General features: G+C 51.3%; 57 protein-coding genes (1 of these 57 only partly in view). 19 read left to right on the top strand and 38 right to left on the bottom strand.

The genetic code is table 11. From position 1 onward, the window contains the following. Positions 1–1,883, top strand: partial view of an enterobactin non-ribosomal peptide synthetase EntF gene (gene entF / locus FQZ95_RS04040; protein ID WP_160529898.1) — the final stretch only. The gene continues 1,999 nt to the left of window position 1, outside the view; only the last 1,883 of its 3,882 coding nucleotides appear in the window; the start codon falls outside the window, past its left edge; its stop codon occupies positions 1,881–1,883. Between the two features lie 214 nt (positions 1,884–2,097). Further along, positions 2,098–3,231, top strand: a complete 1,134-nt coding sequence (gene wzz(fepE), locus FQZ95_RS04035) for an LPS O-antigen length regulator Wzz(fepE) (protein WP_032183591.1) — start codon at positions 2,098–2,100, stop codon at positions 3,229–3,231. Here wzz(fepE) and fepC read toward each other — a convergent pair. From fepC to fepD, 3 genes are read right to left on the bottom strand one after another with little or no spacing between them, the layout of a single operon-like run. Continuing rightward, positions 3,228–4,043: an iron-enterobactin ABC transporter ATP-binding protein gene (fepC, locus tag FQZ95_RS04030; protein WP_000140646.1), complete on the bottom strand. Its 816-nt coding sequence runs from the start codon at positions 4,041–4,043 to the stop codon at positions 3,228–3,230. The two genes, wzz(fepE) and fepC, sit on opposite strands and share 4 nt — an antisense overlap. Further along, positions 4,040–5,032 (bottom strand): iron-enterobactin ABC transporter permease, encoded by a 993-nt coding sequence (gene fepG, locus FQZ95_RS04025; RefSeq protein ID WP_000640941.1) that lies wholly within the window; start codon positions 5,030–5,032, stop codon positions 4,040–4,042. Before fepG ends, fepC begins: the two co-directional genes overlap by 4 nt. Beyond that, positions 5,029–6,033: a Fe(3+)-siderophore ABC transporter permease gene (gene fepD / locus FQZ95_RS04020; RefSeq protein ID WP_001295314.1), complete on the bottom strand. Its 1,005-nt coding sequence runs from the start codon at positions 6,031–6,033 to the stop codon at positions 5,029–5,031. Before fepD ends, fepG begins: the two co-directional genes overlap by 4 nt. A gap of 110 nt (positions 6,034–6,143) precedes the next feature. Here fepD and entS point away from each other — a divergent pair, with 110 nt between their 5' ends. Beyond that, on the top strand, positions 6,144–7,394 hold the full coding sequence (entS, locus tag FQZ95_RS04015) for an enterobactin transporter EntS (RefSeq protein WP_001041789.1): 1,251 nt from the start codon (positions 6,144–6,146) through the stop codon (positions 7,392–7,394). A gap of 3 nt (positions 7,395–7,397) precedes the next feature. Here the strand turns inward: entS and fepB are convergent, their stop codons facing one another. Continuing rightward, positions 7,398–8,354 (bottom strand): Fe2+-enterobactin ABC transporter substrate-binding protein, encoded by a 957-nt coding sequence (gene fepB / locus FQZ95_RS04010; protein WP_001234337.1) that lies wholly within the window; start codon positions 8,352–8,354, stop codon positions 7,398–7,400. 188 nt (positions 8,355–8,542) lie between these two features. On the opposite strand from fepB, the gene entC reads away from it, so the two are divergent. From entC to entH, 5 genes are read left to right on the top strand one after another with little or no spacing between them, the layout of a single operon-like run. Then, a complete protein-coding gene (gene entC, locus FQZ95_RS04005) occupies positions 8,543–9,718 on the top strand; it encodes an isochorismate synthase EntC (RefSeq protein ID WP_002431411.1) in 1,176 nt (391 codons plus the stop codon). Between the two features lie 9 nt (positions 9,719–9,727). Then, positions 9,728–11,338: a (2,3-dihydroxybenzoyl)adenylate synthase EntE gene (gene entE / locus FQZ95_RS04000; RefSeq protein ID WP_088542213.1), complete on the top strand. Its 1,611-nt coding sequence runs from the start codon at positions 9,728–9,730 to the stop codon at positions 11,336–11,338. 13 nt (positions 11,339–11,351) lie between these two features. Then, positions 11,352–12,209: an enterobactin biosynthesis bifunctional isochorismatase/aryl carrier protein EntB gene (entB, locus tag FQZ95_RS03995; RefSeq protein ID WP_001007114.1), complete on the top strand. Its 858-nt coding sequence runs from the start codon at positions 11,352–11,354 to the stop codon at positions 12,207–12,209. Continuing rightward, positions 12,209–12,955 (top strand): 2,3-dihydro-2,3-dihydroxybenzoate dehydrogenase EntA, encoded by a 747-nt coding sequence (gene entA, locus FQZ95_RS03990; protein ID WP_000347647.1) that lies wholly within the window; start codon positions 12,209–12,211, stop codon positions 12,953–12,955. The genes entB and entA overlap by 1 nt, the downstream gene beginning before the upstream one ends. A 2-nt stretch (positions 12,956–12,957) precedes the next feature. Continuing rightward, positions 12,958–13,371, top strand: a complete 414-nt coding sequence (gene entH / locus FQZ95_RS03985) for a proofreading thioesterase EntH (RefSeq protein WP_000637952.1) — start codon at positions 12,958–12,960, stop codon at positions 13,369–13,371. 110 nt (positions 13,372–13,481) lie between these two features. Here entH and FQZ95_RS03980 read toward each other — a convergent pair whose 3' ends face one another. Next, positions 13,482–13,904: a DUF7832 domain-containing protein gene (locus tag FQZ95_RS03980; RefSeq protein WP_000119449.1), complete on the bottom strand. Its 423-nt coding sequence runs from the start codon at positions 13,902–13,904 to the stop codon at positions 13,482–13,484. Between the two features lie 311 nt (positions 13,905–14,215). On the opposite strand from FQZ95_RS03980, the gene cstA reads away from it, so the two are divergent. Then, positions 14,216–16,321, top strand: a complete 2,106-nt coding sequence (gene cstA, locus FQZ95_RS03975; protein ID WP_001043157.1) for a pyruvate/proton symporter CstA — start codon at positions 14,216–14,218, stop codon at positions 16,319–16,321. A 142-nt stretch (positions 16,322–16,463) separates the two neighbouring features. After that, positions 16,464–16,661: a YbdD/YjiX family protein gene (locus tag FQZ95_RS03970; protein WP_000460431.1), complete on the top strand. Its 198-nt coding sequence runs from the start codon at positions 16,464–16,466 to the stop codon at positions 16,659–16,661. A 9-nt stretch (positions 16,662–16,670) separates the two neighbouring features. On the opposite strand, the gene hcxA is transcribed toward FQZ95_RS03970, so the two are convergent. Next, positions 16,671–17,759: a hydroxycarboxylate dehydrogenase HcxA gene (hcxA, locus tag FQZ95_RS03965; protein ID WP_160529897.1), complete on the bottom strand. Its 1,089-nt coding sequence runs from the start codon at positions 17,757–17,759 to the stop codon at positions 16,671–16,673. A gap of 108 nt (positions 17,760–17,867) precedes the next feature. Between hcxA and ybdL the strand changes: the two genes are divergently transcribed. Next, positions 17,868–19,028, top strand: coding sequence for a methionine-oxo-acid transaminase (gene ybdL / locus FQZ95_RS03960; RefSeq protein ID WP_160529896.1), 1,161 nt, complete (start codon positions 17,868–17,870; stop codon positions 19,026–19,028). Here ybdL and FQZ95_RS03955 read toward each other — a convergent pair whose 3' ends face one another. The 4 genes from FQZ95_RS03955 to dsbG all read right to left on the bottom strand — a co-directional run bounded on the left by FQZ95_RS03955 (position 19,029) and on the right by dsbG (position 22,854). Continuing rightward, positions 19,029–19,658 (bottom strand): IbrB-like domain-containing protein, encoded by a 630-nt coding sequence (locus FQZ95_RS03955; RefSeq protein WP_077760029.1) that lies wholly within the window; start codon positions 19,656–19,658, stop codon positions 19,029–19,031. Then, positions 19,631–20,851: a phosphoadenosine phosphosulfate reductase gene (locus FQZ95_RS03950; RefSeq protein ID WP_000029791.1), complete on the bottom strand. Its 1,221-nt coding sequence runs from the start codon at positions 20,849–20,851 to the stop codon at positions 19,631–19,633. The genes FQZ95_RS03955 and FQZ95_RS03950 overlap by 28 nt, the downstream gene beginning before the upstream one ends. A 146-nt stretch (positions 20,852–20,997) precedes the next feature. Further along, positions 20,998–21,900 (bottom strand): DNA-binding transcriptional repressor CitR, encoded by a 903-nt coding sequence (citR, locus tag FQZ95_RS03945; protein WP_024212087.1) that lies wholly within the window; start codon positions 21,898–21,900, stop codon positions 20,998–21,000. A gap of 207 nt (positions 21,901–22,107) precedes the next feature. After that, on the bottom strand, positions 22,108–22,854 hold the full coding sequence (dsbG, locus tag FQZ95_RS03940; RefSeq protein WP_160529895.1) for a thiol:disulfide interchange protein DsbG: 747 nt from the start codon (positions 22,852–22,854) through the stop codon (positions 22,108–22,110). A gap of 371 nt (positions 22,855–23,225) precedes the next feature. On the opposite strand from dsbG, the gene ahpC reads away from it, so the two are divergent. Then, on the top strand, positions 23,226–23,789 hold the full coding sequence (ahpC, locus tag FQZ95_RS03935; RefSeq protein WP_000052796.1) for an alkyl hydroperoxide reductase subunit C: 564 nt from the start codon (positions 23,226–23,228) through the stop codon (positions 23,787–23,789). A 170-nt stretch (positions 23,790–23,959) separates the two neighbouring features. Next, positions 23,960–25,525: an alkyl hydroperoxide reductase subunit F gene (ahpF, locus tag FQZ95_RS03930; protein ID WP_032183601.1), complete on the top strand. Its 1,566-nt coding sequence runs from the start codon at positions 23,960–23,962 to the stop codon at positions 25,523–25,525. A 121-nt stretch (positions 25,526–25,646) separates the two neighbouring features. Here the strand turns inward: ahpF and uspG are convergent, their stop codons facing one another. The 11 genes from uspG to citC all read right to left on the bottom strand — a co-directional run bounded on the left by uspG (position 25,647) and on the right by citC (position 34,730). After that, positions 25,647–26,075, bottom strand: coding sequence for a universal stress protein UspG (uspG, locus tag FQZ95_RS03925; RefSeq protein ID WP_000278505.1), 429 nt, complete (start codon positions 26,073–26,075; stop codon positions 25,647–25,649). 123 nt (positions 26,076–26,198) lie between these two features. Beyond that, the gene (gene yldA, locus FQZ95_RS26915; protein ID WP_349813939.1) at positions 26,199–26,288 is read right to left on the bottom strand and encodes a small membrane protein YldA; all 90 of its coding nucleotides are present in this window, start codon (positions 26,286–26,288) and stop codon (positions 26,199–26,201) included. A 142-nt stretch (positions 26,289–26,430) separates the two neighbouring features. Beyond that, positions 26,431–26,841 (bottom strand): nucleoside diphosphate kinase regulator, encoded by a 411-nt coding sequence (gene rnk, locus FQZ95_RS03920; RefSeq protein ID WP_000089731.1) that lies wholly within the window; start codon positions 26,839–26,841, stop codon positions 26,431–26,433. Between the two features lie 229 nt (positions 26,842–27,070). Then, positions 27,071–27,877 carry a ribonuclease I gene (gene rna / locus FQZ95_RS03915; protein WP_032183602.1) on the bottom strand — a complete coding sequence of 269 codons (807 nt, stop codon included), beginning with the start codon at positions 27,875–27,877 and terminating at the stop codon, positions 27,071–27,073. A gap of 113 nt (positions 27,878–27,990) precedes the next feature. After that, a complete protein-coding gene (gene citT / locus FQZ95_RS03910) occupies positions 27,991–29,454 on the bottom strand; it encodes a citrate/succinate antiporter CitT (RefSeq protein ID WP_000050323.1) in 1,464 nt (487 codons plus the stop codon). 50 nt (positions 29,455–29,504) lie between these two features. Continuing rightward, a complete protein-coding gene (gene citG, locus FQZ95_RS03905) occupies positions 29,505–30,383 on the bottom strand; it encodes a triphosphoribosyl-dephospho-CoA synthase CitG (protein ID WP_160529894.1) in 879 nt (292 codons plus the stop codon). After that, a complete protein-coding gene (gene citX / locus FQZ95_RS03900) occupies positions 30,358–30,909 on the bottom strand; it encodes a citrate lyase holo-[acyl-carrier protein] synthase (RefSeq protein ID WP_000550422.1) in 552 nt (183 codons plus the stop codon). Before citX ends, citG begins: the two co-directional genes overlap by 26 nt. A gap of 3 nt (positions 30,910–30,912) precedes the next feature. Continuing rightward, positions 30,913–32,445 carry a citrate lyase subunit alpha gene (citF, locus tag FQZ95_RS03895; protein ID WP_000192245.1) on the bottom strand — a complete coding sequence of 511 codons (1,533 nt, stop codon included), beginning with the start codon at positions 32,443–32,445 and terminating at the stop codon, positions 30,913–30,915. A 10-nt stretch (positions 32,446–32,455) separates the two neighbouring features. After that, a complete protein-coding gene (gene citE / locus FQZ95_RS03890) occupies positions 32,456–33,364 on the bottom strand; it encodes a citrate (pro-3S)-lyase subunit beta (protein ID WP_000622357.1) in 909 nt (302 codons plus the stop codon). Next, positions 33,361–33,657 (bottom strand): citrate lyase acyl carrier protein, encoded by a 297-nt coding sequence (citD, locus tag FQZ95_RS03885; protein ID WP_000700703.1) that lies wholly within the window; start codon positions 33,655–33,657, stop codon positions 33,361–33,363. The genes citE and citD overlap by 4 nt, the downstream gene beginning before the upstream one ends. Before the next feature lie 14 nt (positions 33,658–33,671). Next, positions 33,672–34,730, bottom strand: a complete 1,059-nt coding sequence (gene citC / locus FQZ95_RS03880; RefSeq protein WP_000467705.1) for a [citrate (pro-3S)-lyase] ligase — start codon at positions 34,728–34,730, stop codon at positions 33,672–33,674. Positions 34,731–35,109: 379 nt separating this feature from the next. On the opposite strand from citC, the gene dpiB reads away from it, so the two are divergent. Together dpiB and dpiA are read left to right on the top strand one after the other, a co-directional pair. Beyond that, a complete protein-coding gene (gene dpiB / locus FQZ95_RS03875) occupies positions 35,110–36,768 on the top strand; it encodes a sensor histidine kinase DpiB (protein WP_001353363.1) in 1,659 nt (552 codons plus the stop codon). Continuing rightward, a complete protein-coding gene (gene dpiA / locus FQZ95_RS03870; protein WP_000126500.1) occupies positions 36,737–37,417 on the top strand; it encodes a two-component response regulator DpiA in 681 nt (226 codons plus the stop codon). Before dpiB ends, dpiA begins: the two co-directional genes overlap by 32 nt. A 40-nt stretch (positions 37,418–37,457) precedes the next feature. Here the strand turns inward: dpiA and dcuC are convergent, their stop codons facing one another. Next, positions 37,458–38,843: an anaerobic C4-dicarboxylate transporter DcuC gene (gene dcuC, locus FQZ95_RS03865; RefSeq protein ID WP_089636459.1), complete on the bottom strand. Its 1,386-nt coding sequence runs from the start codon at positions 38,841–38,843 to the stop codon at positions 37,458–37,460. Between the two features lie 589 nt (positions 38,844–39,432). Between dcuC and pagP the strand changes: the two genes are divergently transcribed. Beyond that, positions 39,433–39,993 carry a lipid IV(A) palmitoyltransferase PagP gene (gene pagP, locus FQZ95_RS03860; RefSeq protein ID WP_001601868.1) on the top strand — a complete coding sequence of 187 codons (561 nt, stop codon included), beginning with the start codon at positions 39,433–39,435 and terminating at the stop codon, positions 39,991–39,993. A gap of 174 nt (positions 39,994–40,167) precedes the next feature. Further along, positions 40,168–40,377, top strand: a complete 210-nt coding sequence (gene cspE / locus FQZ95_RS03855) for a transcription antiterminator/RNA stability regulator CspE (RefSeq protein WP_000034825.1) — start codon at positions 40,168–40,170, stop codon at positions 40,375–40,377. 53 nt (positions 40,378–40,430) lie between these two features. On the opposite strand, the gene crcB is transcribed toward cspE, so the two are convergent. Beyond that, entirely contained in the window at positions 40,431–40,814 is a 384-nt protein-coding gene (gene crcB / locus FQZ95_RS03850; RefSeq protein WP_000939738.1) for a fluoride efflux transporter CrcB, read from the bottom strand. A gap of 95 nt (positions 40,815–40,909) precedes the next feature. On the opposite strand from crcB, the gene FQZ95_RS03845 reads away from it, so the two are divergent. Beyond that, positions 40,910–41,698: a deaminated glutathione amidase gene (locus FQZ95_RS03845; RefSeq protein ID WP_001305561.1), complete on the top strand. Its 789-nt coding sequence runs from the start codon at positions 40,910–40,912 to the stop codon at positions 41,696–41,698. 128 nt (positions 41,699–41,826) lie between these two features. Then, positions 41,827–42,030, top strand: a complete 204-nt coding sequence (tatE, locus tag FQZ95_RS03840) for a twin-arginine translocase subunit TatE (RefSeq protein ID WP_000503931.1) — start codon at positions 41,827–41,829, stop codon at positions 42,028–42,030. Between the two features lie 100 nt (positions 42,031–42,130). On the opposite strand, the gene lipA is transcribed toward tatE, so the two are convergent. The 15 genes from lipA to leuS form a co-directional block, all read right to left on the bottom strand. Beyond that, on the bottom strand, positions 42,131–43,096 hold the full coding sequence (gene lipA / locus FQZ95_RS03835) for a lipoyl synthase (protein WP_160529893.1): 966 nt from the start codon (positions 43,094–43,096) through the stop codon (positions 42,131–42,133). Positions 43,097–43,304: 208 nt separating this feature from the next. Next, positions 43,305–44,258 carry a YbeF family transcriptional regulator gene (locus FQZ95_RS03830; RefSeq protein WP_000378039.1) on the bottom strand — a complete coding sequence of 318 codons (954 nt, stop codon included), beginning with the start codon at positions 44,256–44,258 and terminating at the stop codon, positions 43,305–43,307. Between the two features lie 259 nt (positions 44,259–44,517). Then, positions 44,518–45,159: a lipoyl(octanoyl) transferase LipB gene (lipB, locus tag FQZ95_RS03825; RefSeq protein WP_000284041.1), complete on the bottom strand. Its 642-nt coding sequence runs from the start codon at positions 45,157–45,159 to the stop codon at positions 44,518–44,520. A gap of 100 nt (positions 45,160–45,259) precedes the next feature. Further along, a complete protein-coding gene (ybeD, locus tag FQZ95_RS03820) occupies positions 45,260–45,523 on the bottom strand; it encodes a DUF493 family protein YbeD (protein ID WP_000850550.1) in 264 nt (87 codons plus the stop codon). Positions 45,524–45,632: 109 nt separating this feature from the next. Then, positions 45,633–46,844 (bottom strand): D-alanyl-D-alanine carboxypeptidase DacA, encoded by a 1,212-nt coding sequence (gene dacA / locus FQZ95_RS03815; RefSeq protein ID WP_001092082.1) that lies wholly within the window; start codon positions 46,842–46,844, stop codon positions 45,633–45,635. A 139-nt stretch (positions 46,845–46,983) separates the two neighbouring features. After that, on the bottom strand, positions 46,984–48,072 hold the full coding sequence (gene rlpA / locus FQZ95_RS03810) for an endolytic peptidoglycan transglycosylase RlpA (RefSeq protein WP_001231428.1): 1,089 nt from the start codon (positions 48,070–48,072) through the stop codon (positions 46,984–46,986). Positions 48,073–48,082: 10 nt separating this feature from the next. Continuing rightward, positions 48,083–49,195 (bottom strand): peptidoglycan glycosyltransferase MrdB, encoded by a 1,113-nt coding sequence (gene mrdB, locus FQZ95_RS03805; protein WP_000131719.1) that lies wholly within the window; start codon positions 49,193–49,195, stop codon positions 48,083–48,085. 2 nt (positions 49,196–49,197) lie between these two features. Continuing rightward, the gene (gene mrdA, locus FQZ95_RS03800; protein ID WP_000776191.1) at positions 49,198–51,099 is read right to left on the bottom strand and encodes a peptidoglycan DD-transpeptidase MrdA; all 1,902 of its coding nucleotides are present in this window, start codon (positions 51,097–51,099) and stop codon (positions 49,198–49,200) included. A gap of 30 nt (positions 51,100–51,129) precedes the next feature. Then, positions 51,130–51,597 (bottom strand): 23S rRNA (pseudouridine(1915)-N(3))-methyltransferase RlmH, encoded by a 468-nt coding sequence (rlmH, locus tag FQZ95_RS03795; RefSeq protein ID WP_000776104.1) that lies wholly within the window; start codon positions 51,595–51,597, stop codon positions 51,130–51,132. A gap of 3 nt (positions 51,598–51,600) precedes the next feature. Continuing rightward, on the bottom strand, positions 51,601–51,918 hold the full coding sequence (gene rsfS, locus FQZ95_RS03790) for a ribosome silencing factor (RefSeq protein ID WP_001161664.1): 318 nt from the start codon (positions 51,916–51,918) through the stop codon (positions 51,601–51,603). A gap of 259 nt (positions 51,919–52,177) precedes the next feature. Beyond that, on the bottom strand, positions 52,178–52,789 hold the full coding sequence (locus FQZ95_RS03785; protein WP_001241879.1) for an adenosylcobalamin/alpha-ribazole phosphatase: 612 nt from the start codon (positions 52,787–52,789) through the stop codon (positions 52,178–52,180). Between the two features lie 23 nt (positions 52,790–52,812). Next, positions 52,813–53,454 (bottom strand): nicotinate-nucleotide adenylyltransferase, encoded by a 642-nt coding sequence (nadD, locus tag FQZ95_RS03780; protein ID WP_000838896.1) that lies wholly within the window; start codon positions 53,452–53,454, stop codon positions 52,813–52,815. Between the two features lies 1 nt (position 53,455). Then, positions 53,456–54,487: a DNA polymerase III subunit delta gene (gene holA, locus FQZ95_RS03775; protein ID WP_160529892.1), complete on the bottom strand. Its 1,032-nt coding sequence runs from the start codon at positions 54,485–54,487 to the stop codon at positions 53,456–53,458. Next, positions 54,487–55,068: an LPS assembly lipoprotein LptE gene (lptE, locus tag FQZ95_RS03770; RefSeq protein WP_001269673.1), complete on the bottom strand. Its 582-nt coding sequence runs from the start codon at positions 55,066–55,068 to the stop codon at positions 54,487–54,489. The genes holA and lptE overlap by 1 nt, the downstream gene beginning before the upstream one ends. 14 nt (positions 55,069–55,082) lie before the next feature. After that, the gene (gene leuS / locus FQZ95_RS03765; RefSeq protein ID WP_001157890.1) at positions 55,083–57,665 is read right to left on the bottom strand and encodes a leucine--tRNA ligase; all 2,583 of its coding nucleotides are present in this window, start codon (positions 57,663–57,665) and stop codon (positions 55,083–55,085) included. Between the last annotated feature and the right edge of the window lie 6 nt (positions 57,666–57,671).

The raw sequence follows: 57,671 nt of genomic DNA, 5'->3' as shown, positions 1-57,671 counted from the left end.
CTGAACCGGAAGCGCACCGCGATCCGCTCGCTATGCAGCAATTCTTTGCTGAATATGGCGTAACGACCACGCATTTTGTACCGTCGATGCTGGCGGCGTTTGTTGCTTCGTTGACGCCGGAAACCGCTCGCCAGAGTTGCGCGACGTTGAAACAGGTTTTCTGTAGCGGAGAAGCCTTACCAGCCGATTTATGTCGCGAATGGCAGCAGTTAACCGGCGCGCCGTTACATAATCTTTATGGCCCGACGGAAGCAGCGGTGGATGTGAGCTGGTATCCAGCCTTTGGTGCTGAACTTGCAGCGGTACGCGGCAGCAGTGTGCCGATTGGCTACCCGGTGTGGAACACGGGCCTGCGCATTCTCGATGCGATGATGCATCCGGTGCCGCCGGGTGTGGCAGGCGATCTCTATCTAACCGGTATTCAACTGGCGCAGGGGTATCTTGGACGACCCGATCTGACAGCCAGCCGCTTTATTGCCGATCCTTTCGCGCCAGGTGAACGCATGTACCGTACCGGAGATGTTGCCCGCTGGCTGGATAACGGCGCGGTGGAGTATCTCGGGCGTAGTGATGATCAGCTAAAAATTCGTGGTCAGCGGATTGAACTGGGCGAAATCGATCGCGTGATGCAGGCGCTGCCGGATGTCGAGCAAGCAGTTACCCACGCTTGTGTGATTAATCAGGCGGCAGCCACCGGGGGGGATGCGCGTCAACTGGTGGGCTATCTGGTGTCGCAATCGGGTCTGCCGCTGGATACCAGCGCATTGCAGGCGCAGCTTCGCGAAAAATTGCCTCCGCATATGGTGCCCGTGGTTCTGCTGCAACTGCCACAGTTACCACTTAGCGCCAACGGTAAGCTGGATCGTAAAGCCTTACCGTTGCCGGAACTGAAGGCACAAGTGCCGGGGCGTGCGCCGAAAATGGGCAGTGAAACGATGATCGCCGCGGCGTTCTCGTCATTGCTGGGTTGTGACGTGCAGGATGCTGACGCTGATTTCTTCGCGCTTGGCGGTCATTCGCTACTGGCAATGAAACTGGCAGCACAACTTAGTCGACAGTTTGCCCGTCAGGTGACGCCGGGGCAGGTGATGGTCGCGTCAACCGTCGCCAAACTGGCAACGGTTATTGATGGTGAAGAAGACAGCACCCAGCGCATGGGATTTGAAACCATCCTGCCGTTGCGTGAAGGTAATGGCCCGACGCTGTTTTGTTTCCATCCAGCATCTGGTTTTGCCTGGCAGTTTAGCGTGCTCTCGCGTTATCTCGATCCTCAATGGTCGATTATTGGCATCCAGTCTCCGCGTCCTCATGGCCCCATGCAGACGGCGGCAAACCTGGATGAAGTCTGCGAAGCGCATCTGGCAACGTTACTTGAACAACAACCGCACGGCCCTTATTACCTGCTGGGGTATTCGCTGGGCGGTACGCTGGCGCAGGGGATAGCGGCACGGCTGCGTGCGCGTGGCGAACAGGTGGCATTTCTTGGCTTGTTGGATACCTGGCCGCCAGAAACGCAGAACTGGCAGGAAAAAGAAGCTAATGGTCTGGACCCGGAAGTGTTGGCGGAGATTAACCGCGAACGTGAAGCTTTCCTGGCGGCACAGCAGGGAAATACTTCAACGGAGCTGTTTACCGCCATTGAAGGCAACTACGCTGATGCAGTGCGCTTGTTGACCACTGCCCATAGTGTTCCGTTTGATGGAAAAGCGACGCTGTTTGTTGCCGAACGCACGCTTCAGGAGGGGATGACTCCCGAACGGGCCTGGGCACCATGGATTGCGGAGCTGGATATCTATCGTCATGATTGCGCGCATGTGGATATTATCTCGCCGATGGCGTTTGAAAAAATAGGGCCAATTATTCGTGCGGCGCTAAATAAGTAAATTTATATTATCTATAAACCCATAATTACAATAAATGATTATGGGTTTATTATTTATTTAATTTATCAATTTAACGGATATTTCTCTGAAATAGAGTGAATGTTGCATTCAGTGGGAGGAATTTACAAACTTCAGCTTCGGATAAATCTCACCAACTGGTAAAGTGGGGGCCGTGGAGATTTACTCTTATTGGACCCATTTCAGGTTATACCGCATGTCATCACTGAATATTAAACAGGGAAGTGACGCTCATTTTCCCGAGTATCCTCTGGCGTCGCCCAGTAATAATGAAATTGATTTACTTAATCTAATCGGCGTTTTATGGCGAGCAAAAAAAACGGTCATGGCGGTCGTTTTTGCGTTTGCCTGCGCAGGTTTACTGATCTCTTTCATCCTGCCGCAAAAATGGACCAGCGCGGCGGTTGTCACGCCTCCAGAACCTGTTCAGTGGCAGGCGCTTGAGAAAACATTCACTAAGCTTCGTGTGCTGGATCTGGATATCAAAATTGATCGTACAGAAGCATTTAACCTGTTTATCAAGAAGTTTCAGTCGGTTAGCTTACTGGAAGAGTACCTGCGCTCATCACCTTATGTGATGGACCAATTAAAAGAGGCGAAAATCGACGAACTGGATTTGCATCGCGCTATCGTCGCATTGAGCGAAAAAATGAAAGCGGTTGATGACAATGCCAGTAAGAAAAAGGATGAACCGTCACTGTATACCTCCTGGACGCTAAGTTTCACCGCGCCAACCAGTGAAGAGGCGCAGACCGTTTTGAGCGGGTATATCGATTATATCTCTGCGTTGGTGGTGAAAGAGTCGCTAGAAAACGTCCGTAATAAACTGGAAATCAAAACCCAGTTTGAAAAAGAAAAACTGGCTCAGGATCGCATTAAAACGAAAAACCAACTTGATGCAAACATTCAGCGCCTCAATTATTCACTCGACATTGCCAACGCGGCAGGAATTAAAAAGCCCGTTTATAGCAATGGTCAGGCAGTTAAAGATGACCCCGACTTTTCTATTTCTCTCGGCGCAGACGGTATTGAACGTAAACTGGAAATTGAAAAAGCGGTCACTGACGTTGCGGAGCTGAATGGTGAATTACGTAATCGTCAGTATCTAGTCGAGCAATTAACAAAAACAAATGTCAACGATGTGAATTTTACGCCGTTTAAATATCAGTTGCGTCCGTCATTACCGGTAAAAAAAGATGGTCCGGGTAAGGCGATTATCGTGATCCTTTCTGCGTTGATCGGCGGTATGGTGGCTTGTGGTAGCGTGCTGTTGCGCCATGCCATGGCATCCAGAAAACAGGATGCCATGATGGCAGACCACTTAGTTTAAATCTTCGCGGTTGAAGGTGCCGTTCGTCCGAGCGGCACCACGAGCGGCGTTCCGGCTACCGGATCGTCAATTATCATGCAACGCAAACCATAAATACGCTCAATCAGTTCAGCAGTGACTATCTCCTTCGGCGCTCCCTGAGCAACAATTTTCCCTTCCCGCAATGCAATCAAATGGCTGGCGTAACGACAGGCCTGATTAAGATCGTGCAGCACTGCCGCCAGGGTATAGCCTTTCTCGCGGTTCAGTTCGCTTAGCAGTTCCAGTAGATCAATCTGATGACTGATATCCAGCCAGGTGGTGGGTTCGTCGAGTAGCATAATTGCCGTTTCCTGGGCCAGCACCATCGCTATCCATGCTCGCTGGCGTTGTCCGCCAGAAAGGGTATCCACGCTTTGATCTGCCAGATGAGTTATTCCCGTGGCCTGCATCGCTTTCGTTACCGCTTCTTCATCTTCTTTGCGCCAGCGGGTAAACAGCGGTTGATGCGGGTATCGCCCACGCGCCACCAGCTCCTGCACGGTGATATCTCCCGGCGTGGTGGCGTTTTGCGCCAACAGGCCAATCCGGCGTGCAACCTCTTTACTGGCGTAATGTTGAATGTGCTCGCCATCCAGCCAGACATGCCCGTGAGCAGGCGTCATCAGGCGGCTTAAGGTACGCAGCAACGTGGATTTACCGCAGCCATTTGGCCCGATAATCGCTGTGAAGTGACCATCAGGAATTTCTACAGTCAGATTTTCCGCAACGGTATATTTGCCATATCCGAGGGTTAACTGTTCGCCGCGCAAACGGGCTACTGATTCGGTCATTTTTTGCGAGACTCCTGAATTAACAAGACGATAAGGTAAATACCGCCGAGGCTGACGGTAACGACGCCAACCGGAAGTTGATACGGCATAAACAGTTGTTGAGCACAGAGATCGGCTGCCAGCAGTAACAGCGCACCGCACAGCGCTGCCTGGGTTAGACCCCAGCGAGCGGTGCCGCTGATGCGGCGGGCAATGTGTGGCGCGACTAAAGCAATAAAGGAAATCGGCCCCGCCAGGGCAGTAGCAGCTGCGGTAAGTACTACGGCGACCAGCATCATTAACAGCCGTGAACGTTCGACGCTGACGCCTAACGCACACGCGGTGTCATCACCCATCTCCAGCAAGCGCATCCGCCTTACCAGTAAGGCGGCGGCAATTAGCATCAATATAATGATGGGCGCGGAGGGCGAGGTTTTTGCCCACGTCAGGCCATTGAGCGATCCGGCATTCCACAAACCCGCTGTTAGCGCCGTTTCTAAAGACGCTTTCAGCAACAGCCAGGTATTAAAAGCCACCAGCATGGCGCGAACACCGATGCCGATAATAATCAACCGAAAGGTGTCGATACCGTTACGCCAGGCAAGCAGCCAGACCAGCAGCGAAGTGATAATGCCGCCCGCCATTGCTGCCAGCGCGATAGCCGTCAGGTCCTGACCAAACAGCACCATCGCCACCAGCACGCCGCTCCACGCTCCGGTGTTAAAGCCCATTACGTCAGGGCTGCCGAGTGGGTTACGCATCAACGACTGAAAAATCGCGCCGCTGACGCCCAGTGCCGCACCAATCAACAGTGCCATTAGTACCCGCGGTAAACGCCATTCGGTGACCACCATTGTCATACTGCGCGGTGCGTCACCCATCAGCGCGGCAAATACCTGAGAGGTTTCCAGCGTGACGGCACCGCTGCGTAATCCCCACACGCTTGCCATCACACAAGCTATTAGCAACAGCAGACAGGTGATAATTAATCGACGAGAGACGTAAATCATGCGCCACCTCGCGTTTTACGTCGTACAAGGAAGATCAGCACTGGTGCGCCAATAAAGGCACTGACTACAGAAACGCGCAGTTCGCCGGGAACAATCACCCGCCCGATAATATCGGCAAACAGCAGCAGGGCAGGTGTGGCGAGCAGCGTGACGGGCAGCGACCAGCGATGATCGGCACCTACCAGCCAGCGCGCCATATGCGGCATCATCAGGCCAATAAAGGCAATCGGGCCAACTACCGCCGTCGCACTACCACAAAGCACGGTAATCGCCAGCAGCCCAATCAACTGTGTGCGTGCTACGCGACTGCCCAGCGCCGTCGCGGTGTCACTGCCAAGGCTTAAACTGTTCAGCGCGCGGCTCAGTAATAGCGCAGTTGCTCCGGCGATCAGCACCGGGATCAGCACCACTTTTAAGGTGTGTAAATTACGGATATCCAGCGAACCGGCTTGCCAGAAACGCAGTTGATCGTAGACGTCGGGATTAAGCAGGGCGATGCCGCTGGTCAGCCCTTCCAGCACCGCCGCCAGTGCCACGCCCGCCAGGGTTAAACGCACCGGACTTAACTGCCCGCCGCCCTGGCTGCCGGTAAAGGCAACAATCAACGAGGCCACCAGCGCCCCGGCGAAGGCCATCGCCAGTTGTTCCTGCGCGGATGAGTAACCAAACAGCGCCGCGCCCAGCACAATGGCAAAGCTGGCTCCGGCGTTCACGCCAAGCAAGCCGGGGTCGGCAAGTGGGTTTCGGGTGAGGGTTTGCATTAACGCCCCGGCAAGGCCAAGCGCGCCGCCTGCCAGTAAACCGGCAAGGGTACGCGGCAGTCGCGCGTCGAGCACGATGGTGCAGTCGGCGCTTTGGCAGGTGCCGGAGAGGGCCTCCAGCACTACGGAAGCGGGGAGTGATTTTGCGCCAATGAGCAGGCTTAATGCCGTCGCGATAATCAGTAATAACAGCAATCCGGGCACGGCAATGGCGCGTGTCACGGCAACAGAACCAGACATACGAACTTCCATGATAATGAAATTAATTATCGTTATCGATCTTATTTGGATATGTTAGCATGTGCAGCCTAAGAATAGGTATTTAAAATATTTGATGGCAAGGCATTGTAATGAATAAACAATCCTGGCTGCTTAACCTCAGCCTGTTGAAAACGCACCCGGCGTTTCGCGCAGTATTCCTCGCTCGTTTTATCTCTATTGTTTCTCTGGGTTTGCTCGGCGTCGCGGTGCCAGTGCAGATCCAGATGATGACGCATTCTACCTGGCAGGTGGGGCTTTCGGTGACGCTGACCGGCGGGGCGATGTTTGTCGGCTTGATGGTCGGCGGTGTGCTGGCGGATCGCTATGAGCGCAAAAAAGTGATTTTGCTGGCGCGTGGCACCTGTGGCATTGGCTTCATTGGTCTGTGCCTGAACGCATTGCTGCCGGAGCCGTCTTTGCTGGCAATCTATTTACTCGGATTATGGGATGGCTTTTTCGCGTCACTTGGCGTTACGGCGCTGCTGGCGGCGACTCCGGCATTAGTTGGGCGTGAAAATTTAATGCAGGCCGGGGCAATCACCATGTTGACTGTGCGGCTGGGATCGGTAATTTCGCCCATGATTGGCGGCTTACTGCTGGCGACTGGCGGCGTAGCCTGGAACTACGGGCTGGCGGCGGCGGGCACGTTTATTACCTTGCTGCCATTGTTAAGCCTTCCGGCGCTACCTCCGCCACCGCAACCGCGTGAGCATCCGTTGAAATCATTACTGGCAGGATTTCGTTTTCTGCTCGCCAGCCCGCTGGTGGGAGGGATTGCGCTGCTGGGGGGGTTATTGACGATGGCGAGTGCGGTACGGGTACTGTATCCGGCGCTGGCTGACAACTGGCAGATGTCGGCGGCACAGATTGGTTTTCTCTATGCGGCGATCCCGCTCGGTGCAGCTATTGGCGCGTTAACCAGCGGGAAGCTGGCACATAGTGCGCGACCAGGGTTATTGATGCTGCTCTCCACGCTGGGATCGTTCCTCGCCATTGGTTTGTTTGGCCTGATGCCGATGTGGATTTTAGGCGTGGTTTGTCTGGCGCTGTTCGGCTGGTTGAGCGCGGTTAGTTCGTTGCTGCAATACACAATGCTGCAAACGCAAACCCCGGAAGCGATGTTAGGGCGGATTAACGGTTTGTGGACGGCACAAAACGTGACGGGCGATGCTATAGGCGCAGCGCTGTTGGGCGGTCTGGGAGCGATGATGACGCCGGTGGCCTCCGCAAGCGCGAGTGGTTTTGGTTTGTTGATTATCGGCGTGTTGTTGTTGCTGGTACTGGTGGAGTTGCGTCGTTTTCGCCAGACGCCGCCGCAGGTGACAGCGTCTGACAGTTAATGCTTAGAACAGCGCCTTAAGCCGATCCAGCACTTGCATGGCGCTGTAGTAATCCAGTCGGAACGTCTCGGTTCCCAGCGCATAAACCTGCTTGTTTTGTACTGCAGGCAGGTGCGCGAGCAGTGGATTGGCATAAATCGCATCGGCGTCTTTCTGATCACCGGCGAACAGGAATAGCGACTCGCCATTTAACCCTGCCGCCAGATTTTCCCCACCAAGCTGAATGATGTCATGGCGTTTGCCCTGGCTTTGGCTGGCGTTTAAGCCTGCGGGCAACCTGGCCAGCGTAAAGCCGAGTTGTTCCAGCATCTGCCCTTGTGCTGATTCAGCTGTCCAGAGATTGGCACTGTGCGCGGCGGCGGTATAGACAATGGCAGTGACCGGCTGCGGCGGTAATTTGATTTGCTCTTTCGCCGCCGTCAGTTGCTTATCAAACTGTGCAATCCGCTCTGCCGCTTGTTTCTCATGCCCGGTAATTTCGCCAAGTTGCGTTAACAGCGACTGCCAGCTTTTATCGTCGTAATTGATGATTAACGTTGGTGCGATAGTGGAAAGCTGATCGTATAGCGCTAGCGCTGAATCGCCGCCGGTCGCGCTAATTAAAATCAGATCTGGCATTTGTGCCGCTACTGCTTCGGCGTTCGGTTCGCCGATATAGAGACGTTGCAGTTTGCGTTCTTTCGCTACCTTGCTCCACTGGCGTAAAAAACCCTGGTCATCCGCTACGCGGTTATTCGGCGTGGTCGCGCCGCTGGCGATCACTGGTGCATCAATCGCCAGCAGTGAGCCGGTCAGGGTGACGCTGGTGGAAACAATACGCTGCGGCTGGCTTTCCAGGGTATGAGTACCACGACTGTCAGTAATCTGACGCGGCCAGTCGGCAGCCTGAACTGCAGATATTCCTGAAAGCAAAAGTCCGGTTAAAAGAAGGGCGTTGCGGTAGAGCGGGGCGAGTCTCACAAATCAGCTTCCTGTTATTAATGAAGTTAATGCTTCTCATTTTCATTGTAACCACAAGCAGATGCAACCCCGACTTGCAGATTGCGTTACCTCAAGAGTTGACATAGTGCTCGTTTGCTTTTAGGTTAGCGACCGAAAATATAAATGATAATCATTATTAAAGCCTTTATCATTTTGTGGAGGATGATATGGATACGTCACTGGCTGAGGAAGTACAGCAGACCATGGCAACACTTGCGCCCAATCGCTTTTTCTTTATGTCGCCGTACCGCAGTTTTACGACGTCAGGATGTTTCGCCCGCTTTGATGAACCGGCTGTGAACGGGGATTCGCCCGACAGTCCCTTCCAGCAAAAACTCACCGCGCTGTTTGCCGATGCCAAAGCGCAGGGCATTAAAAATCCGGTGATGGTTGGGGCGATTCCCTTCGATCCACGTCAGCCTTCGTCGCTGTATATTCCCGAATCCTGGCAGTCGTTCTCCCGGCAGGAAAAACAGACTTCAGCCCGCCGTTTTACTCGCAGCCAGTCGCTGAACGTGGTGGAACGTCAGGCAATTCCGGAACAAACTACGTTTGAACAGATGGTTGCCCGCGCCGCCGCACTTACCGCCACGCCGCAAGTCGACAAAGTGGTGTTGTCACGGTTGATTGATATCACCACTGACGCCGCCATTGATAGTGGCGTATTGCTGGAACGGTTGATTGCGCAAAACCCGGTTAGTTACAACTTCCATGTGCCGTTAGCTGATGGTGGCGTCCTGCTGGGAGCCAGCCCGGAACTGCTGCTACGTAAAGACGGCGAGCGTTTTAGCTCGATTCCGTTAGCCGGTTCCGCGCGTCGTCAGCCGGATGACGTGCTTGATCGCGAAGCGGGTAATCGTCTGCTGGCGTCAGAAAAAGATCGCCATGAACATGAACTGGTGACTCAGGCGATGAAAGAGGTACTGCGCGAACGCAGTAGTGAGTTACACGTTCCATCCTCCCCACAATTGATCACCACGCCGACGCTGTGGCATCTCGCAACACCCTTTGAAGGCAAAGCGAATTCGCAAGAAAACGCACTGACTCTGGCCTGTCTGCTGCACCCGACCCCCGCGCTGAGCGGTTTCCCGCATCAGGCCGCGACCCAGGTGATTGCTGAGCTGGAACCGTTCGACCGCGAACTGTTTGGCGGCATTGTCGGTTGGTGTGACAGCGAAGGTAACGGCGAGTGGGTGGTGACCATCCGCTGCGCGAAGCTGCGGGAAAATCAGGTGCGTCTGTTTGCCGGAGCGGGGATTGTGCCTGCGTCCTCACCGTTGGGTGAATGGCGCGAAACGGGCGTCAAACTTTCTACCATGTTGAACGTTTTTGGATTGCATTAAGGAGCGAGGATGAGCATTCCATTCACCCGCTGGCCGGAAGAGTTTGCCCGTCGCTATCGGGAAAAAGGCTACTGGCAGGATTTGCCGCTGACCGACATTCTGACCCGTCATGCCGCAAGCGACAGCATCGCGGTCATCGACGGCGAGCGTCAGTTGAGTTACCGGGAACTGAATCAGGCGGCGGATAATCTCGCCTGTAGCTTGCGTCGTCAGGGCATTAAACCCGGTGAAACCGCACTGGTACAACTGGGTAACGTCGCTGAATTGTATATTACCTTTTTCGCGCTGCTAAAACTGGGCGTTGCGCCGGTGCTGGCGCTGTTCAGCCATCAGCGTAGTGAGCTGAATGCATACGCCAGCCAGATTGAACCGGTGTTACTGATTGCCGATCGCCAACATGCGCTATTTAGCGGGGATGACTTCCTTAATACGTTTGTTGCAGAGCACTCCTCCATTCGCGTGGTGCAACTGCTGAACGACAGCGGTGAGCATAACTTGCAGGATGCGATTAACCATCCGGCTGAGGATTTTACTGCCACGCCATCTCCTGCTGATGAAGTGGCCTATTTCCAGCTTTCCGGCGGCACCACCGGCACACCGAAACTGATCCCGCGCACTCATAACGACTACTACTACAGCGTGCGTCGTAGCGTCGAGATTTGTCAGTTCACGCAACAAACGCGCTACCTGTGCGCGATCCCGGCGGCTCATAACTACGCCATGAGTTCGCCGGGATCGTTGGGGGTATTTCTCGCTGGCGGCACTGTCGTTCTGGCTGCCGACCCCAGCGCCACGCTTTGTTTCCCATTGATTGAAAAACATCAGGTGAACGTCACCGCGCTGGTGCCGCCAGCAGTCAGCCTGTGGTTGCAGGCACTGGCTGAAGGCGAAAGCCGGGCGCAGCTTGCCTCGCTGAAACTGTTACAGGTCGGTGGCGCACGTCTTTCTGCCACGCTTGCGGCGCGTATTCCCGCAGAGATTGGCTGCCAGTTACAGCAGGTATTCGGCATGGCGGAAGGGCTGGTGAACTACACCCGTCTTGATGATAGCGCGGAAAAAATTATCCATACCCAGGGCTATCCAATGTGTCCGGATGATGAAGTGTGGGTTGCCGATGCTGACGGAAATCCACTGCCGCAAGGGGAGGTTGGACGCCTGATGACGCGCGGGCCGTACACCTTCCGCGGCTATTACAAAAGTCCACAGCACAATGCCAGCGCCTTTGATGCCAACGGTTTTTACTGTTCCGGCGATCTGATCTCTATTGATCCAGAGGGGTACATCACCGTGCAGGGGCGCGAGAAAGATCAGATCAACCGTGGCGGCGAGAAGATCGCTGCCGAAGAGATCGAAAACCTGTTACTGCGCCATCCGGCAGTGATCTACGCCGCACTGGTGAGCATGGAAGATGAGCTGATGGGCGAAAAAAGCTGTGCTTATCTGGTGGTAAAAGAACCACTGCGTGCGGTACAGGTGCGTCGTTTCCTGCGTGAACAGGGTATTGCCGAATTTAAATTACCGGATCGCGTGGAGTGTGTAGATTCACTTCCGCTGACGGCGGTCGGGAAAGTCGATAAAAAACAATTACGTCAGTGGCTGGCGTCACGCGCATCAGCCTGAAGGAGAGAACACGATGGCTATTCCAAAATTACAGGCTTACGCACTGCCGGAGTCTCACGATATTCCGCACAATAAAGTCAACTGGGCCTTTGAGCCGCAACGTGCCGCGTTGTTAATCCATGATATGCAGGACTATTTTGTTAGCTTCTGGGGCGAGAACTGCCCGATGATGGAGCAGGTGATCGCGAATATTGCGGCACTACGCGACTACTGCAAACAGCACAATATCCCGGTTTATTACACCGCCCAGCCGAAAGAGCAGAGCGATGAAGATCGGGCGCTGTTGAATGATATGTGGGGACCGGGCCTGACCCGTTCGCCGGAACAGCAAAAGGTGGTGGATCGCCTGACGCCAGATGCCGACGACACGGTGTTGGTGAAGTGGCGCTACAGCGCGTTTCATCGTTCTCCGCTGGAGCAAATGCTCAAAGAGAGTGGACGTAACCAGTTGATTATTACCGGGGTATACGCCCACATTGGCTGTATGACCACCGCAACCGACGCATTTATGCGCGATATTAAACCGTTTATGGTGGCGGATGCGCTGGCCGATTTCAGTCGTGACGAGCATTTGATGTCGCTGAAATATGTAGCCGGACGCTCTGGCCGGGTGGTGATGACCGAAGAACTATTACCTGCACCGATCCCTTCAACTAAAGCGGCGCTGCGAGAGGTGATCCTGCCGTTGCTGGACGAGTCCGATGAGCCGTTCGATGACGACAACCTAATTGATTACGGTCTGGATTCGGTGCGCATGATGGCGCTGGCGGCGCGCTGGCGCAAAGTGCATGGCGATATCGATTTTGTCATGCTGGCGAAAAATCCGACCATCGATGCCTGGTGGAAGCTACTCTCCCGCGAGGTGAAATGATGGATTTCAGCGGCAAAAATGTCTGGGTAACCGGTGCGGGGAAAGGTATTGGCTACGCCACGGCGCTGGCATTTGTTGAGGCCGGAGCGAAAGTTACAGGTTTTGATCAAGCGTTCACTCTGGAGCAATATCCCTTTGCGACCGAAGTAATGGATGTAGCCGACGCTGCGCAGGTGGCGCAAGTGTGTCAGCGACTGTTAGCGCAAACGGAGCGACTGGACGTGCTGGTCAATGCGGCGGGAATTTTGCGCATGGGCGCGACCGATCAGCTCAGTAAAGAGGACTGGCAGCAGACTTTTTCGGTCAACGTCGGTGGCGCATTTAACTTGTTCCAGCAGACCATGAACCAGTTTCGCCGTCAGCGGGGCGGGGCGATTGTTACTGTGGCGTCCGACGCTGCACACACGCCGCGTATTGGTATGAGTGCTTACGGTGCGTCGAAAGCGGCGCTGAAAAGCCTGGCGTTGAGCGTCGGGCTGGAACTGGCGGGTAGCGGTGTGCGCTGTAATGTGGTTTCCCCGGGGTCCACCGACACCGATATGCAACGCACGCTGTGGGTGAGTGATGACGCCGAAGAGCAGCGTATTCGCGGCTTTGGCGAGCAGTTTAAACTCGGCATTCCGCTGGGGAAAATCGCCCGTCCACAAGAGATCGCCAACACGATTTTGTTCCTCGCCTCTGACCTCGCCAGCCATATCACCCTACAGGATATTGTGGTAGATGGCGGCTCAACACTGGGGGCATAAGCATGATCTGGAAACGCCATTTAACGCTCGACGAACTGAACGCCACCAGCGATAACACAATGGTGGCGCATCTTGGAATTGTTTATACCCGTCTGGGCGATGATGTGCTGGAAGCCGAAATGCCGGTTGATACCCGTACTCATCAACCGTTCGGTTTACTACATGGCGGCGCGTCGGCGGCGCTGGCGGAAACCCTGGGATCGATGGCCGGATTTATGATGACTCGCGACGGACAGTGCGTGGTGGGCACGGAGCTTAACGCCACACATCATCGCCCGGTGTCTGAGGGAAAGGTACGCGGTGTCTGCCAGCCGCTGCATCTTGGGCGGCAAAATCAGAGCTGGGAAATCGTTGTTTTCGATGAACAGGGGCGGCGTTGCTGCACTTGTCGGCTGGGTACGGCGGTGATCGGCTAAATTGGATTAATATGCCTGATGCGCTTCGCTTATCAGGCCCACGATTCGCGAGAATTTGTTGGCCTGGTAAGTGAAAGCTCTACCCGGAAAAATATGTGCAGAGGGTGAGACTATTGGTTCTGTAGCCATTCCTGATAGCGTCTGGATATGAAACTCGCTGCGATTTTATAGTTTTCCCATGTGTCTTTTACATGGAATTCGCTGGGAAGATCTTTGACAAGATGGGTGCAGTAGTCTTCGAGATAATCGCCTGTATCAAAATCAAAATAATGTTTAGTAAAGGCGTTTCCTTGGGTCGAAAGTTCTTCATCGGTCAAAGTACCATCGAATTCTTCAAAAAGCTGAGGGGCTGTTATTTCTCTGCGCGTAAAGAGGGCAAGAGATTCAGCGAGATCTTCCTTAAACTCCTCGTCCAACAAGTTATTATCAATCAACCAACCTAAATAAAAACCAGTATGGATGTATGCCTGGCTGAGCGGTAAACCTTCTTCTATAACCGAGTCAAAATGGTATTTCGCTTTGTCATAGCTCATGGGAGGACTCCTTATCATATAACGAAATAGCCATGCTATCGTATAGTTGCGTTGCATAACATTGACGCGGAATACTATAGATTTCGGCTATGCATTTTCGCATATAAGTAGTGTTACTAATCTGGTGAGTCAACCCTCTCAATTGTCCGTAATTGTATACGTCTTTTCGCGACTAAAGTGATCTCGTTAACAATGTGATGTAAATATGAGGTGTTTTTGTTGTACGCATTGGTTTCTTGGTTGTTAAATAAAATCTGCTGATATAGAAACAAAATGTAACATCTCTATGGACACGCACACGGATAACAACTATGAACAAATCAGGGAAATACCTCGTCTGGACAGTGCTCTCTGTAATGGGAGCATTTGCTCTGGGATACATTGCTTTAAATCGTGGGGAACAGATCAACGCGCTGTGGATTGTGGTGGCGTCGGTCTGTATCTATCTGATCGCTTACCGTTTTTATGGTCTTTATATCGCCAAAAATGTATTGGCGGTTGACCCGACGCGTATGACGCCAGCGGTGCGCCATAACGACGGGCTGGACTATGTGCCGACGGACAAGAAAGTGCTGTTCGGTCACCATTTTGCGGCCATTGCCGGAGCAGGCCCGTTGGTGGGGCCGGTACTGGCAGCGCAAATGGGCTACCTACCGGGGATGATCTGGCTACTTGCCGGGGTGGTTCTCGCCGGTGCGGTGCAGGATTTCATGGTGCTGTTTGTTTCCACGCGCCGTGACGGTCGCTCGCTGGGCGAGCTGGTTAAAGAAGAGATGGGGCCAACCGCCGGGGTGATTGCGCTGGTGGCCTGCTTTATGATCATGGTCATTATCCTTGCAGTACTGGCGATGATCGTGGTGAAAGCCCTGACTCATAGCCCGTGGGGAACGTATACCGTTGCGTTCACCATTCCGCTGGCGCTGTTCATGGGGATTTACCTGCGCTATCTGCGTCCGGGCCGCATTGGGGAAGTGTCGGTGATTGGCCTGGTATTCCTTATTTTCGCCATTATCTCTGGCGGCTGGGTGGCAGAAAGCCCGACCTGGGCACCGTACTTTGACTTTACCGGCGTGCAACTGACCTGGATGCTGGTGGGTTACGGTTTTGTGGCGGCGGTTCTGCCGGTGTGGTTGCTGCTGGCTCCGCGTGACTACCTCTCTACCTTCCTGAAAATCGGGACTATCGTCGGTCTGGCGGTGGGTATTTTGATTATGCGCCCAACGCTGACCATGCCTGCTTTGACCAAGTTTGTAGATGGCACTGGCCCGGTATGGACCGGTAATCTGTTCCCGTTTCTGTTTATTACTATCGCCTGTGGCGCGGTGTCTGGCTTCCATGCGCTGATCTCTTCCGGCACCACACCGAAGATGCTGGCGAACGAAGGTCAGGCGTGCTTTATCGGCTACGGTGGGATGTTGATGGAATCCTTCGTGGCGATTATGGCACTGGTTTCTGCCTGTATCATCGATCCGGGCGTGTACTTCGCGATGAACAGCCCGATGGCGGTGCTGGCTCCGGCGGGGACGGCGGATGTAGTGGCATCTGCTGCGCAGGTAGTGAGTAGCTGGGGCTTTAGCATTACGCCAGATACGTTAAATCAGATTGCCAGCGAAGTGGGTGAACAGTCGATCATTTCCCGTGCGGGCGGTGCGCCGACCCTGGCGGTGGGGATGGCCTACATTCTGCACGGCGCGCTGGGTGGCATGATGGATGTGGCGTTCTGGTATCACTTCGCCATTCTGTTTGAAGCACTGTTTATTCTGACGGCGGTGGATGCGGGTACGCGTGCTGCGCGCTTTATGTTGCAGGATCTGCTGGGCGTGGTTTCTCCGGGCCTGAAACGGACCGATTCACTGCCTGCTAACCTGCTGGCAACGGCGCTGTGCGTGCTGGCTTGGGGTTACTTTCTGCATCAGGGCGTGGTCGATCCGCTGGGCGGTATTAACACTCTGTGGCCACTGTTTGGTATTGCCAACCAGATGCTGGCAGGGATGGCGCTGATGCTTTGTGCTGTGGTGCTGTTCAAAATGAAACGTCAACGTTACGCCTGGGTGGCGCTGGTACCAACGGCCTGGCTGCTGATTTGTACCCTGACCGCAGGCTGGCAGAAAGCGTTTAGCCCGGATGCGAAAGTCGGTTTCCTGGCGATTGCTAACAAGTTCCAGGCAATGATCGACAGCGGCAATATTCCGTCGCAGTATACTGAGTCACAACTGGCGCAACTGGTGTTCAACAACCGTCTGGATGCCGGATTAACCATCTTCTTTATGGTGGTTGTGGTGGTTCTGGCGCTGTTCTCGATTAAGACGGCGCTGGCAGCATTGAAAGAGCCGAAGCCAACGGCGAAAGAAACGCCGTATGAGCCAATGCCGGAAAATGTCGAGGAGATCGTGGCGCAGGCGAAAGGCGCGCACTAAAGTCAGAGTGAGGGGGGATGTTGGCATAGTGCCGAGGGTTCCCCCTCACCCTAACCCTCTCCCCGGTGGGGCGAGGGGACTGACCGAGCGCGTTGATAGCTATTAATGCACTCTCTCAGCAACCTGATTACCGGAGGTATTGATGTTTGATTCACTGGCAAAAGCCGGAAAATATTTAGGTCAGGCAGCGAAGCTGATGATTGGTATGCCCGATTACGACAACTATGTCGAACATATGCGGGTTAACCATCCCGATCAAACGCCGATGACCTACGAGGAGTTTTTCCGGGAGCGGCAGGACGCGCGCTACGGTGGAAAAGGCGGCGCGCGCTGCTGCTAAATTTGTACGTCAGGCTTTAAACGATTCCACTTTTTCGAACGCTGCACGCAAGGTATCTGGTGTCAGCGTGACTGGCAGATAATGAATGGATTCCACCGGACGTAGGGTGTGGGCAATCATTTTGTCGATCTCCACCTGATTATTGATATCCACTTCCAGCTCCGCCAGCGTAGTCGGCAGATGAAAACGCTGATACGCCCCGGTTAATTGCGCCAGCACATCATCCTGACCCAGCAAGGCGCTTTGCACCAGAATTCCGTAGGCGACTTTGGTGCCGTGGAGAAACTTCTCGGTTTGTGGCAGTACAGTCAGACCGTTATGCACGGCATGGGCCGCCGCCACACGCGTAAAACGATCGCCCAGACCACCGACCATTCCGCCTCCGGCGATAATCGCATCGACCACATCGCAAAATGATCGCGTTAACTGCTGATTTTGCTGATCGGCAAGCGCCTGTTCGCTACTGTTTAACAAGACGTCGCGAATGACCTGCGCATTATTGATTCCCAGCCGCACGGTTAGTGGCAACGTTTCTGGCTGAGGAGCCAGCACCACCGCTTCATACCATTTCGCCAGCGTGTCACCGATTCCCGCCAGCAGATATTCTTGCGGCGCATTGAGGATAATCTCCGGTTCCACCAGCACCATAAAATTGGCGTCGTCGAAAATCTCATAATGTAGCGCCTGTCCGGCATCGTTATACCAGACGGAGAGCGGTGTCCAGGCAGCGCAAGTAGCGGCAATCGTTGGAACGGCAACAAACGGCAGACCGAGACGGCGGGCGAGGGCTTTCGCGGTGTCGAGCAGTGCGCCGCCGCCGACGCCAATCACCACGCTGCGATCGTCACCGGACTCAGCCGCCAGTTGTTGCACATTGCTTTCACTGCAATGACCGCGAAACAAAATATGCTTTGCTCCTGGCAGTTCAAACGCCGATGGAAGTTTGGTTTGCGCCGCGGCAAGTGCACGTTCACCGTAGATCCACACTGCGCGAGAAAGCTGTTCATCAGTGAAAAAATCGTGCAGGTGATTGAAACTTCCGGGATGTGAAAAGTAGTTAGCCGGGCCGACGACGACGCGGATAGGATTGTGAGGCATGTTGTGTTGTCCTTATTGTTTTATTTAGACATCTAAACGTCTTGATTGCCAAATACTAGCATCGTGTTATAGTGGCTTCAACACGCAACTTTGTCAGGCACAATAAAAATGACAAATAACCCTCTGATTCCACAAAGCAAACTTCCACAACTTGGCACCACTATTTTCACCCAGATGAGCGCACTGGCGCAGCAACACCAGGCGATTAACCTGTCGCAAGGCTTTCCTGATTTTGATGGTCCGCGCTATTTGCAGGAACGGCTGGCGTACCACGTTGCCCACGGAGCAAACCAATACGCGCCTATGACTGGCGTGCAGGCCTTGCGCGAGGCGATTGCTCAGAAAACGGAACGGCTGTATGGCTATCAACCGGATGCCGATAGTGATATCACCGTAACGGCAGGGGCGACGGAAGCGTTATATGCAGCGATTACCGCATTGGTGCGCAATGGTGATGAAGTGATCTGCTTTGATCCCAGCTATGACAGTTACGCGCCCGCCATCGCGCTTTCGGGGGGAATAGTGAAACGTATTGCACTGCAACCACCGCATTTTCGCGTGGACTGGCAGGAATTTGCCGCATTGTTAAGCGAGCGCACCCGACTGGTGATCCTTAACACCCCGCATAACCCCAGTGCTACTGTCTGGCAGCAGACTGATTTTTCCGCTTTGTGGCAGGCAATTGCCGGGCACGAGATTTTTGTCATTAGCGATGAAGTTTACGAGCATATCAACTTTTCACAGCAGGGCCATGCCAGTGTGCTGGCGCATCCGCAACTGCGTGAGCGGGCGGTGGCGGTGTCATCGTTTGGCAAGACCTATCATATGACCGGCTGGAAAGTGGGCTATTGCGTTGCGCCTGCGCCCATCAGCGCCGAGATCCGCAAAGTGCATCAGTATCTGACTTTTTCGGTGAATACCCCGGCGCAGCTGGCCCTTGCCGATATGCTGCGAGCAGAACCTGAACACTACCTTGCGTTACCGGACTTTTATCGCCAGAAGCGCGATATTCTGGTGAACGCCTTAAGTGAGAGTCGGCTGGAGATTTTACCGTGCGAAGGCACTTACTTTTTGCTGGTGGATTACAGCGCGGTTTCTTCGCTGGATGACGTTGAGTTTTGCCAGTGGCTGACGCGGGAGCATGGCGTGGCGGCGATCCCGCTGTCGGTATTTTGCGCCGATCCCTTCCCCCATAAGCTCATTCGTCTCTGTTTTGCCAAGAAGGAATCGACGTTGCTGGCGGCAGCTGAACGCCTGCGCCAGCTGTAATTATTTTACTGTCCAGGCGCGGGAATATTGACGGTCAGCAAATAACTCTTGCAGGCCGTTAATTTGTTTCAGGCGCAACACTTCGTCGCTGTCCATACCCAGCTCTTTGCCGATTTTATTGTCGTCCCATCCTAACTGGCTGAGTTCACGAACGATTTCTGACATGGCTGTAATTTGGTGGCGTCCACGAGCGCGGTTATGACGAATAGTCGCGGCGATGCGTTCGTTACGTGTTCCTTCCAGACAGGTGACCGGTAAATATCCTTTTAATCGCATTTTTAACGTGTTAGAGCCTTTACCAATTTCATGACGGTGAAAGCCATCCACGATTTCCAGAGCATTTTTATCTGTGTGCGTGACCACAATAGGTTGGGTAAAACCATCTATCTCAATGGATTTTTGTAACAGTTTTTTCTCGGGCGGTGCCACATTGTTTGGGTTGTAATCATTTGGCATAAGTTGGCTGTTTTTAACCCACAGAACACAATCTACTGGCTCTTCACGAAAGGGGCTAACCTGATGGATCGCCAGGCGGATTTCGTTAATCGCTTTGATGCGATCGTCTTCCGACAAGCTGGCGAGAAATTGGGTTAAATCCTGCGTTAATTGTTGTTGCATAGTATTCCCCACTCCTGACGTTTTACTTTTATCCGTTCGTTATAACGCTGATAATTCTTCGCTTTGGTTGGGCTAAATGATAATGCCCGACACCAGTAATCGTTATTCAGTAACACCTTGCAAATTCGCCGCCAGGAGGGGATATCTTTCGCGCCAATGTCCCCGTGCTGGGTCTGTGGCACCTCGACACCTTTTTTCTGATACCAATGCAAGTAAATGGCAATTTTGTTGCGGTAATGCTCAGCCGTTTTCTCCGGCATGCTATCAAGCAGCAATAATGCATACTCTTGCCAGTCTAAATGCTCTGGTTTGAGGATTTTCCGATGACCATAAAAATGATTGTCATGTCCGGCGTAAATGCCGCCACTTTTTACCCCGCTAACTCGTGCGCACATAGCAGCCCAGCGATCTGGTTCGATAACGTGATAGAGCCATAATCCTTGCCGTTGCTCCGGGCCAAAAGGTTCGCAAATTCGCATATGACGTAGGGGGACGCCTGCCTGATACATGATATTATACAATGGGTTACATAGGGCTTTATGATTAGCATACCAGGTCCAGATATCAGCTACTTTCCAGTCGTAGATGGGGTAAATGTACCAGCTGTGACCGCCTGGTGCGGCTGTGGTCCAGGGCTTATCATCGGCAAAACGTTGTTTACTTAAACTGGCGATGGCGACAAAACGGTTGTAGGACTCATCCGCACGGATGCCGATCATCATCGCCGCCGGACGTTTTTGTGAAAACCATTCGGCAAACTCACGTACAAATTGTTCGAAGGTCATGCCTGGCTGGTAAAAGGAGAAAAAGTCAGGATCGGTTATCGCTTCTTGCGGGGGCTGACGCACCCATTCGACATCAGATTCCCAGCACTGCCATTCTGGTTGGTATTGTGAAAGGGAATTTTGCGTCTTGAGTGGGAGTGCTACCCAGTAAAACTCTTCAATAACGTCGGTATACAACTCGCGTAACGACTGTACATAGTCGATGGTACAAGAGAACTGTGCTTCCCAGTCGATAAACAAAACGCAGATTTTTTTTCCCAATTTTCTGGCAAGTTCGGCGGTAAGATGCAGCATTAATCCGGAATCTTTACCCCCCGAAAAAGAAACGCAAACACGGGGCAAGGTGTTAAGTGTCCAGGTAATACGTTCCTGTGCAGCTTCTAAAATATTCAGCGGAAGAGGGATTTTATAAATAGACATCTGAAAACGCTCTCTGAACGTTACTGGGTGACTCGTGAGATGAATCCGCTAATTATAGGGTAAACGAAGCAAGATAGAGCACATTATTTTATATTCACACAATGAATCAATTGATGCGTAATATAACATTTATCCGTGGTAATAAATCAGAAGCTATCATTTAAACGATCTATGAATCGTGAGAAGACAAGGTTGTTCAACGAAGCCTTGTTATAGGAAATATAAAGTTTAACCGTAGGAAGTGGTCGTTCCAGTTTTATCTCTTGTAACTTCAAAAAATCACGATGTAAATCGTACAGTTCGGTGGGCACAATGCCCAATAAGTCAGTAACAGAAATACTATTAATTATCGTCAACAAAGAAGAACTGCGAAATGAAACTTTACGGTTCATAAAACGTTCATCTATGTCCATTTGAATTTCGTCAATCCCTGCTGATTTAGATATCAACAAGGTGAATTCTTCGGCGATAATTTGTTCATAGTTACTGGTATCGGTAATACGAGGATGTTTGTTGCTACATATAAGAGAATTGCGAATAGTATGTACCGGCATGCAGATGACAGAGCGGCTAATTACTGGTTGCAGTGTAATTGCCAGGTCAGCTTTGCGTTGAACTAACAATTCTTCAGCGTTTTCAGCTGAAAGCAGTATGTCATGGCATTCTATATCGATTGAAGTATCTTGTCTTAGACAGCGGATTAGCATGTTGTTATTACTACAAGAAATAAGCTGAGGACCGTAGATAATAAAATTTTTCTTCAGCTCAGACTTATTAACGATATTGATCGTTTGTTCAAGGCCTCGGAGATTTTTCTCAAGATGGTGATGCAGATTTAACCCTGTTGTAGTCGGCGCGATACCTTTCCCTGAGCGGATGAATAACGGGTCATTAAATTGCGCGCGTAAACGTTGTAATGACTGACTAACGGCAGATGGCGTTATATATAATGATTCTGCTGCTTTGCTAATGCTGAGGTGTTGATAAATGCACTCAAATATGACCAGTAAATTGAGGTCGAATTTTTTTAAATCATAAAGATTAGCCATAACATACTCCGTTATATTATCTTGTCCATAAATCATTCTTGTAATCAATGATTCTACTGTTTTATTTATATTTGTTATGTTTTATTACTTAACTCTGGATTAAGTTTTTCTAAAGTAACACAGTTGTCTGGAGGGGAAGAAGCAATTCATGCGTTTTTAGAATGGTTGAAAAGCAAGGATGTATTTCAACCACCCATGAATTATCTTCTATTTATTTTCCATAATGATATTAAGCGTTTTCTGATCGGGCAACCCCACGGCCTGTTGCAGCGTATTTTCCTTACTCATGTAATAGATAGCCGGTGTGACATTTGCCCCCAGATCGTCCATGAGTTTCTCGTTGTCGCTTAACACTTTCATTTGCTCTGTACTTACGTTTGTAGGCACATTTAGCTTAAGTTTGCCGCCAGAGGCTTCATATTCTTGCCAGGTTTTTGAGGGATCTTTAGAGGCCAGAATTGCCGCGGCTGTCGCCGGACTTTCTGGTTTGATAACCCCAACCAACAATGTTCTCAACTGTACTTTGCCAGAATCAACCCACGGGCGCGCCTGCTGCCAGAACTGTTTACAATATGGGCAGAACGGATCGGCGAAAACGTAGACTATGACTGGCGCGTCTTTTTTACCGTCGAGGAGCCAGTGCGATTGTTCCATCCGTTGCCACATTTCGCGTCCGGCTGGCGCATAAATTTCTTTTTCGATAAGCATGTTACTCAGGTTTTCACCTTTCTCGTTGTACATGTAACCAGAGATAGCGTGCTTACCATCTGGAGTCAGGTAGATGGTGACGCCCATATCCTGATACTTGCCGAGATAACCTTTCATTCCGCCGGGGGCATCGAACGTTTTGATGATCTTAATGCCCTGTTTTTCAATCGCTTTTACCGGAGCAGGAAGTTCCTCTGCAAAGGCGATTGCAGGAAGCAGAGCCAGTAAAAGTATCTTTTTTAACATTAATTTGTCCTTTTCAGTCAGTGCAAAAGTCGGGTAAAAGGCATAACCTATCACTGTCATAGGTAAGAGCTTAGATCAGGTGATTGCCCTTTGTTTATGAGGGTGTTGTAATCCATGACGTTGTTGCATTTGTAAGGGCAACACCTCAGCCTGCAGGCAGGCGCTGAAGATACCAAAGGGTAGTTCAGATTACACGGTCACCTGGAAAGGGGGCCATTTTACTTTTTATCGCCGCTGGCGGTGCAAAGTTCACAAAGTTGTCTTACGAAGGTTGTAAGGTAAAACTTATCGATTTGATAATGGAAACGCATTAGCCGAATCGGCAAAAATTGGTTACCTTACATCTCATCGAAAACACGGAGGAAGTATAGATGTCCTTGATTAACACCAAAATTAAACCTTTTAAAAACCAGGCATTCAAAAACGGCGAATTCATCGAAATCACCGAAAAAGATACCGAAGGCCGCTGGAGCGTCTTCTTCTTCTACCCGGCTGACTTTACTTTCGTATGCCCGACCGAACTGGGTGACGTTGCTGACCACTACGAAGAACTGCAGAAACTGGGCGTAGACGTATACGCAGTATCTACCGATACTCATTTCACCCACAAAGCATGGCACAGCAGCTCTGAAACTATCGCTAAAATCAAATATGCGATGATCGGCGACCCGACTGGCGCCCTGACCCGTAACTTCGACAACATGCGTGAAGATGAAGGTCTGGCTGATCGTGCAACCTTCGTTGTTGACCCGCAGGGTATCATCCAGGCAATCGAAGTTACCGCTGAAGGCATTGGCCGTGATGCGTCTGACCTGCTGCGTAAAATCAAAGCAGCACAGTACGTGGCTTCTCACCCAGGTGAAGTTTGCCCGGCTAAATGGAAAGAAGGTGAAGCAACTCTGGCTCCATCCCTGGACCTGGTTGGTAAAATCTAAATTTCCTTCGTCTTTCGCGCTACCAACTCCGGCGCGAAATACTTCGGAAATTCACCTAATTCTTCGGGTGCTGCGGCACCCGATTTTCTTCCCCGCACCATGATGCAAGCTGCATCCAGGTAGCCGCAGAGGCCGCTTGCATGATGATGTTTAAAGCCCAGGAGATAAACATGCTCGACACAAATATGAAAACTCAACTCAAGGCTTACCTTGAGAAATTGACCAAGCCTGTTGAGTTAATTGCCACGCTGGATGACAGCGCTAAATCGGCAGAAATCAAGGAACTGTTGGCTGAAATCGCAGAACTGTCAGACAAAGTCACCTTTAAAGAAGATAACAGCTTGCCGGTGCGTAAGCCGTCTTTCCTGATCACTAACCCAGGTTCCAACCAGGGGCCACGTTTTGCAGGTTCCCCGCTGGGCCACGAGTTTACCTCGCTGGTACTGGCGTTGTTGTGGACCGGTGGTCATCCGTCGAAAGAAGCGCAGTCTCTGCTGGAGCAGATTCGCCATATTGACGGTGATTTTGAATTCGAAACCTATTACTCGCTCTCTTGCCACAACTGCCCGGACGTGGTGCAGGCGCTGAACCTGATGAGCGTACTGAACCCGCGCATCAAGCATACGGCAATTGACGGCGGCACCTTCCAGAACGAAATCACCGATCGCAACGTGATGGGCGTTCCGGCAGTGTTCGTAAACGGGAAAGAGTTTGGTCAGGGCCGCATGACTATTTCCGAAATCGTCGCCAAAATCGATACTGGCGCGGAAAAACGTGCGGCAGAAGAGCTGAACAAGCGTGATGCTTATGACGTATTAATCGTCGGTTCCGGCCCGGCGGGTGCAGCGGCAGCAATTTACTCCGCACGTAAAGGTATTCGTACTGGTCTGATGGGCGAACGTTTTGGTGGTCAGATCCTCGATACCGTTGATATCGAAAACTACATTTCTGTACCGAAGACTGAAGGGCAGAAGCTGGCAGGGGCGCTGAAAGTTCACGTTGATGAATACGACGTTGATGTGATCGACAGCCAGAGCGCGAGCAAACTGATCCCGGCAGCGGTTGAAGGCGGCCTGCATCAGATTGAAACAGCTTCTGGCGCGGTACTGAAAGCACGCAGTATTATCGTGGCGACCGGTGCAAAATGGCGTAACATGAACGTTCCGGGCGAAGATCAATATCGCACCAAAGGCGTGACCTACTGCCCGCACTGCGACGGCCCGCTGTTTAAAGGCAAACGCGTAGCGGTCATCGGCGGCGGTAACTCCGGCGTGGAAGCGGCAATCGACCTGGCGGGTATCGTTGAGCACGTAACTCTGCTGGAATTTGCGCCAGAAATGAAAGCCGACCAGGTTCTGCAGGACAAACTGCGCAGCCTGAAAAACGTCGACATTATTCTGAATGCGCAAACCACGGAAGTGAAAGGCGACGGCAGCAAAGTTGTTGGTCTGGAATATCGAGATCGTGTCAGCGGCGATATTCACAACATCGAACTGGCCGGTATTTTCGTCCAGATTGGTCTGCTGCCGAACACCAACTGGCTCGAAGGCGCAGTCGAACGTAACCGCATGGGCGAGATTATCATTGATGCGAAATGCGAAACCAACGTCAAAGGCGTGTTCGCAGCGGGTGACTGTACGACGGTTCCGTACAAGCAGATCATCATCGCCACTGGCGAAGGTGCCAAAGCCTCTCTGAGTGCTTTTGACTACCTGATTCGCACCAAAACAGCATAAGAAGAAGTAAGATTCACCTGCAATTGCTTAGCCGCCGGGGTCAAACCTGGCGGCTTTTTTATTGCAATAAAAAGCCCCGCCGGGATGGCTCCGGGCAGGGCGACATAAATACTTTTATCTATTAGCGAACGACCAGCACCGGCAGATTGGCGTGGCGGATCACACTGGAGGCGTTAGAACCTAACAGATGGGTCGAAATCGATGGGTTGCGCGAACCGATAACGACAACATCAGCCCCCAGTTCTTCTGCCAACTCATTGACTTCATCCCGCACGCTACCAAAACGGACATGTTGTTTAATGCGGGAAGGATCGATGGTGAAGTGGCTGACCATCGTTTGCAAACGTTCTTCTGCTTCATGTTGCAGATGCTCTTCAAAACGACGTACATCAGCGGCAAAACGGTGCAGGCTCAGGCTGGCTGACCCCGGTAGTACGTGAAGTAGATGAATAACTCCGTCATCCTGGGCGAGGAATTCAGCGTGGCGAACAGCTTTGTCGCTCAATTCCATTTCAAATACATCCACTGGCATAATGATTGTTTTGTACATAAGCATTCTCTCCTTGTTTTTGCATGTATACATAACAGCACATTATTGATTATGAATCTATGATTTGCGAGGCTGATTCGATCTGAATTTGCGATTGATCTGGAAAATAAATAAAACCAGGTACTACCAGCGTTGTTCAAGGTATAGCACTGCAGCAACAATAATAGCTGCTATGAATATATAAAACGCAGTGATACTGAGAGCTTCGCTCATATGGGGTTCCGCAGATGAATAACCAGTTCAGATTAGAATGCTGTGCTTAAGAGCAAAATGATAAATCTGGTTGATATTTGAGCGGAAAGAGGATGCGAGTGCATCCTCTGGGCAAAGCGAGTTGTCGCTTGTGCAGATGGGATTAAAGCAGGTAGTCGCCAGCAGCTTCTGGCTGGTATTCGAGTTCCAGCACTTCAAGGTGGGTTGCAACGCCGCCCGGAAGTTCCCAGTGAATGGAATCGCCAACGCGCAGCCCCAGCAGTGCGGCACCTACCGGAGCCATAACGGAAAGCTGAGTATTGCTGTCAGTCATTTTAGCCGGATACACCAGCGTGCGCACACGCACTTCGCCATCGCTAAGATTGCGGAATTTAACCCGGCTGTTCATTGTCACCACGTCGTGTGGCATCTCTTCTGGCGAACACATTTGGGCGCGATCCAACTCTGCGTTTAACGCGTCGGCGATTGGCAAACCAGCATAGGCAGGTTGCTCCAGCAGAATATCGATGCGTTCGGCATCCAGGTCGTTAATGATGATAGTTGGTCTGGACATTTTTACTCCATGTCGTCGGTACTGCGAGTGTCGCAGATAAACATACCCAAAAGAAAACCCTCACCGTCAGGCGGCGAGGGTTTAACTCACATGATGATACTGACTGTTGCTCACTCTTTGAAGTGATTTGCGTCACATTCAGGGAATTCCTCAATGCAGCGCATTATGTATAAATCTTAATCGTCATAGTTTATGGAAGACGAATTAGCGTCTTTTGTAAATCAGAGGATTAATAACCTGCTTTATCAATCACAAAGGTTTTGCCACAGTTGCCTGGGTGTGGTTGTGGCAAGAATGAGTTTGCAGAAAGCGGAGCGTTGATGGCGTCAGCTTTGATCGAGATCTGAATTTCAGTCAAATACGCAGGGTTACCCTGACACGTTAGCTTAATTGCTTTCACGTTCTCTTTTCCCCAGCTTTTGGCAAAGGCGGCGTCAAAGTCACGGCGGCTCACTGTCTTACCGTAGTTATCCGCAAGGAATTTTCCGGCTTCGCTCTCTTTAATTTCTTGATTCAGGCGTACCATCGTGCCGAAGTATGCGTCTGGATCAAAACCAAAGCAGGCACCGTGTTTGGCATATTCGTAGCGTTCCAGGCAGGAACGTCCGCCAGCTCCTGGCATGACTTCACTTAGTTTAGCTGCCGTTTCCAGTGATAACCCAGTTTCCGGCGATGAACACATCCGGCTGGCGCGTGCTTCTGGCAGATTCGGGATTGGGCGAGTAGCGCAACCGAAGCGCATCCAGCGGCGTTCATCAACACCACGGGCAGCAACCGATTTAGGCAATCCTGGCCATAGACCATGTACGGTCAGAAAATCAGCTTTGTTGGTCGTTTCGGTTTGCAGGCGACATTCATCTCGTTCGTTACGATTTCGATCGTGTTGACTCTGGCAAAATCCGGTTTGCCAGGAGAGGGCCAGGACATAGCGATCAAAATCGCCATACTGTTTTGCCTGCAACGCCACGGCGTTGGCAGAAGAGAAGGGAAGCAGAGAAACCGCGAGCAACGCGGCGTTACGCCAGAATGCTTTCATAATGGGTGTGGAACTCATACATACACTGAATACTATCTATTAAATCATAAAAAAGCCCGCCAGGTGGGCTTACCTGGCGGGCGTGATGATTTATTCAGCGTTTGGCGAACGTATTAGTTCCACATGGCGAGAATCGGCCAGCCAACCAACAGCAACATAGAGATGTAAATCACCCCGAAGATTGCACCAAGTCGCCAGTAATCTTTTGATTTCACATAGCCGCAGCCATAAATAATCACCCCAGGACCGGTTGCATACGGCGTCAGACAGCCCATGATACCGATAGACAGCACCAGCAGGATACACAGTTGTTCCATTGGTACGCCCGGAATACCTTTACCGACGGCCAGAATAACCGGCAGCATGGTTGCGGTGTGCGCAGACAGGCTGGCAAACAGGTAGTGCGCAAAGTAGAACACCAGAACCAGTACAATCACCGTTGCGTTTGGTGAGAATCCTTCCAGGTGCGTACTCATGGTACCGGCGAACCAGTCAATAAAGCCAGAACGAGTCAGGCCATTAGCCATCACAACCAAAGTTGCCAGGTTGACCAGCGTGTTCCATGCGCTGTTATAGCGGGTAATGTCTTTCCACGGCACAACGTGCAGGGCCAGCATTAGCGAAACTGCCAGCAGACCTACCGCAGTAGCATTAATGACTTCACTGCCAAATACCCACAAACCTAAGCTGAGCAATACAAGGCCAATCAGCGTCCACTCTCTGCGTGTCAGCGCACCCATGGTTTTTAGTTCATCACCCGCCCAGGTTGCTACTTCTTCACTGTGTGTGATTTCCGGTTTGTAAAGCACGTAGGAAAGCCACGGCGCAATGATAAGTAAGATAACGCCAACCGGCAGGAAGCAGAGGAACCACTGCAACCAGCTAATCTGGATGCCGGCAATTTTGCTGACGAACTCCAGACCCAGCACGTTTGGTGCCGCACCGGTGACAAACATGGACGAACTCAGACTGGTACTAATGACCATCATCCACATCAAATAGCCGCCAATACGACGCGCGGACGGATCGTTCGGGAATGATTTAAACAGCGGCGGCAGGTTTTTAATGACCGGAAAAACCGTACCCCCGGTACGCGCGGTGTTGGACGGTGTAAACGGTGCCAGCAGAATGTCGATAATGACTATCGCATAACCTAACGTCAGCGTGCGTTTGCCCATGAATTTCACCAGGAAAAGGGCAATGCGACGACCTAACCCGGAAACTTCATACCCTAATGCAAAAATAAATGCGCCAAATACCAGCCATACCGTGGTGCTGGAAAAACCAGCCAGACCCCATTTCAGCGCCTGTTTTTGCGCATTAAACGCTGGGTCAGCTAATTCTTTGGCATCAAAGAGAAGATAATTACTGCCAATAACGCAAATAGTAACCGCAATAAAACTGATCGCTGTTGCCGGAATTGGCTCGAGGATCATGCCGACAATCATTGCCACAAACACAGCGAAGTAATGCCATGCCTGCGGTGGCATACCGTCGGGGACAGGGATAAGAAACATGACGCCCATCACCACCAGTGGGGCCAATAGTTTCCATATATTATCTTTTGCTAAAGACATACGGGTTCTCCGAAAATTAATATTTCCAAATTTATCAAGTGCTTAAATAATTAAATCTGTGCTAAAAACCAGGTAAGGATCAGCAGGTCGGCACTGCCGCCTGGACTGAGATTTCGTTCGATACACTCCCTGTCGAACTGCCGGAGATAATCGAGATCGGCGGGGGTTCGGATGCCCCCTTTTTGCAATAATGTTTGCGCCTTGCGCTGTAGCCAGCGCAGGCCCCCCTCGCCACCGCGCGATGCAACGTTGGTATCGCCGTTGATCGCCATCAGTAGGAGTAAGGTATCGAGCAATGCCAGTTCAGGATCTAACCCCTGATCCAGCAGAGTGAGGTAATGCGGCAGGGCGTGGTTGATCACCAGTGGATAACCCGCTTCGGCTTCACCGCGTGCGCCGGTAAGGCCTAGCTGCTGGTACAATCGTTGACCTGCCGTCAGTTGTGAATTATTGGTACGCAGTTCGCGATCGGTCAGGCCACGGCAGAAACTTGCCGCCGTCGCACAAATGGTTATTGGCGTTACCGACTGGTTGAGTTGAAGCAAACGGCCAATTGCCGCACACAGTAGCCCTAAAGAAAAAATGCTGCCTTTATGCGTGTTTACGCCCGCAGTGGCGCGGAACATATCACCTTCGCAAGCCATACCAATTGGGCGTAATCCGCTGAGTACTGCTTCGGGGGCCATTTCAGCACTACAGGCACCAAATTCAATGAAACGGGGTAACCAGCCCTGAATCGCCAGCGCGCTGCGGTGAAAATCTTCCAGCGCCATATCTTTGTGCGCACCGCAGTTAATCCGATCCACGAGGCCTGGTTTCGGTGACAGATTGACTTCAGTCAGCATGGCGCGCCAGCCCAGCAGGGCGTACTCATCGATTAATGACGTCGCAAGCTTTGTGGTTTTAGTTGACGTTGCAGGCATCGACATCGTTCAGCAGCGCCTCCATGCGGTTGAGTAAATCGGTCAGTTGATGGGTTTTTCCACGCGCGCAAACAGCTGCGCTTTGCTCGCACAACAGGCAGCGGCGAGGCGGCAGTGAATAGTCGCGGCGGGAGAGAATTTCGCCTTCGGGTGTCAGGACATCGATATCCCATAACCGCCCGAGAGGATGACTATGTTCAAGCTCAATGGTGGCGAGCTTGAGGTCGCGAGCCGGGGCGGCAATGCTCAACATGCCCTCCGGCCCGCTGGCGGAAACCAGTGCAGCCTGCTCCTGAATTTGCCAGCCCTGTTTTGCGGCTAAGGCACGCAAGGCTGTCACGCCATGATTAAAAATTCGGCGTGTGACCTCGCTGTCTTTAATCGGCCCAGGCGCAACCACGGTAAAGGAGACCAGTGGAACAGGATGGCGCTTGAGCCAGACGTGTTGCCGTGCTTGCCTTTCATCCCGGCTGACGAGCAGCTCGGGAATTGACACCGCATGGTGGCTGGCGAGTTCAGGAAGCAGGTGCATGGCTTATTCCTTCACCTGATGCACAACATCGATCACCGAGCCATCGCGGTAACGCACAACGGCAACGACGCGGTCGGTGAATTCAATCGGCTGTGGTTCACCGGTCAGCAGACGCGCACGTTCACGCAGCCACTCAATAGAAACCACTTTGATCCCCGCTTCCTGCAGACGTTCTGCCAGTTCCGGACGTGCCGGGTTAACTGCGATACCGTGGTCTGTGACCAGAATATCGACACTGGAGCCCGGGGTGATGCAGGTCAGCACGTTATCCACCAGAGTCGGAATACGACCGCGTACCAGCGGTGCGACGATGATGGAAAGTGCAGAGGCAATCGCGGTATCGCAGTGACCACCGGAAGCACCACGCAGTACGCCGTCAGAGCCTGTCAGTACGTTTACGTTGAACTGGGTGTCAATTTCCAGCGCGCTCAGTACCACCACGTCGAGACGATCAACCGATGCGCCTTTCGAACCCCAGTTGGCGTACTGGTTGGCGCTGATTTCGATGTGATTCGGGTTACGAGCCAGTGATTGCGCAGCGTGGCTGTCAAAGCTCTGCACATCCAGCAGTTTGCGGATCAGACCTTTTTCGTGCAGATCAACCATCGTTGCGGTAATACCACCGAGGGCGAAGTCGGCGCGAATATCGCGGCTACGCATTTTGTCTTCCAGGAAACGGGTTACCGCCAGCGAAGCGCCGCCGGTGCCGGTCTGCATGGAGAAACCTTCTTTGAAGTAGCCAGAGTTAACAATCACATCCGCAGCGCTACGGGCAATAAGCAGTTCGCGCGGGTTAGTGGTCATACGGGTAGCACCAGCGCCGATTTTTGCAGCATCGCCAACGCGATCAACTTTGACGATCAGATCAACCTGATCTTGCTCAATGCTTGCCGGATTATGCGGATAAGGCAGCAGTTCTTCGGTAAGCATCACGACCTGTTTTGCGTTGTCGGCATCAACCATTGCATAGCCGAGGGAGCCGCAGCAGGCTTTACCGGTGTAGCCGTTGGCATTACCGAATTCATCACAGGACGGGACGCCGAGGAAAGCCACATCGATATTCAGTTCGCCGCTCTGTACCAGATGCACACGTCCGCCGTGAGAGTGGATTTGCACCGGTTCCGCCAGCAGACCACGGGAGATTTCTTCCGCCAGTGGACCGCGCAGGCCAGAGGTATAAATGCGGGTAACCACGCCCTGGCGAATGTGTTCTACCAGCGGCGCATGGCAATCACTCAGGGAGCTGGAGGCCAGAGTCAGGTTTTTAAAGCCCATCTTCGCGATGACGTCCATCACCATATTGACGGTCAGGTCACCGCCACGGAAAGCGTGATGGAAGGAAACCGTCATGCCGTCCTGTAAACCAGAGCGACGAATCGCTTCTTCCAGGTTGGCGCACAGTTTGCGATCGCGCGCTTTTTCAGCCTGGTAGGTTTGCTTTGGCGAGTTCTGGAAAGCGGCAAGATCGCATTCAGCGCGACGATTCCAGGCCGCTACCCGTTCTTGTCGTTGAGATTGTTCAATTTTCTGCGTCATTTTGATTGCCTTATTCTTCGCGGATGCCGGAAAGTTCTGCACGGGAGAGCACCAGACGGGCGCGATCAATAACCGGACCGTCCACCATCTTGCCGTTCAGGGAAACCACGCCGAGGCCTTCGCGAGCGGCGGCTTCAGCGGCTTCTACGACGCGGCGGGCGTGATCCACTTCTTTCTGGGTCGGTGCGTAGAGGTTGTGCAGCAGATCAATCTGACGCGGGTTGATCAGCGATTTGCCGTCAAAGCCCAGCTGTTTGATGTGGGCGGCTTCTTGCAGGAATCCGGCTTCGTTGTTTGCGTCAGAATAGACGGTATCGAACGCCTGAATACCCGCAGATCGCGCGGCCTGCAAAATGGAGCAGCGAGCGAACAGCAGTTCAGTTCCTTCCGGGGAGCGTTCTGTACGCAGGTTGCGCACATAGTCTTCTGCACCGAGGGCGATACCGATCAAACGCTCGGAAGCGTGAGCGATTTCCACTGCGCGGGTAATGCCCAGCGGAGATTCAATCGCCGCCAGCAAGCCGGTACTGCCGGGTTCACGACCACAGGCTTTTTCGATACGCAGGATCTCTTTTTCGATATCCAGAACATCCTGAGCGGTATCGGTTTTCGGCAGACGCACAACGTCCGCACCACCGCGAACGACGGCTTCCAGGTCGTTGACACCCCATTCGGAATCCAGCGCGTTTACACGCACAATGGTTTCAATATCGCGATACAGCGGATGTTGCAGCGCGTGGTAAACCATGCGGCGGGCGGTGTCTTTTTCACGCAATGCTACGGAGTCTTCGAGGTCAAACATCAGGGCATCAGCCGGGTAGATGAATGAGTTGCTGACCATCGCGGCATTGGCACCAGGCACAAACAACATGCTGCGGCGGGTGCGAGTTTTACGTTGTTGCAGCGAAGCGGAAATCATTGGCAATCCTCCCATGGCAGAGCCGGGATACCGCTGGCGCGTGCCAGCAGGGCTTCCAGTCGTGCACGTAAAATGCAGTCCAGTGCGCCTTTGTCATCGACATTCAGCTGTACGCCGCGCACGTTGTAGCGGGCGAGAACGTCCAGAATGGTGGTGCGAATGGCATCACCAAACTGTTTTTCAACGCTGCTGTTGATTTGCAGGTCGATATCCTGCGTATCGAGTGGGGCGATGCGTATCATCACATCCCCAGACTCAAGGGTGCCTGCAACGGCGGGCTGGTTTATTTTCATTTTTCACCTGTTTCTCATGCGGGGGTCTTTTGACGAGCTGCCGCGTCCTGGCGGGAGTGCTCAAGCAGGTTCTGCAAATAATGCAGCGTGACTGCAGGGACCAGCGGCGCGATAGCCGTGAGATCGTTTTTCGCCAGCAGTTGACGTACCCGGGAAGCGGATATCGGCATCTCCTGGTAACGCAGCCGCTCAATTTCAACCAGTTCGATGGGCGGTGCGGAGATAGTCGGCGTTTCCAGCCAGTAGCGCATATCCTGGTTGTACTGGGCGGTAACGCGACAAAAGGGTTCAGTACCGACAAAGCGGTGAGTTACACCCAGCGCGGGAGCGAGGTACTGACGGAAAATCTTCAGATCAATTTCGGTGTAACAATGGTTAATGACGCTCTGTTCTTTAATGAAGTAGCAAGGGAACGTAGCGCGGGAGATGATGTATTCGGAGCCGCGATGCACAGTCAGGCGTGGAATATCGGCGGTGCCTTTTAACACCAGATCCAGCCGGTCTTCATAGGGAAAGCGTGAAGAATCTTCTTTAACTAAAAACAGATGCAACCAGTCGCACTGTGCTGCAGCCTGTTGAATCAGATAACGGTGACCATTCGTAAAGGGATTGGCGTTCATCACAATGCAGCCAATCTTGTTCCCTGGATGACGAAATTTTTTCAGCGATTCGGCATAGCGTTTCAGTCGCGTGGCGCTGTTTTCCATCAGCACCATCACGCCGGGTACACTGGTCAGCGTGGAAAAACCGCACTGGCGGAACAGCGCCTCGTATTCGGTTTTGGTATAAATAAACAGATGCGTGCTGTGCCGCTCATAGGCGAGGTTTATCAATTCAGTGGCTAATGTCAGCGCCAGTCCTTCACCGCGAACGGATTCACTGATAGCAACGCATTTAATAATATTTCCGGCAATTCCACCGCACGCGATAAGCTTTTCATCGCGGGTTACGGTAATAAATACTTCGACTGTGGTGTCAACGCTCAAATCATTTTCATGCAGGAATTGAGCGATTTCCGCCATTTTTTTATTTTCTGAACGTTTTACACGGGTGAAAATATCATTGCCGAACATAATAAATAGTATCCTGAAGGTGCATGTTGTTATCGATTTGCAACGAATGTTGTTCGATGTTGCAAACTGATAACCTTTTATTTTCACTTGGGAGAAAGGGGGGCGATCGAGGTATATCTTTTTCTCCTTTCGCTATACATCCTAAGGAGTATTGCAGCGTGAAATTTTGATTTATTTCACATAGAGTTAGTGGTTTTTTATTTATTTAATGGTTTTAAGTTTTTTAATTAATGTAATTACGAAATGACCCGCAGGTTTAAGTGATTTAATTGATTTAATGAATAAAATTTGCCACGATTATATTTAATATCTATGTATTTTGATTCAACATTTTAATTACATCCGTCAAAGAGGCTCGGGACAACCCGCAAGGAAAACAATGTTGCAGCTTAACGAGAATAAACAGTTTGCATTTTTCCAAAGACTGGCATTTCCGCTGCGTATCTTTTTGCTGATTCTGGTGTTCTCAATATTTGTCATTGCAGCCCTGGCGCAATATTTTACGGCCAGTTTTGAGGACTATTTAACGCTTCATGTGCGCGACATGGCAATGAATCAGGCAAAAATTATTGCTTCTAATGACAGTATCATCAGCGCAGTGAAAACGCGTGACTACAAGCGACTGGCGACCATCGCTAACAAATTACAAAGAGATACTGATTTCGATTATGTCGTGATTGGTGACCGGCACTCGATCCGCCTTTACCATCCTAATCCGGAGAAAATTGGTTATCCTATGCAATTCACCAAACCGGGCGCGCTGGAGAAAGGGGAGAGCTACTTTATCACCGGGAAAGGGTCAATTGGCATGGCGATGCGTGCCAAAACGCCAATCTTTGATGACGATGGAAAAGTCATCGGCGTGGTGTCGATTGGCTACCTGGTGAGTAAAATCGATAGCTGGCGGGCTGAGTTTTTATTACCGATGGCTGGCGTGTTTGTCGTGCTGTTAGGGATTCTGATGTTGCTGTCGTGGTTCCTGGCCGCGCATATCCGTCGGCAAATGATGGGCATGGAGCCAAAGCAAATCGCACGCGTGGTCCGTCAGCAAGAGGCGCTGTTTAGTTCGGTTTATGAAGGGCTGATTGCGGTGGATCCGCACGGTTACATTACCGCCATCAATCGTAACGCAAGAAAGATGCTGGGGCTGAGTTCCCCCGGACGGCAATGGTTGGGTAAACCCATTGCTGAAGTGGTCAGGCCCGCCGATTTCTTTACCGAACAGATTGATGAAAAACGTCAGGATGTGGTGGCGAACTTTAACGGTCTGAGCGTTATTGCCAACCGGGAAGCTATTCGTTCTGGTGATGATTTGCTGGGGGCCATTATCAGCTTTCGTAGTAAAGACGAAATATCCACCCTCAATGCACAACTGACGCAAATTAAACAATACGTCGAGAGCCTGCGCACATTGCGACACGAGCATCTCAATTGGATGTCGACGCTCAATGGTCTGTTGCAGATGAAAGAGTATGATCGCGTGTTGGCGATGGTGCAGGGGGAGTCTCAGGCCCAGCAACAGCTTATTGATAGCCTGCGCGAGGCGTTTGCCGATCGCCAGGTGGCGGGGCTGCTTTTTGGTAAAGTGCAGCGCGCCCGCGAACTGGGGCTAAAAATGGTCATCGTCCCCGGAAGTCAGCTTTCGCAACTGCCGCCAGGACTGGACAGCACCGAGTTTGCAGCCATTGTTGGCAATTTACTTGATAACGCCTTCGAAGCCAGCCTGCGTAGCGATGAAGGAAACAAGATCGTTGAATTATTCCTCAGCGATGAAGGCGATGATGTGGTGATTGAAGTCGCCGATCAGGGCTGCGGCGTTCCAGAGTCTCTACGAGACAAAATATTTGAGCAGGGTGTCAGTACGCGTGCTGACGAGCCCGGCGAACATGGCATTGGGTTGTACTTGATTGCCAGCTACGTAACGCGCTGCGGTGGTGTTATCACTCTCGAAGATAATGATCCCTGCGGTACCTTATTTTCAATCTATATTCCGAAAGTGAAACCTAATGACAGCTCCATTAACCCTATTGATCGTTGAGGACGAAACGCCGCTGGCAGAGATGCATGCGGAATATATTCGTCACATTCCCGGATTCAGTCAGATATTACTGGCGGGAAACCTGGCGCAGGCCCGAATGATGATCGAGCGTTTTAAGCCGGGGCTAATCTTGCTCGATAACTATCTTCCTGACGGTAGAGGGATTAATTTACTGCATGAACTGGTGCAGGCGCATTATCCCGGCGACGTGGTGTTTACCACTGCAGCCAGTGATATGGAAACGGTGTCTGAAGCCGTACGTTGTGGTGTATTTGATTATCTCATTAAGCCAATTGCCTATGAACGGCTGGGGCAAACGCTAACCCGTTTCCGCCAGCGTAAACATATGCTGGAAAGTATTGATAGCGCCAGCCAGAAGCAAATCGATGAGATGTTTAATGCCTATGCTCGCGGTGAACCCAAAGACGAACTGCCGACCGGCATTGACCCCTTGACGCTAAACGCGGTGCGAAAACTGTTTAAGGAGCCTGGTGTGCAACATACGGCAGAAACGGTGGCGCAGGCACTGACTATCAGCCGCACCACTGCCAGACGTTATCTTGAATATTGCGCCAGCCGCCATCTGATTATTGCTGAAATTGTTCACGGCAAAGTTGGCAGACCGCAACGCATATACCACAGTGGGTGACATGATAAAGCCGGAGGAAGCTTGCCTCCGGCATGACTATTTACTTGCCTGTTACCGCGGCTGCCGTTCCTGGCACCATCAGCTCTGTAGCAACGATAACAATCACCAGCCCAACAAGCACCGGCACCGAGGTGCGTTTTACAACTTCAAATGGTGAGATTTTCGCCATCCCGGCAACCGCAACGACTACGCCAGAAACGGGTGACAGGGTACGACCGAGGTTTGACGCCTGCAGCATTGGGATAGTCAAATACGCCGGGTTAATGCCGGAAGAGTGCGCCAGTTTCGGGATCATCTCAACAAACGCATAAAACGGCGCATTGCCTGAACCGGTCGTGACTGCTGCCAGCATTGTCAGGATCACCAATACCAGCATCAGGATGATACTCGCCGAACCAAACGAAGTGGCGATAGAAATCAGACTTTGAATAAAGCCGATGGTGCTAAGCCCCTGAGCGAATACCCCAGCGGCAACCAGCAGCATCACCACGTTAGCAAACGCATCTGCCATCCCGCGATAAGCCACTTCCAGGCCCGAGAACACTTTCTGAGTATTAAAGCTGCGAATGAACTCCAGAATGGAGGCAATCAGCATACAGATCACCAGAATTGTGATGATGTGTAATTGCGGACCCCATTTGCCGTCAAAAATCAGCACTCCGATGATCGGCGTGAACGGCAGAATGGCGTAAAACGCAGGGGCAGTGGTGGTGATTTCGCTGACATCTAACATTTCATGAGAGATGTGCTCTTTTTTATCCAGATAACGTTGCCAGAAAAAGTGGGCAATCGCCATGCTGATAATTGCAGCAATTGAGATAGGCAGCGTCGTTTTGAAGGCGAAGTCAATCAGCGACATTTCGGAAGCCTGCGCCGCCAGCACCACATCCCCTGAAGTCGGTGCGAGAATAATCGCCGCTGGAGAGGCACAAATTGCAGCTGCTGCGCCACGACTGATACCAACGTTTACCATCACCGGGAACAGGGTTGCCATCAGCAAAACACCCAGACCGGTTGCGGAAGAGACGGCTAACGACATCAGACAGGCGACAAAATAGGCGGCAATCATCAGCAGGTAAGGGGAGTTAATATACTGCAATGGTTTTGACGCCAGCTTGACCACCATATCATTCGCGCCGATATGGGTCATGTAAGCGGCAAAGCCACACAGCATCATAATCATCATGCCGAGGTCGCCGCCGCGGCTCATTAGCAATATTTTAACGTATTCAACGATATCCGTGGCGCTGTAGCCTGTTGAAGCCTGGCTGGACGGTAACACTTTGTGCCCCATAATGGCACTGATAATCAGCAATAACAGGCCACCGACAAATAACACGCCAGTGGCGGAATAGCCTTTAATGATGTAGCGAGCTACACCCACAATAACCACAACCCCAATAAGGAGTTCAATGAATGTCAGCATAATTTTTCCTGTCTCCAGGCCCCAAAGTAAATAATAAAAAATTCCTAAAACTTAAGGAAAAAATATGCCCAATAAATTGGCGGTGAATGCTGATTAAAATCAAGAAAAACTGCCATTAAGACATTGAAGTTGCTGTTTTTATACATAGATAACAAAACGCATATTTAGCGTTTGGCAATTATCACATAATAATGTGTGTAAATTGATGGTGGATTGATGCAAATTTGTTAATTGCAATGGTGTTGGCTGCGGTTGTGTGCTCAAAAAACAATCTGCAATGGGCGTGGGTTGACAATATATAATATATTCTTCATTAAGATGTTTTTTTGTATCTTATTAAAAAATAAGTTAATTTTTTCTTGGTTGCATTTTGTTATCAGAAACAACTTGCTTTTTCTTTTATGACTATTCCCATCGCAGAAAACGAAGTATCATCTTAAATCGATGCGCGGAAATATTTATCTTGAACAAGCGGAAATAAATAGATCAGCTATTCAGATTATTCTTCATGTTGGGGCTATTAAGGTTATGTTAATTGTAGCTTTGCTATGCTAATAGTAGATTTTTGATAAATGTTTTATGGTCGCAAATGAACGTGAGTAAATATGTCGCTATATTTTCCTTTGTTTTTATTCAGTTAATCAGCGTTGGTAAAGTTTTAGCTAACGCAGATGAGTGGATGACAACGTTTGGAGAAAATATTACACAAACCTGGCAACAGCCTGAACATTATGATTTATATATTCCTGCCATCACCTGGCATGCTCGTTTCGCTTACGACAAAGAAAAAACCGATCGCTATAACGAGCGACCGTGGGGTGGCGGTTTTGGTCAGTCGCGTTGGGATGAAAAAGGAAACTGGCATGGCCTGTATGCCATGGCATTTAAGGACTCGTGGAACAAATGGGAACCGATTGCCGGATACGGATGGGAAAGTACCTGGCGACCGCTGGCGGATGAAAATTTTCATTTAGGACTGGGATTCACCGCTGGCGTAACGGCACGCGATAACTGGAATTACATCCCTCTCCCGGTTCTACTGCCATTGGCCTCTGTGGGTTATGGTCCAGTGACTTTTCAGATGACCTACATTCCGGGTACCTATAACAATGGCAATGTGTACTTTGCCTGGATGCGCTTTCAGTTTTGAGACAAATGAAATTTTAGTAACTTCTTTAAAATCAATGAGTAAAATAATTAACATCAAAAATAACGCGACTTTTATCACTTTTTAGTAAAGTTGCACTGGACAAAGCGTACCACAATTGGTGTACTGGTAACCGACACAGCATTTGTGTCTATTTTTCATGTAAAGGTAATTTTGATGTCTAAGATTAAAGGTAACGTTAAGTGGTTTAATGAGTCCAAAGGATTCGGTTTCATTACTCCGGAAGACGGCAGCAAAGACGTGTTCGTACACTTCTCTGCAATCCAGACTAATGGTTTTAAAACTCTTGCTGAAGGTCAGCGCGTAGAGTTCGAAATCACTAACGGTGCCAAAGGCCCTTCTGCTGCAAACGTAATCGCTCTGTAAGATACGTCAGCAAGAATTCAAAACCCGCTTAATCAGCGGGTTTTTTTTGGTCTTTAGTGTGCGGTTGAGGCCGAAAACAGCCAGAAAGCCAGTGCGGTCATGGCAAAAGACCCCAGAAGGTTGACGAAAACGTTCAGTAATGCCCAGCCAAAGCGGCCCTCTTGTAACAAAAACACCACTTCTGCCGAAAATGTTGAGAAGGTTGTTAGACCGCCACAAAATCCGGTGGTGATTAATACTTTCCACACTGGATCAATGTTCGTCATCCTGCTAAACCAGGCGAATCCCATTCCTATGATGAATGCCCCAATCAGGTTTGCAGCCAGCGTCCCCAACGGAATCGCCTGATGCAGCGGGTTAAATCGCATACTTAACAGCCATCTCGCCACGCTTCCCGTACCACCGCCAATAAAAACTGCTAAAAGAAGTTGTAACACTGCAAAATCCTGCTATTTGATTTGTATGAGTGATAAGTGTAACGCCGAATAATCGCCGTTGGCGAATTTTACGACTCTGACAGGAGGAGGTGGCAATGCTGGTTGCCGCAGGACAGTTTGCTGTTACATCTGTGTGGGAAAAGAACGCTGAGATTTGTGCCTCGTTGATGGCGCAGGCGGCGGAAAACGACGTTTCGCTGTTTGTCCTGCCGGAAGCATTGTTGGCGCGTGATGATCATGATGCAGATCTATCGGTTAAATCAGCACAGCTGCTGGAAGGCGAATTCCTCGGACGTTTACGGCGAGAAAGTAAACGTAACATGATGACGACAATTCTGACGATTCATGTTCCTTCAACGCCGGGGCGCGCATGGAATATGCTGGTGGCGCTACAGGCAGGAAACATCGTCGCCCGTTATGCCAAACTGCATCTCTATGATGCATTTGCCATTCAGGAATCACGCCATGTTGATGCTGGTAATGAAATAGCTCCGTTACTGGAGGTGGAAGGGATGAAGGTCGGTCTGATGACCTGTTATGACTTACGCTTTCCAGAGCTGGCGCTGGCACAGGCATTACAGGGAGCTGAAATCCTGGTACTTCCTGCCGCCTGGGTTCGCGGGCCGCTCAAAGAGCATCACTGGTCAACGTTGCTTGCCGCTCGTGCGCTGGATACCACCTGTTATATGGTGGCGGCGGGGGAGTGCGGGAACAAAAATATCGGGCAAAGCCGGATTATAGATCCCTTTGGCGTCACCATTGCGGCAGCGTCAGAAATGCCTGCACTCATTATGGCGGAAGTGACGCCCGAACGTGTGCGTCAGGTCCGCGCGCAACTGCCCGTCTTAAACAACCGTCGCTTTGCGCCGCCGCAATTATTATGATGTTTTTTTACTCGGCGCTTGATTCACCTTGTTACAGATTGCTATTGTGTGCGCGCGTCGAATGACCGTTAATATTCTCTGGTTTTTAAGGCGCGTTCTGTTGCCGGTTATATGTCAAGAAGGTATCTATGGGTGAGATTAGTATTACCAAACTGCTGGTAGTTGCGGCGCTGGTCGTTCTGCTGTTTGGGACTAAGAAGTTACGTACGCTGGGCGGAGACCTTGGAGCGGCCATTAAAGGGTTCAAGAAGGCGATGAATGATGACGATGCTGCGGCGAAAAAAGGCGCAGACGTTGATCTTCAGGCTGAAAAGCTCTCTCATAAAGAGTGACGTGGCGAGCAGGACGCTCCCTCAATATCTTGTTCGATACAAAAAACCCGCTTCAAACAGCGGGTTTTTTATCAGACAGATGTAAGTAATTATTACAGGATTACTTAACTTCCATCCCTTTCGCCTGCAAATCGGCGTGGTAAGACGAGCGGACAAACGGACCGCATGCAGCATGGGTAAAGCCCATCGCCAGCGCTTCGGCTTTCATTTCGTCGAACTCATCCGGGCTAACGTAACGTTGAACCGGCAGGTGATGGCGGCTTGGCTGCAAATATTGCCCCAGCGTTAGCATCGTCACACCATGACGGCGCAGGTCGCGCATTACCTCAATAATTTCTTCATTGGTTTCACCCAGACCCACCATCAGACCAGACTTGGTCGGGATTTCCGGATGCGCTTCTTTAAAGCGTTCCAGCAGCTTCAGCGACCAGTTGTAATCTGCACCAGGCCGTACCTGACGGTAAATACGCGGTACGTTTTCCAGGTTATGGTTGAACACATCTGGTGGTGTGGCGGTCAGAATATCCAGAGCACGATCCATACGACCGCGGAAATCCGGCACCAGAGTTTCAATTTTGATTTGCGGGCTTTTTTCCCGAATGGCAGTAATGCAATCCGCAAAGTGCTGGGCACCGCCATCGCGCAGGTCATCACGGTCAACGGAGGTGATAACCACATAACGCAGCGCCATATCGGCAATGGTCTGCGCCAGTTTCACTGGTTCATTGGCATCCGGAGCTACCGGGCGACCGTGGGCAACGTCACAGAACGGACAACGGCGGGTACAAATAGCGCCGAGGATCATAAACGTTGCTGTGCCGTGGTTGAAGCATTCCGCCAGGTTAGGGCAGGAGGCTTCCTCGCAGACAGAATGCAGGCCATTTTTGCGCATTGCGGCTTTGATGCCCTGGATACGTGTAGAGTCCGCTGGAAGCTTGATTTTCATCCATTCTGGCTTGCGCAGCAGGGCTTTGCGCTCTGTTGCCACGTTTTTAACCGGGATAAGGGCCATCTTATCGGCATCGCGGTATTTAACACCGCGTTCCATCACAATGGGTTTACTCATAGCGTGCGTGTTCCAGTTGCGAATTACGAAGGAAAGCGTTTCAATTCAATAGATTGTTGTAATTATCAACTATTTTTGAATTAACGACTGGCAGTATATCATTGAAACGGACCTGAAAGCAGCCAAAGCGGTCGCGAAAATGTAAAATTGTTGTTGGATTGTGCCATTTTTTCGTTCTTCGCTGTGATCTGGCTGTAACAATACTTTTTCAAAATGCATTACGGATAACATCTATTACCCCGTGCAGGATGGGATCACGCAGGCTGAATTTGTTGTAGTGGATAGAGAAATCTACTTGCTCCTCATTTAAGGACGGAAAAGGCAGTTTTTCCAGCGGCCAGCAACGGCTAAACAGGTTATAAAAACGGCTGGGAATAATCGCTAACATGTCACTGTTGGCAACCAGTGCAGCGATTGTCAAAATGTTGTAGCTGGTGAAACTGATTTGCCGGTCCGGAAACATCTCTTGAACTCTCTGCCGCAGACCGCTGAAATTTTGCCCTTCCGGTAACAGGAGTATATGCGCAGCGTTGTCAATAGTCTCTCTGTCATCTTCTAAAGAGAGTAGCGGATTTCCCTCGCGGCAAATTAACACCATATTGTCGGTGAACAGAACATGATGTTGCACCGTACGATTGGTGCAAAACATGTTATCGATGATGAGATCGGTTTGAAACTGACTGAGTTGGTTTTCCGCGTCGCTGATGGGGGGGTTGCGCAGTAAAAGCTGCGGATAGTGAGATTTAATCGCCCGATAGATGACAGGAAGGACCAGGGCTCCGACCGAGGGGGTGGTCGCGATAGTTATCGTTCGTTGCTTATCATAGGTTCCTTCGATATCCAGCGCGCCGAGAATGGATTCAAGGCCCTGACTGATATACTCATGCAAATGCATTGCAAATGCAGTAGGAGTGACGCCCTGGCCTTTGCGAATAAACAATGGGTCAGGGAATATAACGCGCAGTTTCTGAATAGACTGACTGATTGCCGAGGGTGTCAGATTAAGCACTTTCGCTGCATTAACGATCCCTTTATGCACATACACAGCTTCAAAAATAGTCAGAAGGTTAAGATCAATATTTCGTAAGGTTGTAAATATTTGTGGTTTACCTTCTGACGACTTTCTGCTTAAACAGGGTTCAATTTGATTATTACTATCCACGCACTTACTCCAATTTTATTCATGGAAAAATAATATTTAAAAAAATTACAATAATCTTATATCTAATTTGAATGGAACGATTTTGCTCACCATAGTCAACTATTTCAATAAGTTAATCAATGGGGTGAGTTACGGAGCGAAGCATTGCATCGCATTTCTGCAAGTGATAAAGAAAATATACAAACGCGAAGGAGAAGTAAAGCATTAGCAGGTATTATGAGTAATGACCCAGTGTAAATTGGGCCATTGATGTATGTAATTAAGCGGTAATATATTCGAAGTCGGGATTGTTTAGTAGCACTAAAATATTTTCTAGCAAACGCGGTGCAATATTATTAGTTGTCGCTTCGGGTTTCCATTGTGATATTTTAGCCATTTCCATTCCGGCATACCCACAAGGATTAATACGTAAAAATGGCGAAAGATCCATATTGACGTTTAATGCCAGACCGTGGAATGAACAACCGCGCCGAATACGTAAACCAAGTGAGCAAATTTTCTTTTCCCCGACATAGACACCAGGCGCGTCAGCCCGAGGATGTGCTTCTATACCCAGTTCAGCCAGGGTATTCACCACTGTTTGCTCGAGCAAGGTCACCAGTTCACGCACACCGAGTTTACGGCGTTTCAGGTTAAGCAACACATACATCACCTGTTGCCCCGGCCCGTGATAAGTCACCTGCCCACCGCGATCGCTTTGGATCACCGGAATATCGCCCGGCATTAAAATGTGCTCCGCTTTTCCTGCCTGCCCTTGGGTGAATACCGGATAGTGCTCGACCAGCCAGATTTCATCAAGAGTACTTTCATCGCGGGTATCGGTGAATTCATGCATAGCCTGGGAGATTGGCTCGTAAGGCTGAAGACCGAGCTGGCGGACAAGAATTTTATCCTGATACAAAACGGCATCTCCGTGGAGAATGAGTAAAAGTGGGGGAAAAGTATATCACAGCGAGGAGAGGGGAGTTACCCGACCAGGGGCCGGGTAAAGAATACGCGAGTTACAGAACCATGCGGACAATATCGATTTTGCCCAGTTCTTCATACAGTGTTTCAACCTGCTCAATATGAGTGGCGTTGATAGTGATAGATACCGAGTGGTAGTTGCCTTTGCTGCTTGGTTTTACCGTTGGGGTGTAGTCACCTGGCGCATGGCGCTGTACCACTTCAACCACCTGATCAACCAGCTCAGGTAACGCCTGCCCCATAACTTTGTAAGTAAAAGGAGTAGGGAATTCAAGCAGTTCGTTAAGTTTGGTTTTCATGTCAGCTCCGGCGTAACGTAATTAAATAGCAACTCCCGCCAGAAGGCGGGAGTTTTTTACTGATGCTTAGTATATGGGGGCGGAAATCACACTTTCAAGTGTTCGATTTTTAACCAAACCAGTGATGGAACATTAACTTAATGTAATCAATGATTTTGCCGAAGAAGTTGCCTTCCGGGATTTCTTGCAGCACAACCAGCGGGCGTTGTTCGATCGTTTTGCCATCAAGCTGGAAGTTGATAGTACCGACGACCTGATTCTTTTGCAGCGGCGCATGCAATTCACTGCTGTTCAGCACATAGCTGGCTTTCAGATCTTTCATGCGGCCACGCGGAATGGTCAGGTACACGTCTTTATCAACACCTAACGAAGCGCGATCAGAATCACCAAACCAAACCGGTTCAGAGGCGAACTCTTTACCTACTTTCAGTGGGTTAACGGTTTCGAAGAAACGGAAGCCCCAGGTTAGCAGTTTTTTACTTTCGGCTTCACGGCCTTTAAAAGTACGTCCGCCCATCACCGCAGAGATCAAGCGCATCTGGCCTTCAGTCGCAGAAGCAACAAGGTTGTAACCTGCTTTGTCAGTGTGTCCGGTTTTGATGCCGTCGACATTCAGGCTGTTATCCCATAACAGGCCGTTACGGTTCAGCTGGCGAATACCGTTAAACGTAAATTCTTTTTCTTTATAGATCGAGTATTCATTCGGTACGTCACGGATCAACGCCTGGCCGATCAGCGCCATATCTCGCGCGGAGCTGTACTGACCGTCAGCGTCGAGACCGTGCACGGTCTGGAAGTGAGTGTTTTTCAGGCCCAGTGCGTTAACGTAGCTGTTCATCAAGCCAACAAAAGCGTCCTGGCTACCAGCGGCAAAATCGGCCATGGCGACGCAAGCATCGTTACCCGATTGCAGGTTAATACCGCGGATCAGCTGAGAAACCGGAACCTGCATGCCCGGTTTGAGGAACATCAGCGAAGAACCTTTAAATACCGGGTTACCGGTGGCCCATGCGTCGTTGCCGATGGTGACTAAATCAGTTTCTTTAAATTTACCGGCTTTCATTGCCTGGCCGATAACGTAACTGGTCATCATTTTGGTCAGACTGGCAGGATCGCGGCGGACATCTGCGTTCTGTTCGGCGAGCACTTTGCCCGAGTTATAGTCAATCAGGATGTAGGACTCCGCATCGATCTGCGGTACACCCGGGATCATAGTTTTGATATTCAGGTCATCGGCATGTGCAGCAGAGATAAAGGCTGTGCAAAGAGCCGTGGTGAGCGCCAGGCGCTTCATGATACGAGCGGAAAAAATGGTATTCATGGTCTGAACTACGACATCCGTGATGGAATTAAAAAAAGTGCCCTACTATAGCAAATGCACTACCGGCAGGCATCTGACTTTCCGCGTGACTTTGTTAACGTCATTTACAGAAATTGACACATCAGATGCCTGCTTTACGCTACTGCGCGGTGGTAATAAATGACTGCAATTGGGCTTCGGTTTGCAAACGTTGCTGCAAGGTACTGGCTTCGGCTTTGCTGGCGAATGGGCCAAGCTGGATCCGCCAGACCGCGCCATTTTGAGTTACGCGACCGGGGACGCCGAACTTCTGTCCCAGTTGCTGTTGGTACTGTTGCGCACGCGCCTGATCGCTTACGGCCCCAACTTGCACCATAAAGTTGCCGCTAGCGCTTTGCGAGGCGGCTTGCGGTGTCACCATTGCAGGCGAGGTTGCAGGCGTTGTCGAGGGAGCTGTAACAACGGGCTGTGGCGCAGGTGTTGGTTCGCTGCCTTCCAGCACACCAGGCGCTAACGTCGTTGGTGCACCGAGGAAACCGCTGCTGGTTACCGGCGCGCCGGTCGGATCTTCGCTTTTTAGCGTCGAATTACTGACCGGAAGAATGTCACCCTGCGGGCCAGACACTGAACTTGTTCCCGCGCCACCGCTTAAATCGGGAGGTGCAGGCAGGGCGTAAGTCTGTTTGGCAACTGTGGTACAGGCCATACCAGGACCAGAAAGCGAACCATCCTGGGCGACAATAATCGGATCGATACGAACTTTGGTGTTGTTTGACGTGTTAAGACGGTCAGCTGCCGCGCGAGAAAGCGAAATAACGCGGTCGTTGCCGTAAGGACCGCGATCATTAATGCGCACCACGATCATTCGCCCGTTAGCCAAGTTAGTGATTCTGGCGTAGCTGGGGATCGGAAGCGTTGGATGGGCCGCTGTCAGCTGTGTCGGATCGAATGCTTCGCCAGAGGCCGTCAGGTTACTGCCTGGTTCGGCGTCATAGATTGCGGCCAGTCCCGCCTGGCTAAATCGAGATGGATCCTGCACGATTTTGTAGCTTTTACCATCGCGCTGGTAATCCTGATTTGCCGTCGCGTTCAGTGGTTCGAAACGCGGGTCCGCCCCGCTAATTTCAACTATGGGGCCGTTACATACCGCAGGCTGCGGTACACTTACCGTCTGTTGCTGACCATCATCGCTTGTACATGCCGCGAGCATTCCTGCCGCGATGCAGATCCCGAGCCACTGCTTACGCATTGCGCACCTCTTACACGCTTTTCGACAACATTTTCCTGTGGGTGTGGATTGACATAACAATCCCAAACCCAGCCATCAGCACAATTAGCGCTGATCCTCCATAACTGACCAGTGGGAGCGGAACCCCTACAACCGGCAGAATACCGCTTACCATACCAATATTTACGAAGACATAAACGAATAATATCAGCATTAAGCCGCCAGCCATGACGCGACCAAAGGTGGTTTGCGCTCTGGCGGCTATCCACAGCCCGCGCATGATCAGCAGAATGTAGAGAGCGAGCAGAATCAAAATGCCCACTAATCCCAGCTCTTCCGCCAGTACCGCGAAAATAAAGTCAGTATGGCGTTCGGGGAGAAATTCAAGCTGTGACTGAGTACCGTGCAGCCAGCCTTTGCCGCGTAATCCGCCGGAGCCAATAGCAATTTTAGACTGAATAATGTGATAGCCCGCACCGAGTGGGTCTGATTCCGGGTCCAGGAGCATCATTACGCGCTGGCGCTGGTAATCATGCATCAGGAAGAACCACAGAATAGGAATGAACGCCGCCACCAGCACTACTGCGACGCCAATCAGACGCCAGCTAAGGCCAGAGAGGAACAGTACAAACAGACCGGAAAGCGCAACGAGGATTGATGTCCCCAGGTCAGGCTGCGCAGCCACCAGCAGCGTGGGCATAAATATCAGCACCAGCGCGATGCCGGTGTTCTTCAACGACGGCGGGCAAACGTCGCGGTTGATAAAGCGCGCTACCATCAGTGGTACGGCTATTTTGGCAATTTCCGACGGCTGAAAACGAACGATACCGAGGTCCAGCCAGCGTTGAGCGCCTTTAGAGATGGCACCAAAAGCATCTACTGCCACCAGCAAAATAATACAGATGATATAGAGATAGGGGGCCCAGCCTTCATAAACGCGTGGAGGAATTTGCGCCATCACCACCATGATGACCAGGCCCATCGCGATTTGGCCTATTTTACGCTCCATCATGCCAATATCCTGACCGCTGGCGCTCCAGATAACCAGGGCGCTGTAAACCAGCAATGCCAGTAAGATCAGCAGCATTGTGGGATCGAGATGGACTTTATCCCAGAATGTTTTTTTATTCGGATTATCCGTCATGATTAATGGTCCTCCGCTGCGGCAACCGCTGGATTTTCCGCAGGCAGATCGGTGTTGTTATCACCCAACATAATGTGGTCGAGGATCTGGCGCATCAGCGTACCAACCGCCGGACCCGCACCGCCGTTCTCCAGAATCATGGCGACAGCGACTTGCGGATTGTTGTATGGCGCAAAGGCGGTCATCAGTTTGTGGTCACGTAAACGCTCGGCAATTTTGTGCGCATTATAGGTTTCGTTCGCTTTCAGGCCGAAGACCTGAGCCGTACCGGATTTTGCTGCAATTTTGTACGGTGCGCTGGCAAAGTATTTATGCGCCGTACCATTAGGGCGGTTAGCAACACCGTACATACCGTCTTTTGCCAGCTCCCAGTAACCGGAATGAATATCGCCGACGGGCGGTTCATGCGGTTGTACCCATGGCACCTGTTTGCCGTCTTCAGCGGTGCTCATCAGCAAATGTGGAACTTTCACGATACCGTCATTAATCAGGATCATCAGTGCCTTACTCATCTGGATTGGGGTCGCTGTCCAGTAACCCTGACCGATACCAACCGGAATGGTGTCACCCTGATACCACGGTTTTTTAAAGCGTTTCTGTTTCCATTCGCGGGTAGGCATGTTGCCGGAACGTTCTTCCGCCAGGTCGATACCGGTGTAATGACCATAACCGAATTTACCCATCCATTCGGAGAGGCGATCGATTCCCATATCGTAGGCCACCTGATAGAAGAAGGTATCCGCAGATTCTTCCAGCGATCTTGTGACATTCAGACGCCCGTGGCCCCATTTTTTCCAGTCACGATAACGTTTTTCCGAACCTGGCAGTTGCCACCAGCCTGGGTCAAACAGCGTCGTATTACGCGTGATCACTCCTGCGCTCAATGCCGAAACCGCTACATAGGGTTTAACTGTAGACGCGGGAGGATAAACCCCCTGTGTGGCGCGGTTCACCAGCGGTGTATTTGGGTCGTTCAGCAAGGCGGAATAATCTTTGCTGGAGATACCGTCAACAAACAGGTTTGGGTCATAACTAGGCGTGGAAACCAGCGCCAGCACCCCACCTGTACGCGGATCGGTGACTACCACCGCTGCGCGGCTACCCGCCAGCAGCGTTTCAATATATTGCTGGAGTTTGAGATCCAGCGTCAGGTAAATATCGTGTCCGGCTTGCGGTGGCACTTCTTTTAACTGGCGGATAACACGCCCACGGTTGTTAACTTCAACCTCTTCATAACCTGTCTGACCGTGCAGCACGTCTTCATAGTAACGCTCAATGCCCAGCTTACCGATATCATGCGTTGCCGCATAGTTGGCCAGTTTGCCGTCATTATTCAGGCGTTCGACGTCTTTATCGTTGATTTTCGACACATAGCCGATGACGTGGGTCAACGCCGAACCGTAAGGATAGTAACGACGCTTATAGCCTTTAACTTCGACACCCGGAAAACGGTACTGATTGACGGCAAAGCGTGCCACTTGTACTTCAGTCAGGTTAGTTTTCACCGGAATGGAGGTGAAACGGTGTGAACGTGCGCGCTCTTTTCGGAATGCGGCAATATCGTCATCGGTCAGATCAACCACGCTGCGCAAAGCATCCAGCGTTTGCTGCACATTATCGACTTTCTCCGGCATCATTTCTATCTGGTAGATAGTGCGGTTGAGTGCCAGAGGAATACCGTTGCGGTCGTAGATAATGCCGCGGCTGGGCGCGATAGGCACCAGCTTAATGCGGTTTTCATTAGATCGGGTCTGGTAATCGGTAAAGCGAACAATTTGCAGATTATACAGGTTGGCGATAAGCACGCCGGTCAGCAGCAAAATCCCCAAAAAGGCGACCAGCGCCCGGCGCACAAACAGCGCGGACTCTGCCGTATAGTCGCGAAAAGAGTTCTGTAGTTTCATCCGCTGCGTTTTCTACTCAAAGCTCCCTTATCACTCACGGTGATAAGGATGGTTGGTGGTGATGCTCCACGCCCGGTACAGACTCTCTGCGACCAGCACGCGAACCAGCGGATGGGGAAGGGTAAGCGCCGACAGCGACCAGCTTTGTTCCGCCGCCGCTTTGCAGGCAGGCGACAACCCTTCAGGCCCGCCAATCAGCAGACTGACGTCGCGACCATCCAGCTTCCAGCGTTCCAGTTCAGCGGCTAACTGCGGCGTATCCCAGGGCTTGCCTGGAATATCGAGAGTGACAATGCGGTTTTTGCCTGCGGCTGCCAGCATCTGCTCACCCTCTTTGTCGAGTATGCGCTTGATGTCCGCATTCTTGCCGCGTTTTCCGGCCGGAATTTCAATCAGCTCGAAGGGCATATCTTTCGGAAAACGGCGCAGGTACTCGGTAAAACCGGTTTGTACCCAGTCCGGCATTTTCGTTCCCACGGCGACAAGTTGCAGCTTCACGCATTAACTCCAGAGTTTTTCCAGTTCATACAGGCGACGGCTCTCTTCCTGCATGACATGGACAATCACATCGCCCAAATCCACGACAATCCAGTCGGCGCTGTTTTCACCTTCTACGCCGAGCGGTAACAGGCCCGCTGCGCGAGACTCCTGCACAACGTGGTCAGCAATGGACATAACATGACGGCTGGACGTACCCGTACAGATGATCATGCAGTCGGTGATGCTGGATTTGCCTTGAACGTCTAAGGCGATGATGTCCTGACCTTTGAGGTCATCAATTTTGTCGATAACAAAATCCTGGAGTGCTTTACCCTGCAAGTTTTCCCCCTGGGTGAATCAAATAGATAAAAATGGTCTGTCAGTATACCTGAACCAGAGGCGATTTCGGGACAATTGTCGCCGAATCGGCTTTCGAAAGTGGGCTATCATCCCACCCCGCGCCGCAGATTGCATCGCCATTTTTGTAAAACAATTTCTACAAAGTCGTGTCTGGCGAAAAAAGTCTGGCTGCGGAGAATATCAGCCTGCCCGGGGCTGTCAATGGTCGTTGCGGCTTACCCGTAAAAAAACAGAAAAGTCATGTATTCTCGACCCCGATGGCACGGCTATTGAGGACGCGTAGCGTCGCGAATTTTTGGTTGATATCAATGGCGCTCCAACACCCCTGGTCAACGCGAAAATGCCACATAGCCTCGGCAGGCATGCCAATTAAACGAGCGATTAACAGACTCAGTACACCCTGATGGCTGACGACTAAAATATTCTGATAGTGCTGAAATTCACTAAGCCTTGCGATAAACCGTTCCACACGTTGTGAAAATGCCTGAAATCCTTCACCGTTCGTGGGGATAGCATGCTGCCAGTCATTGCACCACGCGCTATAGTTTTCGGCATCTTCTTGCATGAGGTCGCGATGATGTCGCATCTCCCAGTCGCCAAAAAACATTTCGTTGAGTTCAGGGATGATTTGCACGGGGAGCTGGCGATCACTGAGAACCCGTCGCGCGGTATGCTGTGCCCGTTCCAGTTCACTGCATAAAACCAGGTCAAAGGAAACACCATGTAGCAGCGTATGCAGATTTTGCGCTTGCTCAATACCGCGCGCAGTCAGGGGTGTGGGAGCATGACCGCTGTACAGACCATCGATATTCGCTTGCGTTTCGCCATGACGAATTAACCACAGTCGCATCATGCCCTCCGTAACGACAGGTATCAGCGATACAAGCCTTGTTGGTTAATGTAAGTCAGTACCGGTTCCGGCAATAAATCCTCACACGATTCACCGTTTTGCAAACGTTCGCGGATGATGGTCGCCGAGATGTTAAACCATGGCGTTTCAGCCAGATAAATTTTTCCGGCAGGCTGAAGATGGAGATCTTCCGGGTTATGTGTCAAATGATCTTCCAGCCATTGCTGGTATTGCGGTTGCGCCATTTCAAGTGGGTAACCGGGACGCCGACAGACGATCAAATGTGCATTGTCGAGTATCGTTTCGTATTCGTACCAGGTTGGAAAGGTGAGCAGTGAATCCTGGCCAATAATAAATGCCAGCGGCACATCTGGCCCTTGTTCCTGCCGCCATTCTTTCAGTGTTTGCGCAGTGTAAGAGGGAGAATTGCGCTTTAGCTCGCGTTCATCAAGAGTAAACAGTGGCTTGTCGGCAATCGCCAGTTCAAGCATGTGTTTACGCTGCACGCTGGTTGCTTCCGGCTGGGGACGATGCGGAGGAACATTATTAGGGATGATGGTGACTCGCGTCAGACCAATCAAGTTCGCCAGCGTTTCCACGGGCTTAAGATGACCATAGTGCACCGGATCAAAGGTGCCACCAAACAGAGCCTGTAAAGATTTCATATCAACCGTCGATAAATACGTCCGCCAGGGGTTTATGGCACAACAGAAGAGATAACCCTTCCAGCTCTGCCCACACTGACTGACCGTAATCTTGTTTGAGGGTGAGTTCCGTTCGTGTCAGGAGTTGCACGGCCTGACGTAACTGCGGCTGGCTTAAGCGATTTAACGCCTCACTCATCATGCCCCGGCGGTTCTGCCAAACGCGATGTTTATCAAACAACGCACGCAGTGGCGTATGGGCAGACTGGCGTTTCAGGTTAACCAGTAACAACAGTTCTCGTTGTAATGTGCGCAACAAAATAACCGGCTCGCTGCCTTCCAGACGCAGTTGCTGAAGAATATGCAACGCGCGCTTACTTTTGCCCATCAACAAAGCATCAACCCAATGAAAAGGGGTGAAATGCGCGGCATCATTCACCGCCTGTTCAACGCGCGGTAATGTCAGTTTGCCGTCTGGCCAGAGTAGCGATAAACGCTCCAGTGCCTGGGCCAGCGCCAGCAGGTTACCTTCATAACAGTAGCAGAGCACTTGGTTTGCCGCGTCATCCAGTTCTAAGTTGAGCTGTTTTGCACGCGCAGCAACCCAGCGGGGAAGCTGAGCCTGCTCCGGCGTCTGACAGGTCACCTGCACGCTGCGATTCGCAAGAGCAGTAAACCAGGCGGCATTTTCTTGCGCTTTGCTTAATTTATTACCGCGGACGATCAACAGCAGGTCGTCATGCAGAAGTCCAGTGAGTGTGAGAAGTTGTTCATTGATCGCCGCATTCGGTCCGTTTTCTGGTAACAACAGCAATAGCGTTTGTCGACTGGCAAACAGACTCATGGCCTGGCATAACGAAAAGACCGCATTCCAGTCAGTGTTGGGATCAATGGAAAAAGTGTGGTGTTCTTCGAATCCGTGTGCCGCAGCGACCTGACGAATAGCGTCCTGGCTTTCCTGCAGTAACAGAGGATCGTTACCAAGTAAAAGATACGCCGCGCGCAGCCCTTCATTGAGCTGCGCGCGGAGTTGTTCTGGGTACAACCGAATCATCAGTTACCCAGCGTGGTGGAGACGCGTGCAGGTGTTGCCGGGGTATCCGTTGTGGTCGACGTCTGTTCTTCATCGGAACGAATATCCGCAGCACGGATGCTTGGCAGCTTACGAATCAGCTGTTCGGCAGCACGGTCGTACATCTCTTTTACGATCATGTCTTGTTCGTTATCTTTCGCTAACGCCATTTGCGGGTTATCAAAGAACGAACGGAAGACCTTGGCGCTAATCGGGTAGATGTCACGGCCGGGGATCAACACGGTCGCATTAACCGTCATGATCATCTGATACTCTGCTGTTTGACCGTTACGGAATACCGATGCGGTATCTTTCGCGATGCTCACTTTACCCAAACGCAGGGATGGAACGTCCTTACGCGTGGTTTCTTTATCAAGCAACTCGACACCATTCAGACGTAACTGGTTACGCACCGCACGGCTTAATGGCCCGTTCGGATCGCCTGAGTCCAGGATCATGACCTTCATAGTGGAAGGAACCTGCGTGGTGTCACGCAGATGCCAGCCACACCCGGCGGTGATTAACACCGCCAGAGATAACAACAATGTTGCCAGATATCGCACGCTTCCTCCCGCGCTTAGCCAACGACCAGATTGAGGAGTTTACCCGGTACGTAAATCACTTTACGCACGGTAACGCCATCAAGATATTTTGCTACCAGATGTTCCTGGCCAGCACGTTCGCGAACCTGTTCTTCCGTTGCGTCCACCGGAACAGTGATTTTGGCACGGACTTTACCGTTAACCTGCACCACCACCAGGGTGGAGTCTTCCACCATCGCTTTTTCGTCAGCAACCGGCCACGGCGCGTTGTCGATATCGCCTTCGCCTTTCAGTTCCTGCCACAGCGTGAAGCAGATGTGCGGGGTGAACGGGTTAAGCATACGGACTACCGCCAGCAGCGCTTCCTGCATCAGGGCGCGATCCTGCTCGCCATCGGTCGGTGCTTTCGCCAGTTTGTTCATCAGCTCCATAATTGCCGCAATCGCGGTGTTGAAGGTCTGACGACGGCCGATATCATCGGTCACTTTAGCGATAGTTTTATGAACATCGCGACGCAGTGCTTTCTGATCTTCAGTCAACGCGTCGACATTCAGTGCTGCAACATCACCTTTTGCAGTGTGCTCGTAAACCAGTTTCCAGACACGTTTCAGGAAGCGGTTAGCCCCTTCCACACCGGATTCCTGCCATTCGAGAGTCATATCCGCCGGAGAAGCAAACATCATAAACAGACGAACGGTGTCCGCGCCGTAACGTTCAACCATCACCTGTGGGTCGATACCGTTGTTCTTCGACTTGGACATTTTGCTCATGCCGGTATAAACCAGTTCATGGCCTGCCGCGTCTTTCGCTTTCACGATACGGCCTTTCTCGTCACGTTCAACGATAGCATCAACTGGGGAAACCCAGTTACGCTCGCCGTTTTCGCCAACATAGTAGAAGGCATCTGCCAGCACCATACCCTGACACAGCAACTGTTTTGCTGGTTCGTCAGAGTTCACCATGCCTGCATCACGCATCAGTTTATGGAAGAAGCGGAAGTAGAGCAGGTGCATAATGGCGTGTTCGATACCACCAATATAGATATCCACCGGCAGCCAGTAGTTGGCCGCTTCGGAATCCAGCATACCTTCTTTGTACTCAGGGCAAGTGTAGCGCGCATAGTACCAGGAGGACTCCATAAAGGTGTCGAAAGTATCGGTTTCACGCAGCGCTGGCATACCGTTAACGGTGGTTTTCGCCCACTCAGGATCAGCTTTGATTGGGCTGGTAATGCCGTCCATCACCACATCTTCCGGCAGGATCACCGGCAGTTGGTCGTCCGGGGTCGGCATTACAGTACCGTCTTCCAGCGTCACCATCGGAATCGGCGCGCCCCAGTAACGTTGACGGGAAACACCCCAGTCGCGCAGGCGGTAGTTCACTTTACGCTCGCCAACGCCCATCGCAGTCAGTTTATCGGCGATGGCGTTGAAGGCCGCTTCATGGTCAAGACCGTTGAACTCGCCAGAGTTGAACAGCACGCCTTTTTCAGTTAGGGCTTGCTGAGAAAGATCTGGCTCAGAACCGTCAGCTGCCAGGATAACCGGTTTGATATTCAGGCCGTATTTAGAGGCAAACTCGTAGTCGCGCTGGTCGTGACCCGGAACCGCCATAACTGCGCCCGTGCCGTATTCCATCAATACGAAGTTTGCTGCCCAAACGGGAATTTCTTCGCCCGTTAATGGGTGAACCGCTTTAAAGCCAGTATCGACGCCTTTTTTCTCCATCGTCGCCATTTCAGCTTCGGCAACTTTGGTGTTACGGCATTCGTCAATAAAGGCGGCCAGTTCAGGATTATTTTCCGCCGCTTTCTGTGCCAGCGGATGACCTGCCGCTACCGCCAGGTAGGTACAACCCATAAAGGTGTCCGGGCGGGTAGTGTAAACGGTCAGCGTGTTGTCATAGTCGTTAACGTTGAAAGTGATTTCTACGCCTTCGGAACGACCAATCCAGTTACGCTGCATGGTTTTAACGGTGTCTGGCCAGTGATCCAGTTTATCCAGATCGTTGAGCAGCTCGTCAGCGTAAGCGGTGATTTTGATAAACCATTGTGGGATCTCTTTACGCTCAACTTTGGTATCGCAGCGCCAGCAGCAGCCGTCAATAACCTGTTCGTTCGCCAGTACGGTCTGGTCGTTCGGGCACCAGTTGACCGCAGAAGTCTTCTTATATACCAGGCCTTTTTTATACAGCTCGGTGAAGAATTTCTGTTCCCAACGGTAGTATTCCGGCGTACAGGTTGCCAGCTCGCGGCTCCAGTCATAACCAAAGCCCAGCATTTTGAGCTGGTTTTTCATGTACGCGATGTTGTCGTACGTCCACGGTGCCGGTGCGGTGTTGTTTTTCACCGCCGCGCCTTCCGCAGGCAGACCAAACGCGTCCCAGCCGATCGGCTGCAGGACGTTTTTGCCCAGCATACGCTGGTAGCGGGCGATCACGTCACCGATGGTGTAGTTACGTACGTGGCCCATGTGTAGTCGACCAGAAGGATAGGGAAGCATAGACAGGCAGTAATACTTCTCTTTGCTCTCGTCTTCTGTTACTTCAAATGTGCGCTTCTCATCCCAATGAAGCTGTACTTTGGATTCTATCTCTTCCGGGCGGTATTGCTCTTGCATGGCAGC

Origin of the sequence: Escherichia sp. HH41S, assembly GCF_009820115.1 — a bacterium.
GTDB classification, from domain to species: domain Bacteria; phylum Pseudomonadota; class Gammaproteobacteria; order Enterobacterales; family Enterobacteriaceae; genus Escherichia; species Escherichia coli_F.
Note: the sequence above shows the minus strand (reverse complement) of the source record. Positions and strands in the feature narration are given on the sequence as shown.

Bases quoted from the DNA above. Each gene is read 5' to 3' on its own strand.
- fepC (WP_000140646.1), bottom strand. From the start codon at position 4,043: ATGACCGAATCAGTAGCCCGTTTGCGCGGCGAACAGTTAACCCTCGGA.
- fepG (WP_000640941.1), bottom strand. From the start codon at position 5,032: ATGATTTACGTCTCTCGTCGATTAATTATCACCTGTCTGCTGTTGCTA.
- fepD (WP_001295314.1), bottom strand. From the start codon at position 6,033: ATGTCTGGTTCTGTTGCCGTGACACGCGCCATTGCCGTGCCCGGATTG.
- entS (WP_001041789.1), top strand. From the start codon at position 6,144: ATGAATAAACAATCCTGGCTGCTTAACCTCAGCCTGTTGAAAACGCAC.
- entC (WP_002431411.1), top strand. From the start codon at position 8,543: ATGGATACGTCACTGGCTGAGGAAGTACAGCAGACCATGGCAACACTT.
- entE (WP_088542213.1), top strand. From the start codon at position 9,728: ATGAGCATTCCATTCACCCGCTGGCCGGAAGAGTTTGCCCGTCGCTAT.
- entB (WP_001007114.1), top strand. From the start codon at position 11,352: ATGGCTATTCCAAAATTACAGGCTTACGCACTGCCGGAGTCTCACGAT.
- entA (WP_000347647.1), top strand. From the start codon at position 12,209: ATGGATTTCAGCGGCAAAAATGTCTGGGTAACCGGTGCGGGGAAAGGT.
- entH (WP_000637952.1), top strand. From the start codon at position 12,958: ATGATCTGGAAACGCCATTTAACGCTCGACGAACTGAACGCCACCAGC.
- FQZ95_RS03980 (WP_000119449.1), bottom strand. From the start codon at position 13,904: ATGAGCTATGACAAAGCGAAATACCATTTTGACTCGGTTATAGAAGAA.
- cstA (WP_001043157.1), top strand. From the start codon at position 14,216: ATGAACAAATCAGGGAAATACCTCGTCTGGACAGTGCTCTCTGTAATG.
- FQZ95_RS03970 (WP_000460431.1), top strand. From the start codon at position 16,464: ATGTTTGATTCACTGGCAAAAGCCGGAAAATATTTAGGTCAGGCAGCG.
- hcxA (WP_160529897.1), bottom strand. From the start codon at position 17,759: ATGCCTCACAATCCTATCCGCGTCGTCGTCGGCCCGGCTAACTACTTT.
- ybdL (WP_160529896.1), top strand. From the start codon at position 17,868: ATGACAAATAACCCTCTGATTCCACAAAGCAAACTTCCACAACTTGGC.
- FQZ95_RS03950 (WP_000029791.1), bottom strand. From the start codon at position 20,851: ATGTCTATTTATAAAATCCCTCTTCCGCTGAATATTTTAGAAGCTGCA.
- citR (WP_024212087.1), bottom strand. From the start codon at position 21,900: ATGGCTAATCTTTATGATTTAAAAAAATTCGACCTCAATTTACTGGTC.
- dsbG (WP_160529895.1), bottom strand. From the start codon at position 22,854: ATGTTAAAAAAGATACTTTTACTGGCTCTGCTTCCTGCAATCGCCTTT.
- ahpC (WP_000052796.1), top strand. From the start codon at position 23,226: ATGTCCTTGATTAACACCAAAATTAAACCTTTTAAAAACCAGGCATTC.
- ahpF (WP_032183601.1), top strand. From the start codon at position 23,960: ATGCTCGACACAAATATGAAAACTCAACTCAAGGCTTACCTTGAGAAA.
- uspG (WP_000278505.1), bottom strand. From the start codon at position 26,075: ATGTACAAAACAATCATTATGCCAGTGGATGTATTTGAAATGGAATTG.
- yldA (WP_349813939.1), bottom strand. From the start codon at position 26,288: ATGAGCGAAGCTCTCAGTATCACTGCGTTTTATATATTCATAGCAGCT.
- rnk (WP_000089731.1), bottom strand. From the start codon at position 26,841: ATGTCCAGACCAACTATCATCATTAACGACCTGGATGCCGAACGCATC.
- rna (WP_032183602.1), bottom strand. From the start codon at position 27,877: ATGAAAGCATTCTGGCGTAACGCCGCGTTGCTCGCGGTTTCTCTGCTT.
- citT (WP_000050323.1), bottom strand. From the start codon at position 29,454: ATGTCTTTAGCAAAAGATAATATATGGAAACTATTGGCCCCACTGGTG.
- citG (WP_160529894.1), bottom strand. From the start codon at position 30,383: ATGTCGATGCCTGCAACGTCAACTAAAACCACAAAGCTTGCGACGTCA.
- citX (WP_000550422.1), bottom strand. From the start codon at position 30,909: ATGCACCTGCTTCCTGAACTCGCCAGCCACCATGCGGTGTCAATTCCC.
- citF (WP_000192245.1), bottom strand. From the start codon at position 32,445: ATGACGCAGAAAATTGAACAATCTCAACGACAAGAACGGGTAGCGGCC.
- citE (WP_000622357.1), bottom strand. From the start codon at position 33,364: ATGATTTCCGCTTCGCTGCAACAACGTAAAACTCGCACCCGCCGCAGC.
- citD (WP_000700703.1), bottom strand. From the start codon at position 33,657: ATGAAAATAAACCAGCCCGCCGTTGCAGGCACCCTTGAGTCTGGGGAT.
- citC (WP_000467705.1), bottom strand. From the start codon at position 34,730: ATGTTCGGCAATGATATTTTCACCCGTGTAAAACGTTCAGAAAATAAA.
- dpiB (WP_001353363.1), top strand. From the start codon at position 35,110: ATGTTGCAGCTTAACGAGAATAAACAGTTTGCATTTTTCCAAAGACTG.
- dpiA (WP_000126500.1), top strand. From the start codon at position 36,737: ATGACAGCTCCATTAACCCTATTGATCGTTGAGGACGAAACGCCGCTG.
- dcuC (WP_089636459.1), bottom strand. From the start codon at position 38,843: ATGCTGACATTCATTGAACTCCTTATTGGGGTTGTGGTTATTGTGGGT.
- pagP (WP_001601868.1), top strand. From the start codon at position 39,433: ATGAACGTGAGTAAATATGTCGCTATATTTTCCTTTGTTTTTATTCAG.
- cspE (WP_000034825.1), top strand. From the start codon at position 40,168: ATGTCTAAGATTAAAGGTAACGTTAAGTGGTTTAATGAGTCCAAAGGA.
- FQZ95_RS03845 (WP_001305561.1), top strand. From the start codon at position 40,910: ATGCTGGTTGCCGCAGGACAGTTTGCTGTTACATCTGTGTGGGAAAAG.
- tatE (WP_000503931.1), top strand. From the start codon at position 41,827: ATGGGTGAGATTAGTATTACCAAACTGCTGGTAGTTGCGGCGCTGGTC.
- lipA (WP_160529893.1), bottom strand. From the start codon at position 43,096: ATGAGTAAACCCATTGTGATGGAACGCGGTGTTAAATACCGCGATGCC.
- ybeD (WP_000850550.1), bottom strand. From the start codon at position 45,523: ATGAAAACCAAACTTAACGAACTGCTTGAATTCCCTACTCCTTTTACT.
- dacA (WP_001092082.1), bottom strand. From the start codon at position 46,844: ATGAATACCATTTTTTCCGCTCGTATCATGAAGCGCCTGGCGCTCACC.
- rlpA (WP_001231428.1), bottom strand. From the start codon at position 48,072: ATGCGTAAGCAGTGGCTCGGGATCTGCATCGCGGCAGGAATGCTCGCG.
- mrdB (WP_000131719.1), bottom strand. From the start codon at position 49,195: ATGACGGATAATCCGAATAAAAAAACATTCTGGGATAAAGTCCATCTC.
- mrdA (WP_000776191.1), bottom strand. From the start codon at position 51,099: ATGAAACTACAGAACTCTTTTCGCGACTATACGGCAGAGTCCGCGCTG.
- FQZ95_RS03785 (WP_001241879.1), bottom strand. From the start codon at position 52,789: ATGCGACTGTGGTTAATTCGTCATGGCGAAACGCAAGCGAATATCGAT.
- nadD (WP_000838896.1), bottom strand. From the start codon at position 53,454: ATGAAATCTTTACAGGCTCTGTTTGGTGGCACCTTTGATCCGGTGCAC.
- holA (WP_160529892.1), bottom strand. From the start codon at position 54,487: ATGATTCGGTTGTACCCAGAACAACTCCGCGCGCAGCTCAATGAAGGG.
- leuS (WP_001157890.1), bottom strand. From the start codon at position 57,665: ATGCAAGAGCAATACCGCCCGGAAGAGATAGAATCCAAAGTACAGCTT.